48 protein-coding genes, 1 tRNA gene and 1 pseudogene are annotated in these 46,108 nt (G+C 64.6%); 22 read left to right on the top strand and 28 right to left on the bottom strand.

Going from position 1 to position 46,108, the window contains the following annotated elements; all coding sequences use genetic code 11:
• Positions 1-223: 223 nt before the first annotated feature.
• The 6 genes from Q0925_RS02685 to Q0925_RS02710 form a co-directional block, all read right to left on the bottom strand.
• On the bottom strand, positions 224-775 hold the full coding sequence (locus Q0925_RS02685) for a hypothetical protein (RefSeq protein WP_299331658.1): 552 nt from the start codon (positions 773-775) through the stop codon (positions 224-226).
• 55 nt (positions 776-830) lie between these two features.
• The gene (locus tag Q0925_RS02690; RefSeq protein WP_299331661.1) at positions 831-3,035 is read right to left on the bottom strand and encodes a VWA domain-containing protein; all 2,205 of its coding nucleotides are present in this window, start codon (positions 3,033-3,035) and stop codon (positions 831-833) included.
• Positions 3,036-4,091, bottom strand: a complete 1,056-nt coding sequence (locus tag Q0925_RS02695) for an AAA family ATPase (RefSeq protein ID WP_299331664.1) — start codon at positions 4,089-4,091, stop codon at positions 3,036-3,038.
• 369 nt (positions 4,092-4,460) lie between these two features.
• Positions 4,461-4,613: a hypothetical protein gene (locus Q0925_RS02700; RefSeq protein ID WP_299331666.1), complete on the bottom strand. Its 153-nt coding sequence runs from the start codon at positions 4,611-4,613 to the stop codon at positions 4,461-4,463.
• A gap of 36 nt (positions 4,614-4,649) precedes the next feature.
• Positions 4,650-5,561, bottom strand: a complete 912-nt coding sequence (locus tag Q0925_RS02705) for an MBL fold metallo-hydrolase (RefSeq protein WP_299331668.1) — start codon at positions 5,559-5,561, stop codon at positions 4,650-4,652.
• A gap of 245 nt (positions 5,562-5,806) precedes the next feature.
• Positions 5,807-7,282 carry a transporter gene (locus tag Q0925_RS02710; protein ID WP_299331671.1) on the bottom strand — a complete coding sequence of 492 codons (1,476 nt, stop codon included), beginning with the start codon at positions 7,280-7,282 and terminating at the stop codon, positions 5,807-5,809.
• Between the two features lie 447 nt (positions 7,283-7,729).
• On the opposite strand from Q0925_RS02710, the gene Q0925_RS02715 reads away from it, so the two are divergent.
• Positions 7,730-10,909, top strand: coding sequence for a PAS domain S-box protein (locus Q0925_RS02715; RefSeq protein WP_299331673.1), 3,180 nt, complete (start codon positions 7,730-7,732; stop codon positions 10,907-10,909).
• A gap of 27 nt (positions 10,910-10,936) precedes the next feature.
• Here the strand turns inward: Q0925_RS02715 and Q0925_RS02720 are convergent.
• The 3 genes and pseudogenes from Q0925_RS02720 to Q0925_RS02730 all read right to left on the bottom strand — a co-directional run.
• Positions 10,937-11,329: pseudogene (locus Q0925_RS02720) on the bottom strand (IS5/IS1182 family transposase); the annotation flags it as partial.
• Between the two features lie 92 nt (positions 11,330-11,421).
• Positions 11,422-12,168: a sugar phosphate isomerase/epimerase family protein gene (locus Q0925_RS02725; RefSeq protein WP_299331675.1), complete on the bottom strand. Its 747-nt coding sequence runs from the start codon at positions 12,166-12,168 to the stop codon at positions 11,422-11,424.
• A gap of 568 nt (positions 12,169-12,736) precedes the next feature.
• Entirely contained in the window at positions 12,737-12,919 is a 183-nt protein-coding gene (locus Q0925_RS02730) for a hypothetical protein (RefSeq protein WP_299331677.1), read from the bottom strand.
• A 1,097-nt stretch (positions 12,920-14,016) separates the two neighbouring features.
• Here Q0925_RS02730 and Q0925_RS02735 point away from each other — a divergent pair.
• Positions 14,017-15,882, top strand: coding sequence for a S9 family peptidase (locus Q0925_RS02735; RefSeq protein WP_299331679.1), 1,866 nt, complete (start codon positions 14,017-14,019; stop codon positions 15,880-15,882).
• Between the two features lie 981 nt (positions 15,883-16,863).
• Here the strand turns inward: Q0925_RS02735 and Q0925_RS02740 are convergent.
• On the bottom strand, positions 16,864-18,501 hold the full coding sequence (locus Q0925_RS02740; protein ID WP_299331682.1) for a potassium channel family protein: 1,638 nt from the start codon (positions 18,499-18,501) through the stop codon (positions 16,864-16,866).
• 306 nt (positions 18,502-18,807) lie between these two features.
• Between Q0925_RS02740 and Q0925_RS02745 the strand changes: the two genes are divergently transcribed.
• On the top strand, positions 18,808-19,245 hold the full coding sequence (locus Q0925_RS02745) for a hypothetical protein (RefSeq protein ID WP_299331685.1): 438 nt from the start codon (positions 18,808-18,810) through the stop codon (positions 19,243-19,245).
• 13 nt (positions 19,246-19,258) lie between these two features.
• Positions 19,259-19,468 (top strand): helix-turn-helix transcriptional regulator, encoded by a 210-nt coding sequence (locus Q0925_RS02750; protein WP_299331688.1) that lies wholly within the window; start codon positions 19,259-19,261, stop codon positions 19,466-19,468.
• A gap of 487 nt (positions 19,469-19,955) precedes the next feature.
• Here the strand turns inward: Q0925_RS02750 and Q0925_RS02755 are convergent, their stop codons facing one another.
• A complete protein-coding gene (locus Q0925_RS02755; RefSeq protein ID WP_299331691.1) occupies positions 19,956-20,609 on the bottom strand; it encodes a hypothetical protein in 654 nt (217 codons plus the stop codon).
• Positions 20,610-21,217: 608 nt separating this feature from the next.
• Between Q0925_RS02755 and Q0925_RS02760 the strand changes: the two genes are divergently transcribed.
• On the top strand, positions 21,218-21,340 hold the full coding sequence (locus Q0925_RS02760; RefSeq protein WP_299331693.1) for a hypothetical protein: 123 nt from the start codon (positions 21,218-21,220) through the stop codon (positions 21,338-21,340).
• A gap of 39 nt (positions 21,341-21,379) precedes the next feature.
• Here the strand turns inward: Q0925_RS02760 and Q0925_RS02765 are convergent, their stop codons facing one another.
• Positions 21,380-22,537, bottom strand: coding sequence for an HNH endonuclease (locus Q0925_RS02765; protein WP_299331695.1), 1,158 nt, complete (start codon positions 22,535-22,537; stop codon positions 21,380-21,382).
• Positions 22,538-22,774: 237 nt separating this feature from the next.
• Positions 22,775-22,846: transfer RNA gene (locus tag Q0925_RS02770), tRNA-Ala, on the bottom strand.
• A 241-nt stretch (positions 22,847-23,087) separates the two neighbouring features.
• Between Q0925_RS02770 and Q0925_RS02775 the strand changes: the two genes are divergently transcribed.
• From Q0925_RS02775 to Q0925_RS02790, 4 genes are read left to right on the top strand one after another with little or no spacing between them, the layout of a single operon-like run.
• Positions 23,088-23,555 carry a 30S ribosomal protein S15 gene (locus tag Q0925_RS02775; RefSeq protein WP_299331697.1) on the top strand — a complete coding sequence of 156 codons (468 nt, stop codon included), beginning with the start codon at positions 23,088-23,090 and terminating at the stop codon, positions 23,553-23,555.
• Complete coding sequence (locus Q0925_RS02780) at positions 23,556-24,734, top strand: exonuclease RecJ (protein WP_299331699.1); 1,179 nt, start codon at positions 23,556-23,558, stop codon at positions 24,732-24,734.
• On the top strand, positions 24,731-24,967 hold the full coding sequence (locus Q0925_RS02785; RefSeq protein ID WP_299331701.1) for a KEOPS complex subunit Pcc1: 237 nt from the start codon (positions 24,731-24,733) through the stop codon (positions 24,965-24,967). The genes Q0925_RS02780 and Q0925_RS02785 overlap by 4 nt, the downstream gene beginning before the upstream one ends.
• On the top strand, positions 24,960-25,604 hold the full coding sequence (locus Q0925_RS02790) for a 30S ribosomal protein S3ae (RefSeq protein WP_299331702.1): 645 nt from the start codon (positions 24,960-24,962) through the stop codon (positions 25,602-25,604). The genes Q0925_RS02785 and Q0925_RS02790 overlap by 8 nt, the downstream gene beginning before the upstream one ends.
• An 88-nt stretch (positions 25,605-25,692) precedes the next feature.
• Here Q0925_RS02790 and Q0925_RS02795 read toward each other — a convergent pair whose 3' ends face one another.
• Complete coding sequence (locus Q0925_RS02795; RefSeq protein ID WP_299331704.1) at positions 25,693-26,112, bottom strand: cupredoxin domain-containing protein; 420 nt, start codon at positions 26,110-26,112, stop codon at positions 25,693-25,695.
• 97 nt (positions 26,113-26,209) lie between these two features.
• Here Q0925_RS02795 and Q0925_RS02800 point away from each other — a divergent pair, with 97 nt between their 5' ends.
• On the top strand, positions 26,210-26,887 hold the full coding sequence (locus Q0925_RS02800; protein ID WP_299331707.1) for a protein sorting system archaetidylserine synthase: 678 nt from the start codon (positions 26,210-26,212) through the stop codon (positions 26,885-26,887).
• On the opposite strand, the gene Q0925_RS02805 is transcribed toward Q0925_RS02800, so the two are convergent.
• The gene (locus tag Q0925_RS02805) at positions 26,888-27,154 is read right to left on the bottom strand and encodes a DUF7111 family protein (protein WP_299331709.1); all 267 of its coding nucleotides are present in this window, start codon (positions 27,152-27,154) and stop codon (positions 26,888-26,890) included.
• Positions 27,155-27,398: 244 nt separating this feature from the next.
• Here Q0925_RS02805 and Q0925_RS02810 point away from each other — a divergent pair, with 244 nt between their 5' ends.
• From Q0925_RS02810 to Q0925_RS02825, 4 genes are read left to right on the top strand one after another with little or no spacing between them, the layout of a single operon-like run.
• On the top strand, positions 27,399-27,581 hold the full coding sequence (locus Q0925_RS02810) for a DUF7525 family protein (RefSeq protein WP_299331711.1): 183 nt from the start codon (positions 27,399-27,401) through the stop codon (positions 27,579-27,581).
• Positions 27,582-27,632: 51 nt separating this feature from the next.
• A complete protein-coding gene (locus Q0925_RS02815; protein WP_299331713.1) occupies positions 27,633-27,857 on the top strand; it encodes a DUF7123 family protein in 225 nt (74 codons plus the stop codon).
• A 37-nt stretch (positions 27,858-27,894) separates the two neighbouring features.
• Positions 27,895-28,320 (top strand): SRPBCC family protein, encoded by a 426-nt coding sequence (locus tag Q0925_RS02820; RefSeq protein WP_299331715.1) that lies wholly within the window; start codon positions 27,895-27,897, stop codon positions 28,318-28,320.
• A 1-nt stretch (position 28,321) separates the two neighbouring features.
• Positions 28,322-29,131, top strand: a complete 810-nt coding sequence (locus Q0925_RS02825; RefSeq protein WP_299331769.1) for a carbon-nitrogen family hydrolase — start codon at positions 28,322-28,324, stop codon at positions 29,129-29,131.
• Positions 29,132-29,305: 174 nt separating this feature from the next.
• Here Q0925_RS02825 and Q0925_RS02830 read toward each other — a convergent pair whose 3' ends face one another.
• On the bottom strand, positions 29,306-30,103 hold the full coding sequence (locus Q0925_RS02830) for an RIO1 family regulatory kinase/ATPase (protein WP_299331718.1): 798 nt from the start codon (positions 30,101-30,103) through the stop codon (positions 29,306-29,308).
• 43 nt (positions 30,104-30,146) lie between these two features.
• Complete coding sequence (locus tag Q0925_RS02835) at positions 30,147-30,818, bottom strand: hypothetical protein (RefSeq protein ID WP_299331721.1); 672 nt, start codon at positions 30,816-30,818, stop codon at positions 30,147-30,149.
• A gap of 115 nt (positions 30,819-30,933) precedes the next feature.
• Between Q0925_RS02835 and Q0925_RS02840 the strand changes: the two genes are divergently transcribed.
• The 3 genes from Q0925_RS02840 to Q0925_RS02850 all read left to right on the top strand — a co-directional run bounded on the left by Q0925_RS02840 (position 30,934) and on the right by Q0925_RS02850 (position 33,573).
• On the top strand, positions 30,934-32,442 hold the full coding sequence (locus tag Q0925_RS02840; RefSeq protein ID WP_299331723.1) for a uracil-xanthine permease family protein: 1,509 nt from the start codon (positions 30,934-30,936) through the stop codon (positions 32,440-32,442).
• Between the two features lie 269 nt (positions 32,443-32,711).
• Positions 32,712-33,200, top strand: coding sequence for a metal-dependent hydrolase (locus tag Q0925_RS02845; protein WP_299331726.1), 489 nt, complete (start codon positions 32,712-32,714; stop codon positions 33,198-33,200).
• A gap of 178 nt (positions 33,201-33,378) precedes the next feature.
• The gene (locus Q0925_RS02850) at positions 33,379-33,573 is read left to right on the top strand and encodes a cold-shock protein (protein ID WP_299331729.1); all 195 of its coding nucleotides are present in this window, start codon (positions 33,379-33,381) and stop codon (positions 33,571-33,573) included.
• A 95-nt stretch (positions 33,574-33,668) separates the two neighbouring features.
• Here Q0925_RS02850 and Q0925_RS02855 read toward each other — a convergent pair whose 3' ends face one another.
• Positions 33,669-34,316: a DsbA family protein gene (locus tag Q0925_RS02855; protein ID WP_299331732.1), complete on the bottom strand. Its 648-nt coding sequence runs from the start codon at positions 34,314-34,316 to the stop codon at positions 33,669-33,671.
• Positions 34,317-34,431: 115 nt separating this feature from the next.
• On the opposite strand from Q0925_RS02855, the gene Q0925_RS02860 reads away from it, so the two are divergent.
• Both Q0925_RS02860 and Q0925_RS02865 read left to right on the top strand, forming a co-directional pair.
• Positions 34,432-34,626, top strand: coding sequence for a DUF1918 domain-containing protein (locus Q0925_RS02860; protein WP_299331734.1), 195 nt, complete (start codon positions 34,432-34,434; stop codon positions 34,624-34,626).
• Between the two features lie 16 nt (positions 34,627-34,642).
• Positions 34,643-35,074, top strand: coding sequence for an RNA-binding protein (locus Q0925_RS02865; protein WP_299331736.1), 432 nt, complete (start codon positions 34,643-34,645; stop codon positions 35,072-35,074).
• On the opposite strand, the gene Q0925_RS02870 is transcribed toward Q0925_RS02865, so the two are convergent.
• The 3 genes from Q0925_RS02870 to Q0925_RS02880 all read right to left on the bottom strand — a co-directional run bounded on the left by Q0925_RS02870 (position 35,071) and on the right by Q0925_RS02880 (position 36,408).
• Positions 35,071-35,406: a thioredoxin family protein gene (locus Q0925_RS02870; RefSeq protein WP_299331738.1), complete on the bottom strand. Its 336-nt coding sequence runs from the start codon at positions 35,404-35,406 to the stop codon at positions 35,071-35,073. The two genes, Q0925_RS02865 and Q0925_RS02870, sit on opposite strands and share 4 nt — an antisense overlap.
• Positions 35,407-35,453: 47 nt before the next feature.
• Positions 35,454-35,777: an amphi-Trp domain-containing protein gene (locus Q0925_RS02875; RefSeq protein WP_299331741.1), complete on the bottom strand. Its 324-nt coding sequence runs from the start codon at positions 35,775-35,777 to the stop codon at positions 35,454-35,456.
• Positions 35,778-35,856: 79 nt separating this feature from the next.
• On the bottom strand, positions 35,857-36,408 hold the full coding sequence (locus Q0925_RS02880) for a thioredoxin family protein (protein WP_299331744.1): 552 nt from the start codon (positions 36,406-36,408) through the stop codon (positions 35,857-35,859).
• 109 nt (positions 36,409-36,517) lie between these two features.
• Between Q0925_RS02880 and Q0925_RS02885 the strand changes: the two genes are divergently transcribed.
• Positions 36,518-36,889, top strand: a complete 372-nt coding sequence (locus tag Q0925_RS02885) for an Hsp20/alpha crystallin family protein (RefSeq protein WP_299331747.1) — start codon at positions 36,518-36,520, stop codon at positions 36,887-36,889.
• 45 nt (positions 36,890-36,934) lie between these two features.
• Here Q0925_RS02885 and Q0925_RS02890 read toward each other — a convergent pair whose 3' ends face one another.
• From Q0925_RS02890 to Q0925_RS02920, 7 genes are read right to left on the bottom strand one after another with little or no spacing between them, the layout of a single operon-like run.
• Positions 36,935-37,360, bottom strand: coding sequence for an EamA family transporter (locus Q0925_RS02890; protein ID WP_299331750.1), 426 nt, complete (start codon positions 37,358-37,360; stop codon positions 36,935-36,937).
• A gap of 60 nt (positions 37,361-37,420) precedes the next feature.
• Positions 37,421-38,281, bottom strand: coding sequence for a DUF58 domain-containing protein (locus Q0925_RS02895; RefSeq protein WP_299331752.1), 861 nt, complete (start codon positions 38,279-38,281; stop codon positions 37,421-37,423).
• 1 nt (position 38,282) lies between these two features.
• The gene (locus Q0925_RS02900) at positions 38,283-39,239 is read right to left on the bottom strand and encodes an AAA family ATPase (protein ID WP_299331755.1); all 957 of its coding nucleotides are present in this window, start codon (positions 39,237-39,239) and stop codon (positions 38,283-38,285) included.
• Entirely contained in the window at positions 39,236-40,165 is a 930-nt protein-coding gene (locus Q0925_RS02905; protein ID WP_299331757.1) for a DUF7502 family protein, read from the bottom strand. The genes Q0925_RS02900 and Q0925_RS02905 overlap by 4 nt, the downstream gene beginning before the upstream one ends.
• 2 nt (positions 40,166-40,167) lie before the next feature.
• On the bottom strand, positions 40,168-40,821 hold the full coding sequence (locus Q0925_RS02910; protein WP_299331758.1) for a chromosome partitioning protein: 654 nt from the start codon (positions 40,819-40,821) through the stop codon (positions 40,168-40,170).
• Positions 40,818-43,190, bottom strand: a complete 2,373-nt coding sequence (locus tag Q0925_RS02915; protein ID WP_299331761.1) for a VWA domain-containing protein — start codon at positions 43,188-43,190, stop codon at positions 40,818-40,820. Before Q0925_RS02915 ends, Q0925_RS02910 begins: the two co-directional genes overlap by 4 nt.
• Complete coding sequence (locus tag Q0925_RS02920) at positions 43,190-44,992, bottom strand: vWA domain-containing protein (protein WP_299331763.1); 1,803 nt, start codon at positions 44,990-44,992, stop codon at positions 43,190-43,192. The genes Q0925_RS02915 and Q0925_RS02920 overlap by 1 nt, the downstream gene beginning before the upstream one ends.
• 116 nt (positions 44,993-45,108) lie before the next feature.
• Between Q0925_RS02920 and Q0925_RS02925 the strand changes: the two genes are divergently transcribed.
• A complete protein-coding gene (locus tag Q0925_RS02925) occupies positions 45,109-45,597 on the top strand; it encodes an Lrp/AsnC family transcriptional regulator (RefSeq protein ID WP_299331765.1) in 489 nt (162 codons plus the stop codon).
• The coding region (locus Q0925_RS02930; RefSeq protein ID WP_299331767.1) for an aminotransferase class I/II-fold pyridoxal phosphate-dependent enzyme at positions 45,594-46,108 on the top strand (515 nt) is incomplete at its 3' end. The genes Q0925_RS02925 and Q0925_RS02930, both read left to right, overlap by 4 nt.

The raw sequence follows: 46,108 nt of genomic DNA on the forward strand, positions 1-46,108 counted from the left end.
CCTCGTCGGTTTCCTCGGAGCGAGGGATGCGTAGCCGCGGTCCGGTCGTGACGCGCCAACCGGGTGTCTGTGCATCGAACGGACCCACCCGATACACCGGCCCATCGACCGTGCCGTCCGCTTACGTCCCCCGCGACACCGAGACCGGACGCCTGCCGTGCTTGCGACGCCGGCCCGGACGGCGGCCGAGCCGACCGGCGCGACCGGCGACGATTTGAGTTGCTCACGCGTCGACCGAGACGAGATGTGGCTCAAGCACCGTCGCCTCGTCGGGGTGGCTCGCGCTGTAGGCCGCCCACTCCTGGCGGTCGAAGCTGAAACCGATCTCACACGGCCAGTCGACGCCGCCAGCCGCTTCGAGCTTCGACTGGAGGGTGGTTGCCTCCTCGGGACCGACGAGTGCGTCGCTGGTCGCGTCGAGAAACCGCCGGAACGCCTCGTATGAGGCGATATCGAGGTCGGCACGGTAGCACTCGGCGGCAGCCTGTTCGCGCCGACCGCCGTCCGACGATGCCCGCGTGGCCGGTAAACACGAGGCCTCGGGGCGGGTCCCCTGTCCGAAGTAGAAGACGAACCGGTCGCCCTCATACCGGAAGGGGCCGTGCCCGCACTCGGGATCCGTCGGGAAGCACCGCCAGGCAAAGGTCGCCCGGCAGTCCAGACACCGGAACCGCGTGATCGTGCTCGTTCCGACAGGGTCGTTCCGGTCGAATCCACCGGCCGGTTCCACGACTGCACACTGCGGGCAGTGTGCCGGCCCACGTTCGTCGCTCACACTCCCTACTGTGGGAGCGACGGCTATCGGGGTTACGCTCCGGCTCGGTCGTCGCTCAGAAGAGCACCCGGGCGGCGAGTCGCCGGAGCCGCTGGTCGACCGTCGACCAGTCCGTGACGACCGCTAGCCGGTGGAAGTAGGTCCGGTCGGACTCGACCGGCCGGGTGTCGGTCCCTTCGGGCCGGGTGAGATACACCCCCAGCACCGGGAACGAGACGGTGTCCAGTTCGGCCGTGTACGCCGCCTCGTCGTCGGGCAGGCCGTCGGTCACGACAAGCACGAACGGGTTCTCGGCGTCGATGAACCGTGCCCGTGCGAGCGAGAGTGCATCCGACAGCGGTGTCCCGCCGCCCGCTCGCCCGGTCAGGACGCGGTTCCGTGTCTCCCTGACGCCCTCCGTGCCGGTTTTCACCAGCCTGACCGTCGAGTCGTGGAGGTCGAGTATCGTCACCTCGACCCCGACGGACTCGAGCGCGAACGCGGCCGTCAGCGCGCCGGTCTCGGCCGCGTCGACGGCACCGCCGTCCATCGACCCGGAGCGGTCGAGGACGACGACACAGGTGTACCGCTTGTCCTCGCCCTCCTGTACCCGGGTGAACACGTCGGGATGGCCACGCGAGGCCGCAACGAGCCGTGATCGGTCGAGCGTGCCGCGTCGTTGTCGCCGGTGTTCCACGTCCCGTTGCTGCTCGCGAAGCCGATTCCGGAACCGTCTCGCGAGAGACGTGCCGTCCCGCTGGACGGTCCGCCAGCGCTCGGTGTCGCCGTCGTTGTCGGCTGCGGTGACAACATCGAGACCCAGGCCTTCGGCCCCGGCGGCGTCGAGGGCCCGGACGTACGCCTCCAGTGCGTCGAGCCGGGCCTGTGCCTCCTCCAACTCCGTCACCTCCGTCGCCAACTCCTCGTTGTACCGCTCCCGGAACGCCGTCGCGAGCTCGCCGCCTTCGCTTCCGGCATCGGTCTCCGTCGGGGTCGGGTCGGGGTCCGGGTTTCCGTCGCTCTCGGTGTCGCCGGCGACGCCGGCACGGGATTGTCCCGGGAGCCGTCCGGCGCCGGGGTGTGACTGTGCGTCGAGCCAGTCGTCCGTGGTGGCGGCGTCGAACCCGTCGGCCGGTGTCCCCTCGCCCGGCGACGTTCCCGCACCGCCTCCACCACTGTCCTCGGTGTCAGCAGGTGTGGCGGTGCGTTCGTGGTCGTCGGTCCCGTCGGCGTCGCTGCCGGTCGCACTCGTTATCTGCCGGCCGACCTCCCGCCGGACGCTCTCGCGGGCGAGGTCCCGTGCCGGTTGGACGTGCTGGCCGAATCCACCGGCCGTGTCGTCGGGCTTGCCCGGGAGCGGTGCCCCGGCGCCGGTCTCCGGGAGGGTGGCGGCGTCAGTAACCCGGCGACCGGCCGGCTGGCGACCGGTCTGGCCGACCCTGACGGTGCCGTCGGCGTCGACGAGGTCGGCCAACTCGCTCGCTCCGGTGCCCGAAACCGTCGAGCCGTCCATCGCCTCAACGAGCGACCGCCAGAACGTCAGGATTCGTTTGTTCCGGGCGGTCGGGTCCGGTTCGGTCACCACCTCGGCGACGGCCTCGTGCATCGTCGGGACAACGGTCTCGAGCACGCGTCTGTCCCTGAGCGACGCCATCCGGAGGCCCGTCGCGTCGTCTTGGAGGGCACGGAACCGGCCGCTGTCGTAGATTGCCATGTCGGCGAGGCCACAGACGACCGCGTGGAAGAAGCTGAACCGGCGGTCGTCGCCGTCGGTCATCTCCCGGCCGAACGGCCCCGGCTCGAAGAGGTTGGCGTTCAGTACCTCCAGTTCGGTCGCGACGGCGTACCGACGGCGGAGCTGTCGTTCGACGGCCCCGTCCTCGAGCGTGTTCCAGATGCGTGAGAACATGCGCCGTCGCTCCGGGTCGACGGTCGCGAGCAGGTCGTGGAAGCCGTCGATGTCGGTGTAGCGGAGATGTCCCATCTCGTGGACAACGAGCGCTTCTTGGACCGCGAGGTCGAACGCACGCCGACGGAACTCGGTCGCGGGCTGGTCGAACGCGCGCGTCGTCACCGTGATTTCGGGCCGGTCACCGTCGTGGTCGGTCGTCGCCGTCCGGATATCCGTGGAGAATCGCACTCGCGGCCGCGACGTCGACAGGAGCCGAACGTACTTCTGGAGGTGTCGGCGTCGCTTCTCTGACTCACGGAGCGTCTCGGCGTCGCCGACGCCGAGCCGCTCCCGGACCGACTGCAATGCGGTCGACGCGGTCAGTCGCATTCACTCCCACCGCGTCGACTCGACGGCCTTCGAGACGGCGCTTCGGTCCTCGGCCGTCGCGCGGGTCTCAAGCACCTGTTTCGCCGCCGCCGCCGGTGCCATGTCGAACTCGGTGACGAGACGGCCGATCTTGATGACCGTCCGGTGAGAGGTCGGTGTTGCGAGGTCGCGGTCCCGGTAGCTCGCACGGAGGTTCGCGGCCAGTTCGGTCAGTCGCTCGACGAGTCGCCTGTCGCGGTCGACGCCACCATCGAGCGCGGTCGTCTCGTACAACAACCGTTGTTCGGCCTCGGGGGCGAGGTAACCGAGTTCGAGCTCCCAGAACCGCGATCGGAAGGCGTCGTTGAGCGGGTTCGTCCCGGCGTACCGGGGTGGGTTCATCGTCGCCACGAACCGAAAGGCCGGATGCGGGTCCAGCACCTCGGCGGTCGACTGGACGACCAGCCGGCCATCGCGCTCGGTCAGCCCGTGCAGCGGCATCGTCGTCGCCGGCCCGGCGGCGTTCAGTTCGTCGGCGACGAACGTCCACCCCTGCTCGACGGCCCGGTAGAGGATGCCCGGTGTGAAGCTGAACGCGTGTTCCGCACCGACGAGTTCGGCGGCCTCACCGAGGCGCAGGTCACGGTCGGCTGCGACCCGTTCGATCTCCGCGATGCGTTCTCGTCCCGCCGTCTCGTTGGGTGCGTACTCGCCGACGAGGTCGGTGTAGGTCGTCCCCGAGCCAAAGTTGACCCGGACCAGCGGCCGGTTGGTCCGGGCACAGAGCTGCCGCACCAGCCGGTCCTTGCCGACACCGGTCTCGCCGGTCAACAACAGGGCGTAGTCCTCGTCGGCGAGAAACCGCCCGGCCAGTTCCACGTCGGTCCGGCCGTCCCGGATGTCGCGCTCGACGTACCGGTGGTCCAGTTCGGGGACCAGCGGGTGGTCCGGGTCGTCCAGTACGTCCAGTCCGTGGAACGTCTCGCCGGACGGACTACCTGCCGGTCGCGTCAGGTCGGTGATCGCGGTCTCGTCGACACCGTCCGTTGTCGGTGATACCGCCCCGGAGTCGGTCATCGACCGTTCTATCGGGTCGGCGAATAAATCATGCGTGGAAGCGGCCAGTGTGTGCCCGGCTATCGGAGCCGCCGACGGTGTCAGCCCACCCAACCTCCGGCGTTGATATCGGTGTCCACGTCGCCGGCGCCACCGGGAACACAGTTCCATCTACGCGGGGTACCGGTGTCGACATCCGCAGTCGGCAAAGAACTGTCTCGTAACTACGGATTTCGACCTCACGTCTCCGACCGCCGGTTGAGCCGGAGTCATCGCAGTCTTCCAATTAGCCCAGACGACGCGCCGCCATACACCGGAGTTGAGTGGCTTGTGAACGGCGTATATCGCTCCCACTAGTGTATAACCACCCGAACGCCGTCCCCGAGGTGTTCAGTCAAGTCGGCTGAACCACGGCGTGAGGCCGCCACCCGCCGCCATCTCGACCACGCCGAACGCGACGGCCGGCAGCGAGGCGGTCGTCGGAACCAGCCGAAACGTCGCGCTCGCTCGCGGCCCATCGGACACACCGGTTGTTACTCGCATGCTCTCCACCCACTCAGGAGGGTAACCTTCGCCGCGTTACTCCCGTGTGAGCTGGGTCGTTGCACCGTCTCTCACGGCTGTCACGTCGTTTTCAAACACCGCTGTCGCTTGCGTTTCGAGCGTCTGCTCGTCGCCTTCGTGTCGCGGGGAGATGTGGGTAAGCCAGAGCCGTTCGCTTCCCGATTCAGCGGCAACCCGTGCTGCCTCCGCGGCGGTCGAATGCCCAGTCGAACGGGCCCGGTGGGCGTGTTCCTCGGTGAACATGGCACTGTATATCAGCAGTGAGGCGTCCGATGCGGCATCGACGACACCGGCGGTCGGTCTGGTGTCGCCGGTGTACACTACTTTCCGCCCGGACCGTGGCTCCGACAGCACGTCACCCGGTTCGACAGTCGTTCCGTCGTCCGTCTCGACGGGTTGCCCGTTCTGTAGCATCCCGTACTTCGGTCCCGGATCGAGACCGAGTGCCCGTGCCTTCTCCGCGATGAACTCCCGTCTGTCCGTCTCCTGGAGAACGAATCCGTGTGAGTGGTCCGTGTAGGGCGTACCGAAGGCTCGGACGGTGTAATCGTCGGTCTGTCTTACCGGTTCGTTTTCGCTGTACCCGTGTACGGTGACCGTGTAGCTGGGCCATCTGTACGCACCTTCGATCATCTCGTGTGCCCGCCGGGTCCGCTGTTCCGGGACATAAATATCGAGTGGCTTATCACGCCCGTTCATCTCGAGCGCTTGAACGAGACCGGGTATCCCGAGCGTGTGGTCCGCATAGAAGTGGCTGACGAACACGGCATCGACGTTCGGAGAGGCGTCGTATCGCATCAGACGCTGTCGGGACCCTTCACCACAGTCGAACAGTATCTCATCGCCGAACAACTGCAGGTGGATGCAGCTGGTTCCGTACCGTGACGTCGGGAGGCCGCCGCTGGTCCCGACAGCAGTTACGTGCATGCGTCGGTGTACGGCCACACGCGGCTAAAACGTACGTACCGGGACGACCTTTCGGCGCTGACGATGACCGCTTTTTTTGAACGCGTGGAGCGGTGACCACGGACCCGAGGCCGTCGGCTTTGTCCTCCTCCAGTTCGGGCCGTCCAGACCGTGCGTCTGAACCTCCCCGGCGGCCGGTGCTAGCAGTGTGCTGTCTGTGAGCGCCTTTGTCGACAATGACACCGACCGTCGGCGTACCGGTCGGGTCACACCACCCCGCGCAACGTTCCACGGGACAGTTCCACTACCCGGCGAGCAACCGCACGGGTTGGTGACGAGATACCTAGGAGCACCCCCAGAAACCCACAAAGACAGACGAAAGCGGCAATAATCGCTACCTCTGTCGGTGACAACGGCGTTGGACCCCCGACGGAAACGACTCCGATGGTGAGGAGAAACGAAACCACACCGCCGACGGTCAGATGTACCGCGGTGGTCGTCTCGACGGGAATCTGTCCGAATACGTCGCGGGCGTAGTAACACACGTACCCGAAGATGACGAGGTTCATCACGCCATAGCCGGCCGCCCCGGCTACCGCACCGTACTCCGCGCCAAAGAACGCCGGTACGGGCACGCTGAGTATGAGGCCGTACAGCTTCGTTCGAAAGCTCACGCTCGGCTTGCCGAGGGCCTCCATCGCGTGTGAAGTGAGCGTCCAGAACCCACGGAGGATGTTAACCCCGCCGACAACAAGCACAGTCGTTGAGAACGCCGTCCGTGCGCTGGCGAAGGCGACCCGTGCCACGACATCGTGTGCACCGAGGAGGTAGCCGAACACGACGAACGTTACCCCCGTCCCGCCGGTGATCGCCCCGTTGAGATAGGCGGCATAGTCGTTTCCCGCGGCGGCGTCGCCGCTGACCTTCGTGAGCAACGGCGAAGAAAGCCGCCAAGAGATGGTCGCTCCGAAGTCCGCAAAACGATCCGCGGCCTCATACACACCCACCGCCGTCGGTGTGGCCACGACGCCGAGAACGAACACCGGCATATTGTACGAGAAGCGGTCAACCACCTGGTCGGGGATACTCCACCTGGCGAACGTCCACGCCGACCGGAGTTCACGACGCCCAGGAACCTGTGGAAGCACACCGAGGTAGACGGCGACCGGCAGGAACAACGCGACCCGGACACCGGCGCTCACGAGGAGGAGTTCGGTCGCTGAGGTCACGCGCGGGCTTAAAAGTACCATCGCTGCCAGCCCCACGCCGGTTTGTGTACCGCCGAGCCACGTCTGAGCGCTCGGGTACCCGATTGCGCCGACCAGGCTCAGGACGATCATCGAGAGCGCGAGCGACGCGGCGTACACTCCCGCGGGAGCGAGCAGATCCGCGGTAAAAACGGTTCGGCGGGTGAGGCTCTCGGCCAACAGGGTTGCAGCCCCGCCGCCGGCCACGAGATATCCCGCCGCGAATACGACCGCCAACCCGAGGTACGCGCCGACGCGCTCGCCGGGTTCGCTGCCGAGTTTCTGAAGCGTTTGGCTGATCCCCCGCACCGGCCGGAGAACGAGTGCCGCGACAATCGAGACGAAAAAGAACGTCCCGGTGGCCGCCGGCGACGTTACGAGCGCGTAAACAACACCGCTGAGAACGTACAACGGCGTTGAAATCACTGCCCCTCCGGCGGTCCGGATCGACGAATCGAGGAGGGTAACTTCGTCGCCGTCGCGCCGTTGAACCATTGTCAGCTATTGTGGTGTGGCGCTCAAAATCTTGGTGTGTTCCCGGTCAGTTGTGGTGACAGGCACATCCCTGCGGTCTCGGATCGCTGGTCCCCCGAACGCTCAGTCGGGCTGGACATGCGTTTATGATAACAGCCGTACCGAATCAACGAACGGGAGTGTAATCTCGGCGTTTCGCGGAACCGTGACCATCGTCGCTACTATCGAGTAGCGTAGCTGAATCCCGAAGACAACGTCGCACCGGCGATGGGACCGCCACCGCCCAACATGGGGCCATAGTATCAGTTGCACGATGGTTCGGTGTCATGAAACCCCTCACAATCGGTTGCTCTCACTGGTTTCCCTGTGGGTTATCCGAACGACGAACCCGTAGTTATCGTACAACAATCCAAACACCACCGATACACGAGAGCAAACCTATATCACGCGTGATAGCCAATTTGTCGTATGACTCTGGGTAATACACCTGCCGGTATCCTATGGAACCCCAATACAGTTCGCTGGAGGCTCATTCTTTTGTTTATCGCGGTTGCTATCGGATGCTTGATCGGTGCTGTATACGGGTCACGATTACGCAGACGCGATACGCAACTCGGACTCAGAGCAGTATTACTCACCAACGGGTTGTGGCTGGGGTTTCAATCACTCGGATTGGCAATCACCGACGAGACGCTCAGTAGTGCGATCTATATCGGTGGTCTCATCTGCGGACTTACGGGGGTTGGTGCGTGGATGTACTTCGTCTCCGCGTACACCGGCCGATCGTACCACCGTGACCGACGCTATCGTGGACTCGCTGTTAGTGTCTATGTCGGGCTACTCATAATCAAACTCACAAACCCGTTGTACGGGTTGTACGTCTCAACGGAACTACAACGGAGCCCGTACACACACCTCGTCGTCGAGCCACAGTTGTTCTACTGGGTGTCCTTTTCGCTCACATACACACTCGTGGCAATCAGTTTCTACTGGGTAATCAAGACGCTGCGTCGGTCACCGTTCCCGAGCGGAAGTGTCAGCGCACTCGCAGTCCTAGCGTTGTTACCCATCGTACCGCGGGCAGCTATCAGCGCGCTGCCAGAGGAGGCACTACCGCCGATCATGTTGGGATTGAGTTTCGAGCCGCTCGGCGTGACTGCGTTTCTCGCTGGGGTGTTGGTGTTCGTCGGAAAGCCGTTCCGCCAGTTCGAACACTCAGCCCGCTCAAAGGTGTTCGAGGATGCCGACGATGCGACGTTCGTCTATGATACTGACGGCAGACTCGCCGAGATGAACACCCAAGCACAGACATTGGAGACGAATGTGTCTGTCACGTTCGAACGCATCGAGACGCTTGAGCAGGCGTTTGGCCCCGTTAGCCAGCTCAGCGCCACGGACACCATCCCTATCGAACTCAACGGAACACCCCGATACTTTGAGATCACGGCTAATCGGATGGCCACCGGGTCCGAAGTCGTCGGCACGGTCGTCACCGTCCGTGATATTACCGAGCGCCGGGCGCGAAAGCGTGATCTCGAACTGAAAGAGAACGCGATGGACGAGGCAAACGTCGGGATCACCATCAGCGACCCGACCAGCGACGACAACCCGCTGGTGTACGTCAACGACGGCTTCGTCGAGCAGACCGGTTACAGCCGTGAGGAGGCAGTCGGGCGGAACTGTCGATTCCTCCAGAACGACGACAAAGACCAACCCGCACTTACCGACCTCCGTGAGGCGATCGCTGCCGACGAGGACATCACCGTCGAGTTACGCAACTACCGGAAGAACGGCGAACGGTTCCGGAACCGCCTTTCCGTGACACCGATTTTTAATGAGGCCGGCGAACTCGTCAACCACGTCGGCATCCAGCAGGATGTGACAGCGGTACGAGAAAGCCAACGCGAGCTGCGCGCGGAGCGCGAACGGTTCGAACTGCTGATGGAGAGTATCGACGAGTACGCCTTTCTGACCGTCGATGAGGAGGGATTGATCCGGACGTGGAACGACAGCGCAACGAATCTCTTTGGATACGACGAAACAGCCGCGCTCGGAATGCCGATACGGAACCTCCACCCTACCGCTGAGCGTGAGGCGGGGCGTCCGGGCCGATTGCTCCAACAAGCCCGCCATGCCGGCGAGGCCAGCGACGACGGCTGGCGCGTTCGGGTCGACGGATCGGAGTTTTACGCTGACGTCCGCTACACGCCCCTCCGAGACGACAACGGCGATATAGACGGCTATGGGCTGATCGTCAACGATAGGACCGAGCAACGTCGCCAGCAGCGCCGGACCGAGCGGTTCGTCGAAGAATCCGAGGACGTCGTGACCATCGTCGATCCCGATGGGACGGTTACCTACGCGAGTGGGTCCACAGAGCGGGTGTTTGGCTACGACCCCGACTCCCTCGTCGGTGAGAACTTTTTCGACTACCTGCACCCGAGCGGGCGAGACCAAGCGATGGAGACGTTCTTCAGTTGCGTCGACGGTTCACGGAGCGCCACGACCGAATGCCGGCTCAAATCTCCCGACGGCGATTGGTTTAATATCGAAACTCAGTATCGCAATATGCTCGATGACGACGCCATCGAAGGGATACTTGTGTATCTCCGGGACGTGACCGAGAGAAAAAAACGTACCCGACGGTTCAAGAGCATCTTCAACCAGACGTTCCAGTTCACCGGTCTGTTGGAACCCGACGGAACGATCATCGAGGTCAACGATACCGCCCTTGAGTTCGGCGGGTTCGAGCGCAACGATATCGTTGGGACGCCGTTCTTCGAAGCAGCGTGGTGGACCCACTCCGAGGCGGTCTACGACGACGTTCGGGAGGCCATCGAGCGGGCTGCGAGCGGGGAGTTCGTCCGCCACGAAACCGAGGTACGTGGCATCGACGGCTTAGCAGTCATCGACTTCTCCGTGAAACCCATTACCGACGAGGATGACGACGTATCGCTACTCGTCGCCGAGGGGCGTGACATCACGGCCCGTCAGCGACACAGACAGCACCTGGAGGTCATGCAACGTGTGATGCGTCACAACATGCGAAACGACCTGACGAAGGTGCGTGGCTGGACCCAGGTGATGTGTGAGGAGCCGGACGCCGAGACGCGGGCCGAACAGTTCGAGACGGTCGAAGCGGTCCTCGACAAGTGGGACTCGATGACGGAGAAGATGAAGCAGGTGAAACAGGTGCTCCAGTCCGGAGACGGTGAGTTAGCAACGACAGCGCTCGGTCCGCTGATCGAGGATGTGGCCGGTCAGATGCGTGAGGAGCACGACGACGCAACAATTCTTACCGAAGGGACGGACAGCGAGTCAGCACAAGTGCCAACAACGTTCCGCCAAGCGGTCCATGAGTTGGTGGAAAACGCTATCAAGTTGGAAGGGACCACCACCGTCGAGATCACCGCCCGTTCGGGGGATGACTGGGTCGAGATCAGCGTGACAGATGACGGCCCGGGACTGCCGGAGATGGAAGCAGAGGTTCTGGAAACCGGCGAAGAGGACCCACTGAACCACGGGAAGGGACTCGGCCTGTGGATGGTGCGGATGATCGTCACGCAGGCCGGTGGCAACGTGTCGGTCGAATCGACGACCGATGGAACGGAAGTGCGGCTACGGTCACCGACCATACTGCCACATTGAATATCGGAGCGGGTTGTAGAACCCATCTCACAGTCTGTATATCTCACCGCTCAAAACGGCAATAGCAACGATCACTCGGGGACACAGCGCATGGAAGCTCCGTTCGTGCGTGGACGCGGCCTCCGGCGTAGAGGTGCCCGAGACCGCAGTTCTTCGCCACACCGTGGCTCGTTCGACGCCTGTCCGGATGGCACACGTCTCGTTCAACAGCGACCGTTCCAGGTGCACGTTCTCGCCGTGTTCCTCGGTTCGGTCTTCGACCCTGTATTCGATGTCTTTCGGGTCGTTAGCGTTTTGAGAACTGTATGGAGCGATTGGCACGACCCCTGTGGCCACCAGGTGGTCGTGCCGGCCGGGGATATCGTAGGCGCTGTTTCCAAGCATCCAGACCGGTGTATCGACTGCGAGCGCATCAGATGTGGAAGATTACTTCGGGATTTTTACTACGATTAAGACGCGTGTACAACCGATCACGCCCTCATGCCCGGTAACACACCTCGGTTCAGCCGATTCTACGCCTCGACAGCCTCGGTGAACCGGCGGCGCGACGCCTCGAGGTAATACGCGTCGTCGGTAAACACCTCGATGGTAGCGGTCGCATCACCGGCGACGTCGGCGAGCGCGCTCGAGAGGTCAGCGAGCGGGAGATCGCCGTTGCCGAGCGCAATATGTGTGTCGTTGCGGCGGCGCACGCCGTGGACGTGCAGATGTTCGACGACATCCCCATAGGAGTTCAGGAACGACTTCACACCCGAGGCATCCGTCTCCAAGTACGCGTAGCCCACATCGAGACAGACGGCCGCATCGGCTGCGACCGCAAGGTGGCCGACCCGGTCGAGTGACAGCCCACCGGCGTAGCCAACAGTCTCGAAGCAGACGGTGATGTCACGATCCCGGCCCGCTTCCGCCAATGTCGATAGTCGGTCGATCACGGCATCCGATGTCGGGTCAACACCGCGTGTCCGCGGGTGGGCAACGGCGATTTCGGCACCGATCGCCGCGGCCAGGTCGAGCAGTCCCGTGAGATACGTTGTCGTCGCATCGTCGAGCACCGGGACCGGTGTTGCGAGCGGTTGTCGATAGGGCAGATGGACGGTCGCGCCGAGGTCGGCAGCTGTTAATCGCGACCGGAGAGTGTCCGGATCCACCGCGTCGGCCGGCCGCTCCCCCTCACCGACGGCCAGTTCCGCGAATTCGAACCCGACCGGGAGGTCGCCAAGTCGGTCATGGTACGGACCGACAGCGGCACCGATCTTCATACACGGTGGAGGCGAGGGGCGGTGAAAAACTGCCCGCTACACGGGCATCCGCTTGCGTTACTGCAGTCGGTATCACGTTACAGACTGACCTACCACCACCATCTACATCTATCATCAACCGCCGACGAAGCGACGCGTCCGTTCCACACTGAAGATCGGGCCGACCGAGACCGGGTCCTCCGGCGTTCCGTTTCGTTCAGACCCACACGGTGTACCGTCACTCATCGCTCTCGAAGGCGTGGTCGGCACAAAAGGTCATCTCCGCCGTCGTCACTGGCAGGTCGACAGCCATGCTACCGTTACGATCTCGTACGGTTGTGCGTACCGACCAATCACCGCGTGCGCCGATCATAGCAGGGCACGTGATGTGACCGCCTGCAAACCACGCAACGGCACTCGATGCATCCGACCAACAGGGGCAAACGGGGGTATCGCCGGATATCAGAGACGCCGTGAGAGACATCGGCGGGCCGTCGTCCGGGTGGTTCGGGTTCCCGTCCGGATCATACTAGTCCTTGTGCCGGCGATCAGATCCTCGGGTTCGAGACAGGGGCGGACGTGTCTACGGTTACTGACGCTCGGCTTCGGTGATGCTCTCAACGAGTTGCTTTCCGACAGACCGCGAGTTGCCGTCAGGTAGTTCGAGACTGTACATACTCCCATAATCATCGTATCCACTGATGATCAGCGTCCGGTCGTCGCCGTCGGTGAGAACGTGTGGGTCGGCGAACTCCACGATGTATTGTGTCATGGCAAACAGGTGTACACCCCCGACGGACAATAGACCGTCGGTCACCGTGCGTCGCACAGCGAGCGTTCGTCCATCCACACTCACAGGAACCTACCTCACCCCCGACCGTCGGCTTCCGCCGTATGGTCGCCTCCCGTGACATCCGCCACGTACTGCTTGTAAGCACCACCGTTCGAGTGTGTCCCAACCCGCACGACGGAACGACGATGACCAAGACCGGGGTCGTCCTGTCCGATCACACCCCACCCCACCCCGCCTGACGGGTTCAGACGCGCTCCCCGGCCGGCGAGCGATGTCCCCGCCCGTTCTGTAGAACGGCCGCGTAACCGGATCAGCCACCGTTGTCGTCACGATTCGACCTTACGATCGCCACCAGAATGACAACCGACAGAGCGATCATTACCACCGCAAAGAGCGTATCGTCGTCTGTTTCGCGTGCCATCGTACGTGATGGTAACGGTCCGTTGGTATCTAAATCCGTTCGGACACGGACGTACACGGGAAACCGATTGGGAGACGCGGTAGATCCAGACCCATACGTGTGACCGTGAGAACACGAAAGCTCAGCACCGTCGTTCTCGGCTTCCCGACGCCACGTGCCGGTAGCATGACTGGAATGAATACGGACACAGGACTGGTACTCGCGGGGGCCGTTCTCACTCTCATCGCCGCGCTAAAGTTCACCCCGGCGTGGAAACGAGTCCGTGACCGACGTCTCAACGGCCGAGTCACGTACTGGGGTGGCGAGAACTAGGTCTGTCGCCACGAGTTCCGACCAAACGTACTCTCACAACAACGACGATACCTGCCCGCCGGACGGTCCGTTTCACCCACGTTCCCGCAGCGCCGTGGTTACGTATCGGCAGGTCCCGGTGGCTTTCACCGAGCGCGGGGACCTCACAGCGCCGCGTGTGTGGAGAACAGACACCGATAAAGATAGAACCGAAAAGTGAAATCGCATCCGTGATGACCGCGCCGGTTGGCACATCCTCCGTTCCTCGTGTGCCGGCTACGTCGGTCGGGGGACGGTCATCTCCCACACATACAGGCACCGTACGCCCCGAAGACTAAATCGACGGCCAATCGAACAGAATGTAATGACCTCCGAGTATCCGGTCGACGAACTGGCGAGTCTTCCGAGTTTCTACCACCCGGCGGCCTCGCCCAGCGGAGACGACATCGCGATATACTACGACGGGAGCGGACGGAACGAACTCTGTGTTGTCGACCCGACGACGGGGGAAAAGACACAGCTCAGCAACGGCACCGTCCCTCGGGACGCACGGTATCCGTTCCGATGGGCTCCTTCCGGTGACAGACTGTACTTCCATCGAGACCAGAGCGGCAACGAACAAAACGACATCGTGGCCATCGGCCGCGATGGAACCGTTACGCCGGTTGTGGAAAACGACGGTCAGATCGTCCTCTCGGACATCTCCGCGGACGGTCGGTATCTGTTGTTCGTCAGCGATGCCGGCCAGCAGATGAACCTGTATGAACACGACCGCGACACGGGTACCACGACACGCCTCACCGAGTACCGCCAACCGGTCCGTGGGGGTGTGTACACTCCCGACGCGGATCGGGTCGCCTACACCACGAACGAGTCCGAGGATCTCGACAACCGGGACGTCTACGTTGCGGAGATCAACCGGGACACCGACGCCGACAACCACGCCGTACTCACTGCCGCCCGCAACCTGCGGGTTGGTCGCGAGGGTGCCGAGGCAGGGGTGAGCGATACCGGTCCTGATGGGGATCGACTCCTGCTCTCGGACAATACGCCGGATAAGCCTCGGGTCGGCGTCTACGATCTGACCGATGAGACCGTCACCTGGCTCACCGACGCGGAACACGTCGAGTCGCCAACCGCCTTTCTCCCCGACGGCGAGGGGGTTCTCGCGACCCGCACGCGACAGTGTGCGGTTGTACCGGTCGTTCACGAGTTCGACGGCGAGAGCCGGGAGCTCGATCTGCCCGACGGCGTCGCCTCGACCCCCGACTATGGCGATGCTGCGGTGCTTTCCGGCACCGAGGTGTTGGTCACCCAGCAGACGCCTACCGACCGCCCGACGCTGCTCGGTGTGGATCTCGAAACCGGCGATACGCACACCATTCTTGAACCGGAGTACGGTTCGCTCGATCCGGACGGGTTCATCGACTGCTCGTATGAAACGTTCGAGTCACACGACGGGCTGGAGATCGAGGCGTTGGTGTACGACTCCGGACGCCGGCCTTCCCCAGTCGTGGTGAACGTCCACGGGGGGCCACCGGCACAGGATCGAAAGCAGTTCGATCTGTACACGCAGTTTCTTGCGACGCGTGGATACAGCGTGCTCCAGGTGAACTACCGTGGCTCGACCGGGCGCGGACGGGAGTTCAAGAACCTCATCAACGGCGACTGGGGTGGCGCAGAACAAGGTGACATCGCCGCAGGAACCCGTTGGCTAGCCGAGAAAGACTGGACCGACGAGGACCGTATCGTTGTTATGGGCGGGTCGTACGGTGGGTATTCGACGAACATGCAACTGGTGCAGTATCCCGAACTGTACGCTGCGGGGATCAGCCAAGTGGGTATCACCGACCTCAACGCACTCTACGAGGAGTCGATGCCACACTTCAAAACGATGCTCCGGCGATACCTCGGCGACCCGGCGGAAAACGAGGCGCTCTACGAGGAGCGCTCAGCAGTCACACACGTCGAGAACCTCGCCGCGCCGTTGTGTATCGTTCACGGAGTCACCGATCCGCGGTGTCCCATCTCACAGGCGCGGTTGTTCCGTGACGCCCTGCTCGATGCCGGATACGAGGAGGGCGAGAACGGTGACTTCGAGTACAACGAACTCAGCGCGGAGGGGCACGGCTCGACCGATATCGACAACAAAGTTCGCTCGTTCGAAATCGTCGCCGACTTTCTTGATCGACGCGTGCCAGTTGGGGGACCCCCCGGGGCGAACGACTGATTTCTCCGAGCTATGCCGCTGTCTGTTGCTCCGTCAGTTTAGGCTCCGACTGCACGCTCGTTGTCTGTTCGGGTGTACGTGACGGGGGTGTGCTAGACGCTGACAGGTGCAGCCACATCGGCTGGATTCGGCTTGCCACCCGATTGACATTGTGGGCGCTGCTTGACCGCCGGTCAACGTGTTCCGGCCACCTCCGTTCCACCCTCCTCTCGCCCGTGTCCGAGGTGTTATTAATCGGGTATCGTGTGAGAATCGTAATTTTTTATCAGATACACCGGTGAGGTGTTTCGTCGACAGAGCATCATCGCATGCCCTCCATCAACTCCTTTCAGACAAAACGCGGGACAGCACGCTTCACCGAGACACATGTACAGTTTGATGAGTCGTTTTTAGGGTACATTCGGTCGCTTTATCAGGAGTATTGGCAGCGCGGGACATGGTGGCACAACGGACTCTTTGTCGGGTATCTGCTTGCGTTTCCAATCGGGGGCTTGTGGGTTGTCAGCGCGGTTCTCGGTGGCAGTTTTCTATCGTTGGGTGCGGTTGTTGGGGTGCTAGTTATACTCCGGTTGATGGATTACGTGCGTGGATTCCGATCCCCGGATCGGATTCGACGCGACTCGATCGAGAGGATCTCTGCAACCAACGGTACAAAAGGACTGACGCGCCCTCGGATCGTTATCGCGTACACCGACGGCAAAAGGACATATAAACGCCGTGTGAACCTCCCGTCGTTTTACACAAGTGACGGTGAGACGGCATACGAACGGGCACAAGCAGCGTTTGCGGAGCGCGGATTTTGAACCGATCCCCTCTCGGGCGGGACCCGCTTTCCTCCGGGGTGACGATGCCGGGCATCCGTCCTGTGCCCGACACCACCGCCGAACTCCATCGCCGGTTGCGGATTCGTATGGACCCGACGACCCGGGACGGCCACGCTCCCGATAAGCGGCCGTGTAACACCCGTTTCGCCGTGCCGGATTAGAACTGCCGTTCGAAGGCGTTGATCGCCTCGTCGGTTCCGACGACGATGAGCACGTCCTCGCGCTGGATCGTGGTATCCGGGCCGATATCGCTGATGACATCCCCGTCGCGCTTGATCGCAATCACGGTACAACCGGTTCGACTCCGGATATCGGCTTCCTTGATCGTCACGCCACCGAGTTCCGGCACCTGTGTCCGGATGGTCTCGACCTGCTGCTCCAACGACACCACGTCGTGACTCCCGACGAGCTGTGAGGCGGACATCCGGCCGGTCACCCTCGCCAGTGACAACACGTAGTCGGCCCCGGCGCGATACGTCTTCGAGATGTTCGCCTGCGCCTCAACCCTGGCGAGGATCTGTGTGTCGGGTGCGAGGTCACGGACCACGAGCGTGACGAACTCGGTCATCGTGTCGTCCGGCAGCGCAAGAACCACGGTCTCAGCCCCCTCGACACCGGCGGCGGTGAGAGTTTCCGGCTCGGTCGCGTCGCCAACGACATCGACATCGTCGGTGTCCTCAAGATCGATGACCGTGTACGGAAGCCCCGCATCATCGAGCTCAGCGGACACGGTCTGACCGACCTGCCCGCATCCGACGATGATCGTCCGGCCGGCCGCGAAACCGCGAACCGATGTCTGTGTCATGTCGGCGAGCTGATCCAACTGATCGGCATGGCCGGAGGCGAGCAGAATGCTCCCCTCGACCAGCTCCGTATCGGGTGGCGGTGCTGCAATAAACTCGCCGCGGACCCACAGCCCGATGACGTTTGCTCCCGACCGTTCGCCGATGCCGCTATTGGCTAGTGACATGCCCGCGATCCGGCTCCCGCGTCGGATCGAAATCTCCGCTAACTGCAGGCTCTCCCCGATTTCGATCACCTCGGTCATGCGGGTTCTCGCAGCCGCCGATACCTTTGCGGCGAGGCTCTCGCCCAGCAACGACCGGGGCGAGAGAACGGTGTCGGCCCCGGCCAACCGGTGGTACCGCTCCGTCTCCGGACTCTCGATGACGCTGATAACGGGCACGTCGTCGGTAAGCTGCTTTGCGGCCAAGACGATGCTCGCGTCGACCTGGTCGGACTGGTCTGCAAACAATGCACGGGCCGAAGGCAGGCGGGCAGCCTCCAGCCCGTCCACCGATTCGGGGTTCGCCCGAATGACACGCTCTCCGGCCTCGTACAGCAGGCCAGCCCGCTCGCGGTCCGGTTCGACGATCACGTACGGCACATTACTGGCCTCGAGTTCCCCGATGAGTTCGTCCGCACGTGTCGTATCCGAACAGATCACGACATGGTCGGTGAGTGACGTCTCCAGTTTCTGTGGCGTCGTCGTAGACAACGCGTTCTCCACGACCGGCGCCACAAACACCGGTAGCGCGCCAACCAGTAACGCCATCCCGACCAGATCGGCGACGGTGATGAACGCCTGCATCTCCGGGCTCTCCCACGGGGCATCCCCCCCGAATCCGGTCGTGGTGAACATCTCGACGGCAAACTGGATGGAGTCGAGAAGCGTTCGGGGTCGTCCCTCGTACACCCGCATCCCCGTCTGATACCCGATCGCGGTCAGGACAATCGCCGCGAGTAAAACGAACAGGTATCCGATTGCACGTCGTTTCCAAGTCTGAGCGACCACAAGTCGTACTATGATAGACTGATGTATGAACGGTGTTATCTTTGTCGGTACTTCCGGCGCAGGAAACGCCAACACGTCGATAACCCCTGTACGCCCCCGACTCGCAACCGGCACAACCCCGGGGGTGGGGGGCGAACAGTACTGCGGAGGCTTCCCCGCCGCGGACGAACGGCCTACTGCACAGCACACACAGCACATCCGCCTCGGAGGTCAACCGCGCCGAGCCGTCACGCGGGCGTGAATCAGGTAGCAACTTTGTTCGGATGTAACACACTCTTTACTGTAAAGCACGTTTTACAACCCACGATGAGCGAGGAACTCACCGCGTCGACACGGGTCGAGAAGCGCAGGTGGTACAGAACGTGGATACACAGGTCCGTCGGAGTCGGGTGTATCGGGTTCTTTTTTGCAACCGCGGTGTGGATGTTCACCGAAGATCCGCTGGCCCTCTATGCGGGGCTTGGGGTGTACTGGCTGGGATGTCTCGGCATGGGACTCGGATACTGGGCCTCACCGGTGTCGCTCAGCGACGAATTCGAAAAACAACTACAATGGGACGCAACACAACTGTCGTCTACGGTCATTGTCGTCGCCGTCATCGTCGGGATTCCGGCAGACACCGTTCTCAGCGTGACCGGCACCTACACCGCCCCTGCCGCCATCCGGGGCGCAATCTGGGGATATCTCCTGTTGGTGCTTCTTTTCGGAGCCAGCCACTGGTACGTCAAACGAACGTACGAGTGAGCGCGGAACGTCGATGAACAACGAGATCACCACCTACCGTGAACACGAAGGGCTGAGTCAAGGGGAACTCGCAGAGAGTGTTGGTGTGTCACGACAAACGGTGAATGCGATTGAGCGTGATCGGTACGACCCGTCACTGGAACTCGCGTTCAAACTGGCGGTCTACTTTGATTGTCGGATCGAGGATCTGTTCCAACCTGACATCGAACCGGTCGGCGAGTGAGCGATTCGCGCTTTTGCGTGCCGGAGTCCTTACGAGTCGTAAACGCGAACCCACCACCCCGGCATCGAGAGAGGTATCCGGCGGTTGTTCACCCGTAGACACCGATCAAGATTCGGAAATGGACCCGTCGAGCGGACCGCTTCAAACGATCTCATACCACATAAGTGAGCCACACGAGCGTCGAAACTGTCGATCGGAGCATATCCGTGGAGCCTCGATACGCGCTCCACTCACACCCTGTCGTGTGCCTCCTGTCGACGATGAGCGTCGTTGTCTCCCCCGTGCGGTGTAACCGCGGTCATCCCTGACTCCGAATCGTGGCAGATCGACTGGCCGAGACACGGTTCTTCTAAAAGCGATCGAGAACGGTAGTACGGCGACCGTTGTCGGTCTCTACGCTCCTGTGATGCGTGAGGAGGGCGTGAGCGAACCGTCGACGACGGGCGACCCCGGGGCTGTCGGCAGACGGTGACCGACTATACGCCGGTCACGGACTGATCCGAGTGCCGTCCAACCGTCTGAGGTCCTGCCCGCGACCCCGACCGAACTGGCCGTCCGCGTCGATGGACGTCTGACTCCCGACGTCGTCCAAGTTGTCGGCCGCGACGACGGCGAAGCGTCCCTCGTAACTCCGTCCGGTGTTTGGCTCGTCCTGTTCGAGGCCGACGGTGACGGACTCGCCGACCGGGATTTTCAGCACGGTTTGTAGGGTCGAGTCGAGGAACGTACCACTCGATCGAGGACTCTGGAATAGGAGCCGCTTGCCGGCGACCTGCGCGTAGAAGGCGCCGTTAGCGGTCGTAGACGTGTCGTCTCTGATGATGGTGAACACGTCGCTGGTTCCTTGGTTCGTGACGACGAACAGGTCGTCGATGGCGGTGGCCGCGTTCCTGTTGATCCCTTGGCCGCCGGCGTCGGTGTTCGACACATCGACGGCGATGGTGCCGCCGGTGTTGGTGACGAACGCGTCGGCGTTTGCGGAGTCGGCGGCTTCGAGTCCGAGGAAGGCGTTGGCGTCGTCCGCCACCTCGACCGCGATGGACCGATTCGCGCTGACACTCGTGAACGCACCTGTCCCGGTCACAGCGGCCGCGCCGGCCGCGAGCGATCCCACACCTGCGATGAACTTTCGTCGTTGCATTGTCGATTTTGTTTCGTCGCGCCCCGTGCCACAGCCCGATGCTGGGTCGGACGCGCTTGGTTACATATTTGTCCCTGTCCATATTGTTGTGTGGCAGTTGACCGTCCTCTATAACTGATTGCCCCGTCTTCGCGCCCTTCAAACGGTGATTGAAGCCGGATGGCCCGCGCTGACCGACCCGACACGTCGGCACGTGGCCGCTGGAGCGACCGTTGAACGACCCGTCGGAGACCGATTGCGCGAACCCTGGGCGCGTCCGACAACGGCAGTGTCACCCTTCGAGCCGTCACCTTGCGGTGGGCACCGCCGAGTTTCGCACTGAACCCTCCCGCCGAACGTCGAAAGAAGAGCAGTCAACCTCAGGGGCACCGATGATTACACTCAGAGATGGCTTTTATCCGATTATCTGGACTCTTATCCAACACAAATAGCATATATTCGATAATAGTCATGTATTTATCCAACAAATTTTTATATCAAGAGTTAAACGTAATATTGAGGCGGTCGGGGTCGGCAGGCTCCCACAGTGGGTGACAGCCATAATTGCGACATGCCATTCCAACCCGCCCACGAAAGTTCCGTTACCGCCTCGGTCTCATACCCCGTAGTTGCAAGGCCCGGCCTCAGGGACCCTCAACGACGGGATGACAGAGGAGATGCCCAGCGACCGGGCCGACATGTCGTCCGAGGTGCTACAACACTGCAACGCACAGACCGAGGCGGACAGGTGAGAGTTTCAGCGGGAGTTTTTGAACAACATGTAGCGGCGGTCAAAATCCGTGCAGTTCGCGGTGTTCCTGTAGATACGTCGGATGTGGTTCCACGCTACCTTCCTCGGGAAGAACCAGCGAGTTCCCATCTAACTGCTTGAACTCGTAATACCCCTCGCGTTCGGGTACATCCTTCACCAGAATCTCGTGGTCGTCAGTAAACGCGAGCCAGCCGGTATCGAACGCCCAATGGTGGAGTCGGCACAGAGCGACGCCGTTACGAACGTCGTCCGCACCACCCTCTGACTTCGGATAGATGTGGGCGGCCTCGACCTCGGGTTGTCCGTCGGGAGCCTCCCGGCTACTGCCACAGACCACGCAGGTCCGATTGTACGCTTCTCTGACGGCCTCGATGAACTCGGAATCGCGTGCCCGACGGCGAGTTTCGGTAACGCGTTTTTGTTCCCCGGTCAGTTGCGGTTCCGAGTCAGGGTCCGGTGTACGTGACTCATCGGCTGCCGAACTCTCTCGGCTCAGTTCGGTGTTGAGATCCACGTCGTTGATTCGGTAGGTCCCATCCTCGTCCAGAAAATCGACTTCCCCCCTATCACGCAGTCGCTGAAGTGTCTGCCTGATTTTTGCTCTTACACGGTCGTTTTCGGGAAACTTGGATGCCAGTCGTTTCTCCGAGAACTCGTAGAGTTCTCCGAGATGGACGACCCGTCCATCGTGCTGTTTCCGGTACTGTGCAAGTTCCTTTCTTACAGCATCGAGCCAATCTTCGGCATCGCGTGTCATCCCGGTGTCCCGATGTTTCATGATGAACACAAGAACATCCCGACCGTCCCGCTCCACGAACTCGTAGTCCAACACGTCAACTAACCCCTGATACTCCCACTTGTCGTCGCTCTCGGATTGGTAGAAGAAGTGGACTGGGATGCCCCCGCCGATGGCGTCGATGAGAGTAGAATTTCCGGGCGATGTTTCGCTCTGGTCGCCTGACAGTCCCTCTCCGACGTACTCGAACCGGCCCTGTGTTACGGAGTCATCGTAGGGTCCGTCCTCGTTTGCAAACACCAGTACGTAACGCCTGTCCTGCTGGTCCCGTCGCGGATTGATGCCGGAGATTCGGTATCCAAATCCCGTATCGAACGCCTCCTCGATTTCCTCTTGTGTGAGGCGGTCCCTGACGGAAACTCCCTCCGGAGGCGTGTTCATGTGCGTCTGCCATCCGCCCCCAAGAGCATCAAAGCACCGTCAACTCCGATGAGGGAGTGGGGAGCGACGAGACGCAGTTGAACTGATCGACAGACTGGAAGGAGGCGGCTTCCGAGACAGAAGCAAATGGGACCGGACGCGATTGCCGGTTCTCAGCAGCAACTGCCCTCTGTGGTACAGGGGTAATCGCATGACGTAGATGCGGCGATAGATACGTGTTGAAGACGCAACCAGAAGTGGACTCGCCGGGATTTGAACCCGGGGCCTCTCCCATGCCAAGGGAGTGATCTACCCCTGATCTACGAGCCCTGACGCATCGATTCGTACCGCGGTCCCGATAATAAGGGCTTCGACTCGTCGGTGTGTGGGTCGATCCACCCACGCTTTCGACGGCTTCGAAACGGTTTAGTGCCCGATTCGCGAATCAACGACTGGGAACAGCACGACCGCAACTCTGACTCGCCCGTCTGGGCTTGGGATTGCGGTAGTGCGCGACCGACAGTCGCTGGTCGCGGATTCGCTTCTGCGGTCTGTGCGGTTCCAACCAACTATGGCACGAATGCACACCCGCCGCCGAGGCTCGTCCGGGTCGGACAAGCCGGTGGCAGACGACCCCCCCGAGTGGAGCGACGTCGACGAACAGGACATCGAGGCCCGCGTGGTCGAACTCGCGGACCAGGGCCACGACCCGAGCGTCATCGGGATGAAACTGCGCGACGAGGGCGTGAAGGGGACGCCGATCCCCGACGTGACGCTGGCGACGGGCAAGAAGATCACCGAAATTCTCGACGACCACGACGCCGGTCACGACCTGCCCGAGGACCTGCGCAGCCTGATGGAACGGGCAATCGGTCTCCGCGAACATATGGCGGACAACGCCCAGGACCACCAGAACAAGCGCGCACTCCAGAACACCGAGTCGAAGATCCGTCGCCTGGTCGACTACTACCGCGGCGACGCCCTCGACGAGGAGTTCACCTACAACTACGAGGTCGCCACCGAGCTGCTGGAGGAGTAGATGGCCACCGCGCCCGCCACCACTGACACCGATGCCGACGCCGGTGAGGTCGCCGCCGCTCTCCGTGACGCCCCATTCGTCCGGGTCGTCGCGGCCGCAAACGGCGACTCGCTGGCCGCGAGCGGCGTCCTCGCGCGGGCGCTCAGGACGGTCGCCGTCCCGTTTCAAATCCGTGTCGACCCGATCCCCGATCCGGCGTCGACGATGGCCAACGGTGAGGACTTCGTTCTCGGCGTCGGTCCCGGAGCGACCGGTGGCGACCACGGCATCGGCGGTGCGCGCCCGGCGAGTCTCGCGGCCGCGGAGGTGGTTCGCGCGCTCGGACTCGACCCCGACCCCGTTCTCGCACTCGCGGGCGTCGCCGCCGCCGGCCACCCGGTCGACGCCGGCGACGCGGCGGCGTTGCTCGACGCCGCCTCACGGCAGACGACCGTCGAGCGCCGCCCCGGTGTGGCCGCCCCGACGGCCGACCCGGCCGACTGCCTCGCCCACTCGACGCTCGTTCACGCGTCGGTTTCCGGCGACCCCGAGGCGGCACGGGCCACCCTCGAGTCGCTCGAGTACCCGGCAGACCCGGCGGACGACGACCGCCGGCGTCTGGCCTCGTGGTTGGCGGTCGAGTCGACCGCATCGTCGGCGCGGGCCGTCGACGCGGTCGAGCGGGGTCTTCGCCCGTACGCGACGCCCGATGGCCGGTTCGCAACGGTCGCGGGGTTCGGGGACGTTCTCGACGCGGTCGCCCGAGAACGACCCGGAACCGGCGTTGCACTCGCCGTCCGTGACGGCGACAACGACGACACGACACGGACGGCCGTAGTCGAGGCGTGGCGGACCCACGCACGGGCCGTCCACACGGCCGTGGCCGAGGCGACGACGGGACGGTACGACGGTGTCCTCGCGGTGCGAGTCGACACCGACGCCGATCCCGGGCGACTCGGGACGGTCGCCCGACTTTGTCGTGACTTCCGATCGCCGGAACCCGTCGTGCTCGTTGTTGCCGACCGGGCGGCCGCCGCCGCGGCGCCGGGCGACGCCGACATCGGGTGCGCGACGGCCGAGGCGGTGCGGGCGGTTGAGGCCGGCGGCAAGAGCGCGGGCGACGCGCAGCGGGCGACGGCAGGATTCGACGACAACGTTGCAGTATCGCGGTTTATCACGGCGTTCAGGGAGGCGCTATGAGGCGCGCCTGTGTCGAGACGACACACGACGACGCGGCGACAATCGCGGCCGCACTCCGGCCGGACAACACGCCTTCGCTGTCGACGAGCGTGACGGACGATGTCGTCCGGACGACCGTCGACCGCAGGACCTCGGGCGGATTGGGGTCTACCGTGGACGATTACGTGGTGAACCTGACGGTCGCGGAGACCGTCGCACGAACGGCACGCGAACACAGACACACTCATGAGTGAACGTTCAGTATCCAAGCAGAAACGCGGCAAGCGCTGGTACACCATCTTCGCCCCGGAACAGTACGACCGGGCGGAACTCGGCCAGACGGTTGCCGACGAACCGGAGAAGATCATCGGACGAACGATCGAAACGACCCTCGGCGACCTCACCGGCGACTCGGGGGCCAACAACACCAAGCTCACGTTCAAGATCACGGACGTGGGATCGGACTCGGCCTACACGGAGTTCATCAAACACGAACTCACGCGGGACTACCTGCGGAGTCTCGTTCGCCGCGGCGCCTCGAAGGTCGACGCGACGGTGACGGTGCTGACGACGGACGACTACCGCGTCCGTGTCCAGCCCGTCGCCTTCACCACCAAGAAGGCAGACCGGAGTCAGGAGCAGGCCATCCGGCGGGTCATGATCGACCTCGTCAAGGAGGCCGCCGCCGAGCGCGACTTCATCTCCTTTGTCGAGGGCACCGTCAAGGGCCGACTCTCATCGGCCATCTACGGCGAGGCAAAAACGATCTACCCGCTCCGGCGGGTCGAAATCCAGAAGCTCACGCTTGAGGCGCGACCCGAAGAGGTCGCCGCCGAGGAGGAGGCGTCCGTCGACGTGGACGAAGAGGACGTCGCCGTCGACGAGGGCTGAGAACGCGCCACAGTGGGTTGCGGACTTTTTCACCGTGCCCCGACCCCGACCAACGGGTACCGACACCCGGCCGGATCGCCCGAGCACGTTACTCCTCGACGACGACGGTGCCGATCATGCCCGCTCGCTCGTGTGGAATGCAGAAGTAGCTGTACTCACCGGGGGTCTCGAACCGGTGACTGTAGGCCTCGTTGCTCTCCAACGCGCCGTTCAGCCCGTCCCACGCCTCTCGGGCGGCGTCCTCGGAGTCGTAGCCGCCACTCGCCCAGTAGTCCGCTCCCTCCGGAACACCGGACTCGTAGGCCGTGACCGAGTGGGCGCGGGCGCTGTTGTTGTACCAGACCACCTCGTCGCCGACACGCACCGTGATGGAGGCGGGAACGAACGCCTCCGAGGTCATCCCCACGTCGCCCTTGGTGGTGCCACCGGACGATCCGACGGCGGCACAGCCAGCGCTCGCGGCTACGAACCCGGCACCGAACGTCGCGAGAACGCGGCGTCTACGCATAGCCTCGTTTCGGTGCGCGACGGATAAATGCGGCGTGGTTCGACGATCGAATCGGCCGATATAAAGACGTAAATCCTCGGTCGCAGACGGGGGGAGTATGCAACCGCGGTTCGTGGGCCGACTCGGCCTCGCGGACGCCGTTACCGTCGGCAACGCGATGCTCGGCTTTATCGCCGCCTTTGCCGCCACGCGTGACGCCAGTTTGGCCGCACGGATCCTGCTCCTCGCGGCCGTCGCGGACGGCCTCGACGGCGTTATCGCCAGAAAGCGCGGCGGGTCCCTTGCCGGCCCGTATCTCGACTCGCTGGCGGACGTGGCCTCTTTCGGTGTTGCGCCGGCCCTGCTGATCGCCTCCCGGGCGGCCGACGCGTGGACGCTCGCGGACGACCCCGTCGCGCATCTTCTCGGCCTTCTCCTGCCTGCCGTCTACGTCGCGATGGCGGTGACCCGGCTCGGCCTCTACACTGCCTACGACAGCGACGCGTCCGAGACAAAGGGTGTACCGACGACGCTTGCGGCGACGGTGCTCTCGGCGGGTGTTCTCGCCGGCCTCGTCGGCCCGATCCTGTTGGTCGCGCTTTCTGGTGTCCTCGCGGCGCTCATGGTGACGCAGGTGACGTATCCGGACCTGCATCCACAGGATGCCATCGTGATGGGAACGGTACAGGCCCTCGCAATCGTTCTCCGGGGACGTCCGGGCGAGGCCTTTGCGTTCGCGCTGCTCTTTCTGGCACTCGCCTACCTCACGCTCGGCCCGCGGTTCTACTGGACGTGACTACATCCCCATGTCGCTTGCCTCCTCGGGCACCGGCAGGTCGCCGACCCGAACGCCGAGGAGTTCGGCCGCGTGGTCAAGCGCCATATCGAAGCCGTAGTATCGCTCCAGTTCGTCGCCGTCGACGCTCGGCCGGACCATCACCATCGCGTAACCGTCGCTGTTCTGGGCGACCACCGCCGTCCGCTCCCCGCGTTCGAACGCGAGCACTCGCTCCTCTTCGGTCTCGTAATACCGCGCGGTGACATCGTTATCCGTCTTGGACATACCGATTCGTAGGGGCCCGTCCTGTCGAATGTTCCGGTCGACGCGCCTGATGGTAGCACCCACGCTGGCACCTGACCCGTGCCCGTCGGCGGTGGTGTCTCATGACACCTCGGGTCCGTACGTGTGTTTCGGTGCGGTTGGCGCCGCGACAGCGCCGCTCGGCCGGGCGGTCACCGGCGCGTACCCGTTGGCTCCGGGTCTACAAAGTCGAATGAGCTAAGTGGACTCCGGCGAAGGAAGGCGTATGGCACACGACGCCCCGACGACCGACAAGGGAGTCGGGTTCGGCGTACTCTTCTCGATTCTGGCCGCCGTCGGAGGGATTGCGATGCTGCTTGCCCCCGGCCAGTTGGGGAAGGCGTGGGGTTTTGCCGCCGCCATCGTCGCGGCCATCGTCGCTGTGGCGGCCGTGCAGGCGTACGCCTGACCGGATGGCTTGAAAGAGTTAAGACGCTGAGTCACGTACTAGCAATGAACGATGACCTCTTTGACCGAAGAGGAGCGGCGAATCCTCGCGTATCTCCATGACAGCGTCTCCCGGGGGGAGCGTTACTTCCGCGCGAAGAACATCGCCGACGCCATCGGGCTGACCGCGAAGCAGGTCGGCTCCCGACTTCCCAAACTGGCGGAGAAGTCCGAGGATGTCGAGATCGAAAAGTGGGGACGCGCACGGTCGACGACGTGGCGCGTCACACAAGGGTAACCCTGCAGTTTTTGATGATCCGGCGGGAGCTTAACGTATGACTGTGCGTGTTCAGCGGACGTTCGAGTTCGAGGCACTACCGGACCGTGTCTGGGCGTTTATCTCGGATCCCGGCAAGCGCGCCGAGTCGATCAGCGTCGTCCGTGACTACGAGGTCGACGGCACCGAGGCGACGTGGGAGATCGATCTGGATCTACCGATGATCGACCGCACCGCGACCGTCGAGACCGACGATATCGACGTGGACGCACCGACCTACGTCAAATTCGTGGGTCGGTCGAGCGTGATGCGCGTGACCGGCGAACACCGTATCGAGGAGACCGAGGCGGGCTGTTACCTCCACAACGAGTTCGTCGTCGACGGCCGCCTCCCGGGCGTGGAGCGGTTCTTCAAAAGCCGCCTCGATGACGAACTCGACAACCTCGAAGCGGCGCTCAGGCGTGATCTCGAACTCCCGGCCTGAGATGCGGATCGCACTGGCTCAACTCGACCAGGAGGCCGGCGACGTCACGGGTAACCTCGACCGGGCTACGACTGCCGTCGCCGACGCCGCCGACCGTGGGGTCGACCTCGTCGTGCTCCCGGAACTGTTCACGGTTGGCTACTTTGCCTTCGGTGCTTACGACCGCGCCGCCGAGGGACTCGACGGACCGGTCTTCGCCCGTCTGTCCGACCTCGCGGCCGACCACGGCGTCGGGCTGGTGGCCGGAAGCCACGTCGAGGACCTCGCCGCCAGCGCCGCCGCCGGCGCCGACGTGCCGGCGTCCGAGGGCCTCGCGAACACCTGTGTCTTCTACGATCGCGGGGGGACCAGACGGGGCGTCTACCGGAAACACCACCTTTTCGGCTACGGGTCGGCCGGGACGGAACTGTTCACACCCGGCGAGACGCTCCCGACCGTCGAGTTTGAGGGTGTCACCGTCGGCATGACGACCTGTTATGACCTCCGGTTTCCCGAACTCTACCGTCGGCTGGTCGACCGGGGCGTGACGCTTGTCTGCGTGCCGAGCGCGTGGCCCTACCCCCGCGTCGAACACTGGGAGACGCTCGGCCGCGCGCGCGCAATCGAGAATTTGACCTACGTCGCGGCGACGAACGGGGCGGCCACGTTCGACGATGCGACGCTTCTGGGGCGGTCGACCGTCTACGATCCGTGGGGTACGGCCATCGCGAGCGCCGGCGACGACCCGACTCTCGTCGTCGGCGATGTCGATTCCGGCCGGGTCGCCGCGGTGCGTGAGGAGTTCCCCGCGCTCCGCGACCGGCGGGACTGACCGGGGTCGGTGGGTTTATACGGTAGAGGACAGTATCGGCTGGTGCCGACGCATCGACGCTTTTCTCGTCGAGACTCGGCACATTCGACTCCACCACGTCGTCGCCCGCCGCGGAACGGACCGCCCTCGCCCGGCAGGGGGGTCCTCCCCTCGGCTCCCGTCCACCCTTCCGTTTCAGGCCGCTCGCTTTTCTACCTCGCCTTTGAGCGCCGCGGCGTCGCAGTCGTGATCAGGGCGGATGTTGACGAAGTCGAGAAAGTCAAGCGCCCCAAGCAGTTCCTCGGCCGGGTACGCCGTTGTGGCCGCCTCGACGGTCGGTCCCGCGCCGATCAGAGGTTCGAGCGCCGCCAACCCGCAGGCGATGTCGTACGACCGGGCGGCGTCCCCACCGGTCTCACCGACGTTCGTCGCGTCGATAAAGTAGAGGTCGTCGTCGAGGATGAGAACGTTCTCGGCACGCAGGTCACCGTGTGCGAGGCCGTGGTCGTGGAGCGTCCACAGCGCGCCGAACAGTTCGGGCGCGAGTGCCCGTTCGGTCTCCCGGTCGAGTTCGTCGAGCGGGCGAAACTCCGGAAGGTACTCGAGAACGACAACGCCAAGATCGTCGATTTCGAGTGCTTCGAGCGGCTCCGGCGCGTTCAGCCCGATCCGCCGCATCTCCTCGGTCGCAGCCAGCTCATGGGTGGCCATCCCGTACGGCGTTCCGAAATGTTCGAAAAACCCCTCCGTCCCCGACGAAAAGACGCCGAGGTTCCGGCCGGTCGTGATGAGCGCGTGGACCAGCGAGTTGCGCCGTGAGATGACCTTCACGAAGAGGTCCTCGTCGAGAACGAGCGGGGTCGAAAGCCAGTTGTCGGCGTCGAGACACCGGACCGAAGGGTCCTCGCGGCCGTACCGCGCCGCGATTTCGGCGGCTACCCGGTTCAGTCGGTCGTCGCCGATCCGACCGCGGACGAGTCGCCTGACTTCCATCGCAGTTCCGTACGCCGCGTGGGGGGATATATCATTGGTCCCGTCACCCATCCGTCAGCGCGTCCGAGAGCGTCGATGCCGCCCGTTCGCCGTCGGTTCGGGGCGCGGGGAGCCGGACGGGGGCTTCGCCGAAGCGGTCGACGACCAGCGCCGGATCGCGTGTCCGAAGATACCGGCCAAGGAGTCCGACTGCGACAACGAGAAGGCCGATGCCGCCGAAAAGTAGCACCGTCGCGAGGGTCGCGACGGCGCCGGCGACGGCGTCGGTCACCGCGAGAACGCCCCCGACCGGTGCGTCGCGGGCCGCCTCTCCTACCGACAGCGTGCCGGCCACGTTCAGCGCCCGGAGGGCACCCCCGCCACCGAGTCCGACGAGCCCGTAGAGGAGCGCACGAAGCCCCCACCGAAGATGCCGTGGGTCGCCCGAGGCGTCGACATCGATTCCACACACGTTCGGCCGGTCGACCGCCTCGAACCGCCGACCGGCGGCGGCGGGGTTGTACGCCAGCACCCGGTGGGTGGTGACGGCGGCCCAACCGGCCCCGAGCGGTGCGCGTTCGACGACCTGTTCGCCGCCGTAGCAGAACGCCTCGGGGTCGGAGCCAACGCTCTCCCGGCCGGCTATCGGGCGCCCGGTGTCGAACACCCGGTCACCGGGCGTGGTCGCGCTCCCGTTTCCCCCCGTGCTCGACGGTCGGTCGTTCCGGTCGTCCATCGGCCGTTCTGACGGGCGCCCGCACTGTCACCGTTTCGGCCCGACCGGGACGATCCGGGCGATTTTAGAGGGTCGGGTGGCGAACTCGCCTCATGCATCACGGGGCGATGACGGCATGAGTGGCGAGGACGAGCGATCCGGTTTCGTTGAGTACGGCATCGACGACAAGCCACCCCTCCTCACGTCGGGGCTGCTCGGGGTCCAACATTACCTCACGATGGTCGGAGCGAACGTCGCGGTGCCGCTGATCCTCGCGGGGGCACTCGGCATGCCCGACGCCATCGTCCCGCGGTTCGTCGGCACGTTCTTCGTTGTCTCGGGCATCGCCACCCTCGCACAGACCACCTTCGGCAACCGATATCCGATCGTGCAGGGCGCGCCGTTCTCGATGCTCGCGCCGGCGCTCGCCGTCATCGGCGTCGTGCAGGCGAGCAACCCCGCCGGACCGGCGTGGCAGGCCGCGCTTCTCCAGTTGCAGGGCGCCATCGTCGTCGCCGCCGTCGTTGAGGTGGCGGTCGGGTATCTCGGACTGCTCGGCCGCATCCGGGCGTACATCTCGCCGGTCGTTATCGCACCGACCGTCGCGCTCATCGGCCTCGCGCTGTTCAACGCCCCGCAGGTGACGGCCGCCTCCGGCAACTGGTGGCTGCTCGGCCTGACGCTCGGGTCGATCGTTCTGTTCTCGCAGTACCTCGGTGATCGGTCCCGGGCGTTTCAGTTGTTTCCGGTCCTTCTCGGTGTGGTCGTTGCGTGGGTCGTCGCCGCCGTTCTCTCTGTTACGGGTGTTTACACCCCCGATACGTCCGGGTTCGTCGACCTGGCGTCGGTGGCCGCCGCGCCGGCGCTGATGCCTATCTACCCGCTCCAGTGGGGGATTCCACGGATCGAGACGGCGTTCGTCATCGGGATGCTCGCCGGCGTCGCGGCGTCGATGCTCGAGTCCTTCGGCGACTACCACGCCGTCGCCCGCCTCTCCGGGATCGGCGCGCCGAACGAGGAACGGATCAACCACGGCATCGGCATGGAGGGGCTAATGAACGTTTTCGCCGGCCTCATGGGGACGGGCGGGTCGACCTCCTACTCCGAGAACATCGGTGCCATCGGGTTGACGGGTGTTGCCTCCCGCTATGTCGTCCAGATCGGTGCCGCCGTGATGATCGTCATCGGCTTTGTCGGCTACTTCGGCCAACTCATCGCCACCATCCCCGATCCCATCGTTGGCGGGCTTTACGTCGCCATGTTCGGACAGATCGTCGCCGTTGGCCTCTCGAACCTGGAGTACGTCGACTTGGAGTCCTCCCGGAACGTCTTCATCGTCGGCATCGCCCTCTTTGCTGGCCTCGCGATTCCGGCGTACATGGGGAACGTCGGGAGTGCCGCGGCCTTCCGCGAGGGAATGGCCGCCGTCGCCGTCGTCGGACCGATCCTCGGAACGCGCGCCGTCGCAGACACGGTCTACGTCATCGGGTCGACCGGGATGGCGGTCGGCGGTCTCGTCGCCTTCGTTCTCGACAGCACCATCGAGGGGACGCGCGCAGAGCGGGGGCTGGTCGAGTGGGAACGGGCGACGGAGGAAGACGCCGCGTTCATCTCCGCGTTCGACCGGTTCGTCCGGGGCGACTGAGTCGACCACGACCCGGCACCGGACGCCGGTACCCGGACGACCGACGGCGTTTCTCACGACTGTGGCGCATCCGTTCTCGGTGATATCCGGACGGTCGGACCGGTCGCTCGGGAGACCGACGCACCCTTAGGCCACCACAGCGTGGCTTGAACCGGTCTCGATGGTGTGACGGCCGTCGTCGTGGCGTGATCGGCTCCCCGATACCTCCCTCCTGCTGTGAGCCGAAAGCTTCTGGTCACCGCCCGGAGCATAATGGATCGCCTCACGTCATGTACAGACGCGGTCATCTCGGCGTCTCGCTTCTCGTGTTCGCGCCGGTCGGTCTTACGCTCGTCGTGTACGGCCGGCCCGACCTCGCGTTCGTCGCCGGCGCGGTCATGATCTGGCTGTCGATGCTCCCCGACCTCGACCATCGCGCCCCGCTGATCTCCCACCGCGGGCCGACCCACACGCTCGCCTTTGCCGTTCTGGTCGGCGGCATCGGCGGCGGCGTCGGCTTCGGTCTTACGCCCACCCTCGGCGGCGATCCGACGACCGTTGCCGCCTTCGGCTTCGGTGTCGGCGCGGCCGCGGTGCTCGCACACCTCCTCGCGGACGCGCTGACACCCGCGGGCGTCCCGCTCCTGTGGCCGTTGTCGGGTCGCGACTTCTCCGTCCGGCTCACCCGTGCCGACAACACCTTGGCGAACTACCTTCTCCTCGCTGCCGGCGTCTGTGCCACCGCGGTCGCGACGGTCGTCGCCGTGCAGGTGTCGTGAGCAGACGGCCGCTCCGACCGCGGGGGACGGCCGAGCGACGCGATCCCGTGATCCGCCGTGAAACAGACGCTAACGGGTGCTCAGGCGCTCAAAACCCATCTCGACTGCCGAAACCGCATCACGAACCCGGTGGATACCCGGAAACCTTATGTCGCTGGTTTTCGTCGTGCGTTACGCAATGACGACAGGTACGGTTGCGTTCTTCAACGACACCGGCGGTTACGGGTTCATCGAGACCGAAGATTCCGACGAAGACGTGTTCTTCCACATGGAGGACATCGGCGGCCCGGACCTCGAAGAGGGACAGGAAGTCGAATTCGACATCGAACAGGCCGACAAAGGCCCCCGAGCGACCAACCTCCAGCGACTGTAGGTCCGGGCACAGACCCGACCGCTCGAACGGCGCTGGACGAGCACTCCCTTTTTCACCCGCTCGAAGCGGCCGCTACAACGTCCCGGTCGCCCGTTCTACCGCCGGGATTCGATGGCCGTGGAGATGGCGTCGTAAGTCGGGTTGACCGGTCGACCACCGACGAACACGCTCGGTGTCCCCTTGACCCCGCTGTCGATCCCCGACTGGCGGTCGGACTCCAACACCGGTCGGTAGGTCCCGTTGAGCGCGTCGGCTTGAACCGCACATCCCGGCGCGCCGACCTCCTCGGCGAGGTCGGTGATAAGCGCCGGCGAGTAGTCGCCTTGGTTTTCGAACAACGCGTGGGCGTACTCGAAAAAGGCCTCGTCGCCGACCTCGTCCTGTACCCCACGGGCGGCGCTCCCGGCCTGCCACGACCACCGTTCGTCGACCGGGATCGGGAAGTCGCGGTGTTCGAACCGGGCCACGCCCGGGTCGACGTAGTCGGATCGAAGCTCCGGGAGCACCTCGAGACTGAACGTCGCACAGTGGGGACAGGAGAAATCCTCGAACGCCGCGACGGTCACGTCGGCGTCGTCCGGCCCCACGCCCGGCGCCGGCAGTTCCGACACCGTCGGTCCATCTTCGATGTCGCAGTCCTCGGTTCCGCCGCCTCCACCTCCTCCACCGCCACCGAGACACCCCGCCGAGAGCCCGACGAGTCCTGCCGTCGCCACGAGACACGCGCGTCTGGTGTGTTCCATGCGGGCGCATCCGGGCGGCGCCGACTTAGCCCTCCCGATCCCCGAAACCGGCCGCGGCTGTGGTGTCGCCCGGCGAATCAGCGCGTTTTTATGCGCTCCGGCGGAACACCGTATTATGAGCTTCGAGAAGGAAGACGAGGTGGTACTCCACGACAAACACAGCGAGTACGACGGCGACGCGGGGACGATCACGCAGGTGATGGAGACGATGTTCGGCGACGCCACCTACACGATCAGCTTCGAGGACGGACAGGAGACCGGCGTCCCCGAGGACGCGCTCGAACGCGCCGGCGACGCGGACGACGAGTAATCCGCGACCGCCCCGTATGTCGAGTGTCCCCTTCCACTACGTCGATCTGCGGACGTTCTGTTACGCCACCGAGGACGAGAAGCGCGTCGAAGGGGCGCTCCGAACCTTTCTCCCCGAGGACCACGGACTCGAGCGGCAGGTAACCGAGGGCCACCACGGCGACCGGATCGCCATCCTCTCGGCGCGACTGGAGAACGCGGACGACGTGCGGTACGTCCTCGGCCGACTCGCCGACCTCCCCGGCTACGACGCGTTCGTGGATGAACTCGATGATCGGGTGTCGGAGGACTGCTCGTTGTATCTCACCCTCGACAAGCAAGCGGCGTTCGGCGGCGTGGCCCGGCAAGGTGACGGCATCACCCTCCGCGGAAAGGTCGAGGCCTACCCTGCCAAACGCGAGGCCGCAGTCGAGAACGCCCGCGAAGCGTTCGAGACCGCCCGCGACTAACGCAGTCGTTCGACCACACGATCCGCGCCGACGAACTCGTCGTCCAACCGGTCGATCTGTGTTCCGTTCTCGAAGATCACGAGCGTCGGCACCCGAGTGATGTTGTAGTCCCCGATCAGCGTCGGATCGTCACGCGGGTTGATGAGCGCCACGGGCACGCCGGTCTCCTCGGCGACGAGACCGAGCACCGGTTCCATGGCGGCGCAGGCGCCACAGCCAGCGGTGTAAAACTCCACGAGGGCGCGGTCGTGGTCGGCGACGAACCGGTCGAGGGCCGTCGCGGTTTCGAGGCGAACGGGTGCCGGCGCGTCGGTCGAGTGGGTGTCGGTCACGACGATCGATACGCGCCCGAAACGGGTGAGTCGTTCGGCGTTGCCCGTTACTCGACGCTTGGCGCGTCCTCGTCGCTTCGCCCCGGCAGAAGGAGTTCGACCTCGAGTTCAGGGTCGCCGACACCCTCGAAGTCGATCTCGAGTTCGACCGGTTCGCCGAAGGCGAAAGGGAGTTCCCACTCGTCGTCGGCGATGGTGAGTTCGTTGTCGTCTCGGAGTTGTTCGCCGAGGGCGATCAGAAACTCGCCGGCCTCGCTGGCGCCGACTCGGTACTCCCGTTCGAACTCCCGCCCCATCCGGATCGTCGTCCGTTCCTCGTCCGTGTCTATGGTCTCGGACATCGTGTCTTCGCGAAGGGGTGCCGGGGTCATAGCCTCCTCGGTTTCGTCCGCTGAGGCGGCTTCCTACCGTCACGACGACGTCACGGCCGACGAGACCGAACGCCACGGGTCAGGGCCACTTGATTCCACAACCACGCGACGGCCCGGGGTCGAGGTCGACCGCCTCACCGGCTTGGACCGCGTCGATGGCCTGCCGGATGTAGAACTCGGTCGCCGTCTCATCGGGGCCGAGGGCGTCGTCGAGGCGGCCGTGATACGCCAGTCGGTAGGTGTCGCCGTCGCGGCGGAAGAGAAATGGATCCGGCGTACAGACCGCGCCGTAGGCCCGTGCCACATCGGCCGTCTCGTCGCGGAGGTAGGCGTCGTAGGCCACCCGGCCCTCGTCGACGAACGCCTGCATCTTTTCGACGGAGTCCTCGGGGTACTCCTCTGTGTTGTTCGCGTTGACGCCGACGACCGCCACGTCGTCCTCGGCGGCGATGTCGTTCAACAGGTCGAACTTCGCCTGTGCGTACGGGCAGTGGTTGCAGGTGAACACGACGAGAAGGGCGTCGGTGTCGAAGTCCTCAAGTGTGTGCGTCTTCCCGTCGACGCCGGGGAGTTCGAACGCCGGTGCGGGGTCGCCGGTCTCCAGTTCCGAATCCGACTCTTGGAGTGCCATAGGCGCCGTAGCGACCGAGCGGTGAAATACTGTGGGTCGGCGGCAACGAAGAAAAAAACATTTTTATAGAACCGCGTGCAAGTACTCGATGTAACATCAGTGATCAGCCATGGCGCTTCCGACCAGTCCAGCCAGTTCGTGGCTCCAGCGCACAGGCTTCCCAAGTCAGTTGTTCGAATCCGGACGCGACGACTACGAACTGTACGAGGAGGACGGCGAGTTCGTCCTGAGCGTCGAGATGCCGGGGTTCGACCCCGCCGAGATCGACGTGACGTGGGACGACGGGATCCTCAACGTCGCCGCGGAACACGAGGATCAGAACCGCGCCGAGCGCCGGACCTACCACCGACGGTTCCGCTTCCCGAAGTCCGTCGGCGACGAGGAGATCACTGCCAGTTACAACAACGGTATCCTCGAGGTCCGACTGCCGGTGTCGGCGGGCGCAGCCACCCGGGGTACGCCGATCGAAATCGACGCCTGACGCGGTCGACCCGTGACGGCCCGGCCGGCACGTCCGGCCAACGGACTACTCCGCCGAGACGAGGTAGATCCCGAGTATCGCACAACCGATCCCGGCGACCTTTCGGGCCGTCAGTGACTCGTCGAGAAAGGCGATTCCTGCAACCGAACTGACGACCAGAAAGGTTCCGAAGATGGGAACCACCGCACTCACCGGACCGAGCGACAGCGCACGGTAGTACGCGAGGATGCCGACCGCCAGAAACAGTCCGGCCAGATAGAGGTACGGCGCCTTTGGGTGCCGGAAAAACGAGGTGACCGACTGCCCCTCGTAGAGAACGACCCCTACGGTCGCGATCAGCAGGATTCCGTTGGTGATGAGTGCGGCGACGAAACTCGGCACCTTCGGGTCGCCGGTCGTCGCAAAGCCGACCAGCGGCGCAACCGCCGAGTACGCCACCAGCGCGACAAGCGCCCACTGGAGATAACCCATATCGAACATCGGGTCGAGTGAACAGTATAGCGTTTCGATCCCGGCGTCTCGGGCCGTCGATCAGTCGCCGACCCACACGGCCCCAAAGGCGTCGAAAAAATCCTCGTCGGTCGCCACGAGCGCGTGTGTCACCCGGAGTTTCCGCGCCCGGTCGGCCACGTCGTCAACGAACGCATCGACACGCTCGCGGTACCGTTCGGCGAGTCGACCGCCGAAGTACGTCCGCCGGGTCAGCTCAGACTCCACGTCCTCGAAGATCGTGTCACCGCCGGCCTCAGGGTCGAGTTCCGCCGGTGAGAGCGTCTGGACGAGTACCACCTCGTTGCGGGCGAGCGCCGCCACGCCCGCCTCTAACCCGTCGAGGTCGCCGATACAGTCCGTAACGATGACCACCAACGACCGCGACCGGATCGATGCCGCGTACGCTTCAAGCGCCGCCTTGAAATCCGTCTCGCCCTCGGGGGTCGTCTCGTTGAGGCGGTCGACGAGCGCCAACACCTCCCCCCGCGTCGATCTGCCGGTGTCGAGCCGTTCGGTCCGGTCGGTGAACAGTGACAGCCGAAAGTCGTCGTGTTCCTCGGCGGTGAGGTAGGCGTACCCGAGGCCGAGTTTCGCGCTGAACTCGAACTTGTTGTGGTCGTCGTCGCCGTAATCCATCGACGCGCTCGCGTCTATGAGGACGTGGACGGTAAGATTGCGTTCTTCCTCGAACTGCTTGATAAAGTACTCCTCCGTGCGGGCGTAGAGCCGCCAGTCGATCAGGCGGGTGTCGTCGCCCGGCGAGTAGCGTCGGTAGTCGCTGAATGTCAACCCCTCGCCGACGCTCGGCGACTCCCGTTCGCCCTTTTTGACCGCCGTCGTCTGCTGGTCCAGCGACGCATCGAATCGGCCGAGTTCGTCGAGAAAGTCGGGATCGATCATCTCAGACCTCGTCAACCAGCGTCGCGATCACGTCGTCGGCCGTCAGCCCTTCACGTTCCGCCCGGAAGTCGAGCAGGATGCGGTGGCGCAACACCGGCGGGGCCATCTCGGCTACATCCTCCCACGAGACGTGTGCGCGTCCACGGAGAAACGCCCGTGCCTTCGCCGTGAGGACGAGTCCCATGCTCGCCCGGGGACTCGCGCCGAACTCGACCGTCTCTGCCTCGCGGGTCGCCCGCACCAGTTCGATCGCCCGGTCGCGCACGTCGTCGGCGATGGGCATCTCGCGGGCCAGCGACTGGATCTGCCGGATCTCCGAGCGCGTCACCACCGTCTCCACCGGCGGGGCCGACCCCGATCCGCTCCCGGTGTAGAGGTTCACGATGTCGCGTTCCTCCTCCGCGGCGGGGTAATCGAGAACGAGTTTCAACAGAAAGCGGTCGGTCTGGGCCTCCGGGAGCGGGTAGGTTCCCTCCTGGTCGACCGGATTCTGCGTCGCCAACACTAAAAAGGGCCGCGGGAGGTCGTATGTCTCGCCGGCGGCGGTTACCTGCTTTTCCTGCATCGCTTCCAACAGCGCCGCCTGTGTCTTCGGCGTTGCACGGTTTATCTCGTCTGCGAGAACGATGTTCGCGAAGATCGGCCCCTTGTCGAAGACGAACGCTCTGGTCTCGCCGGAGTCGCGGATGACCTCCGTTCCCGTGATGTCCGACGGCATCAGGTCCGGCGTGTTCTGCACCCGCGAGAAGTCCAGCCCGGTCACCTCCGCGACGGTCCGAACCATCGTGGTCTTCCCCAGTCCGGGGTTGCTTTCAAGCAGGGCGTTGCCGTCCGCGATGATACAGACCAGCAGGCGTTCGAGCACGTCCCGTTGGCCGATGATTCGCTTGCCGACCTCCTCGCGGACCTCGGCCAGTCGCTCCTGCAACACGTCGATGTCGGTGTTTGTCTCGGTCATGAGTCGTCGTCCTCCCGGATCCGCAGGTTGTACTCGCGGATCAGGTCCGCATCTTCGAGTCGCTCGCGTTCGGAAAACCCTGCGCGCTGGCTCTCGACCGTTCCCGAGTCGTCGAATCCGCTCTCGTCGTACGCGGCCGCCGACTCGACGTCGGCGCCGGCGTCGTTGTCGCCGCTCCCCGAGCCCTCGGTGTCGATGGACGCGTCGAGATTCTCCTCGCCCTCGGGTACGCCCTCCGGTTCGCCGAGGATCGACGACCCGTCCTCCAACCCGGTGTACTCCGTATCGGTGCCACCGTCCGGTTCGGCCTCGGGCGCCCCACCGCCAGCAAGCGAGAGGTCGACGACGGCGAGTTGGATCGTCGCGATGCTGACGGCCGCGACGAGGACAACCGTCAGCGCGATCCGTCGGAGGTCGAGAAGGCCAACGCTGGAGGCCGCCCGGAGGTCGTCGAGAACATCCTCGTAGAGCCGACGCGCCATCCGGGAGCGGCCGCTCTCCCCGCGTTCGACGGCGTCGCGAGCCGTCCGCAAGGCCCCGCGTAGGTCCGGGTTTGCGGCCTCGAACTGCTCGATCAGCGGCCGGCGCACCCGCCACGCGACCTCCACGACGAGGATAACGACCCCGGCGACGAGACCGACGACGACACCGCTCGCCACCGTCGAGTCGGCGGGCGCGACGCCCGCGCCACGGAGCGCCGACAGCACGGCACCGGGCAACGAGAGGCGCGTGGGGAGTCCGGGTATGCCGGCGACCGTCGCGACGAGGTTCGTGAACAGTGTCGCAAGCGTCGCGTCGACAACGGCGTAGATGATCGCCACCTTCCAGCCCTCCCGGCGAATCTGGGTCAGCGCGCGACGGAGCTTGCGCTCCTCGGGCGGGGGGTCGCCGTCACCGGTGGCAGGGGTGGTCGTCGGCTCGGCCATTGTCAGTTACACTCCGGCGGCGGGTCGTCGACCTCGGCACACACCGCCGCGAGGTCGCTCTCTGTTTCGCTGAGTTCGTCCCGAAGGTTTTGATTCTCCACGCGGAGGTTCTGGTTCTCCGTTTCTAAACTGCTGATCTCGGATTCGAGTTGTGACACCTGATCGTTCAGCTCGTCGACGTCGGCCTGCAGTTCGTCGCGTTCCGTCCGGAGCTCATCGTTTTCGGTTTCGAGGCTCGAGACCTCCGACCGGAGCTGTTCGTTCCGGGTTTCCAGTTCGTTCGCCCGTTGTTGTAACTCCTCGACCCGGTTGCGAGCAGACTGGAGATCCTGCCGGGTCGAGGCGAGTTCCTGCTCGGTCGACTCCAGTTGCCCTTCCGTTTCTTCGAGGTCTTCCGACACCTGTCCTACGTCGCTTCGGGTGGTCTGTAGGCTCTCGTTGAGATCCTGCAGCCGCTGGCGGGTCTGCTGGAGTTCGCTCTCGGTCGACCGGAGGTTCTCCCGCAGGCGCTCGTTCTCCTGGCGGAGCTGGCTGTTCTCCGTATCGAGATCCTCGACCGACTCCTGATAGTACAACGTCGCGCCCGCGGTCCCGGCGACCGACAGGCAGATCAAAAGGGCGAGGGCGAGGTTGATCGATCGGCCAATGAGGCTCATGGGAGACCGCTCTCACGGGTAGTTCGGCCGTTGTACACTTGAAGCCGCCGGACAACCACCTCGGTCAGGAACAGGAGTAGGGCGGCGGTCAACAACGCCCAGTCCCACGACCGCCGCACATCGCGCACGCGGGTCGACTGCTGGCGGGCGAACGCGGCGATCTCCGTGGCGTCGTTGCGCCCGAACTGCTGGCCGCCGGTCGCCCGCACGGCCTCGGTGAGCGCCGCCGACGTGCCGAAGCCGGCGTACTCCGCGGGGTAGTTGGCGGCGTAGGTCGCGCCCGCAACCGTCCCGAACCCGACCGACTCGGGGGTCGTCTGTGCGCGGTAGACGTTCTCGTCGACGGCGCTGAACGTGAGCTCCGTCCCCTCGGGTGGCGAGACACCACGGTAGACGACCGTCGTCGGCTCCCCGACCCGCGTGTCGGCCACGTCAGTGACCCCCGTCGCTTTCCGCTCCGGATCGCCGATGGCGTAGTTGACGGACTTGGTGACCAGCAGGGAGTCCGGCCGTCGGAGCAAGCCGTCGAGCCCTCCGGTGTCGTCGTAGGCCGTGATCGTTGCGACCCGCCCGAGCCCGTACCGCCACGAGGCAACGGCGGGCGTGCCGTCCGAACCGGCGACGAGAAGGTCCGCGCCCGGCCGCATCGAGACGTCGTTGACACGGCCGGGGGTCGACTCCAGCGTGACGCCACTCGTGATGAAGTGTGTCGAGTCGACGACGGTCAGACCCTCGCCCTGGAACTGTCGGCTTCCACCGCCGAACAGGAGGCGCAGACGCTCGGTTTCGTCGGCGCGGAAGTAGTTGCCCCCGGACTCCTCTGCGATTCGCCGGAGAACGCCCTCGTTGACGTTCCGCCCGGCCCCGACGGCGATAACGCGGACCCCCTGTCGACCGAGCGCGTTCGCCACGACTGCCGACCGACTCGCGGTGTCACCGCCGTCACTGACGAGGATGACCGTCCCACGCTGCCCGCCGAGCATCTCCTCGGCCCCCCGGAGCCCGTTTGCGATGTCCGTCGCGCCGCCGGCCTGCAGGCGACGAATCCGGTCCTCGACGTCGGCGCGTCCCTCGCCCAGTCGAACGGGGTCGGCGACGCTGTAGGCCCGCTGGTTGAACCCGACGACGCCAACGGTGTTCTCATCATCGAGTTGTGAGAGGGCGTCGAGTGCGATGGCTTTCTGGATCCGCATCCCGTCATCGGCGCTCCCCGAAACGTCGATCAGCATGACGATGCGTGTACTCCCCGGACGCGACTCGCCGAACGTGACCGGGAGCATCGAGGCAACCGAGGAGTTGGCGTAGTTCCCGTTCTCAAAACTGTCCGGGCCGCCAGCCATCAACAGCCCCCCACCGTCGATAACGAATCGCTGGAGTTCGTCGACGTTCCCCATGTCCCCGGCGGCGACGTTCTGGACGACCACCGCGTAGTACGGGTCGAGATTTTCGGGGACCGACTCGGCCGTCTCGACATCGTACAACTGGTTCAGATACTCGCGGAGCGGGTACTCCCCGCGGGAGACATACAGCACGCGGGGTTGATCGACGACGCGGACGGTCTTTCGCGCCACGTCGTTGACCTCGAACTCGTCGTCGCCGTCGATTTCGGCCGTGATCCGGTGGTCGCCCGTCGACTCGAACGTATGCGAGACGACAACGCTTCCCGTCCCCTCCGCGACCCGTTCGCTCGTGACCTGTTCGCCGTCGACGGAGACGGTCACCTCGACCGGGTCGGTGGCCCGAACACCGGAAACCTGCACCAGATACTGGCTTTCGACGCCGACGCTCGCCTTGCTCGGTCCGGAGACGGCGACGTAGCGCTCGGTCCGCGTCGGGTCGGGAGAGACGGCGCTGATCGTGGCGTTCACGGAGCGTGCGAACTCAGCCGTCTCGGCGAGGCGCCGCCCGTCGGTGACCTGGCCGTCGGAGACGACGACGACCGAGCCGTTCTTGCGGACGTTCGCGGCGACACCGTCGCCGATCCGCGAGTCGGTCCCCTGCCCGACCGTCGAGACGGTCACCGGCACCCCTTCGGCCTCGATGTCCTCGGCCAACCGCTCGGCGACCGCCGGCGAGACGGTCGTGCTGTCCGAGCGGTCGACCAGCATCGACACGCTCGGCTCTCCCTGCGTTTCGGTCGTGACGACGGTGAAGGGACCGGCGGCCGAGACGACGATCAGGGTCGCAACGACCAGTCTGGCGGCAAGCAGGAGTCGCCGACTCCGCCGTGAGGCCATCCCGGACGCCCGGTATCGGACGAGCAACAGAAGCGTGGCGACGGCGGCCGGCAACGCGAGCAACGCCGCCGGCCGCTCGAGGCCGACGACCGCCCCCCCGACTGTCGTCCGGACCGACAAAAGCAGCCACATCACAGATCACCCCGGCGACGGAGAAAGGCCACCTCGCCGACGAGAACGAGCAACGCGACCAGCGCGACGAGGGGCGTCAGCGGGCGGGGAACCTGCCGTTCCTCCTCCCGCGCCCGGACACCGGTCACTCCCTCGCGCTCGTCGAGCGGCGCCGCGGCCACGTCCGACTCGGCCTCGCTGTACAACGACACACCGAGCAGGCGGTCGTCGCTGACGGCGTAGAACCCCGCCCTGTCGAGCGGAACCGACCGTGCCGAGACGGTTCTGTCGGGTGTTCTGACCTCGGTTGTGTCGGAAAACCGGAGTACCGATCCGGTTTCACGGTTCAGGCTGTCGAGCGACTCCCGGCCGGCCAGATAGAACACCGCCCGCTTCCAGAAGACGGGGTATTGGTAGTTGAACCGGAAGGGGTCGGAGTCGGCGACGTAGCCGTAGTAGAGGACACGACCCGCTTCTCGTTGCTCCGTCGCGACGATCGGCGTTCCGTCTCCGGTGCTGACGAGGGCCGTCCCGGACCGGAGCGACCCCTGGAGGTAGCCCTCCGGCGGCGGGAAGTCGATCCCGCGGGTGAGTTCGTCGTTCGCCGTCCGTCCGATCGAGGGATTGGTTCCGGCACCGGTCGGCGAGAGGAGAAGAAGGTCGCCGTAGGCCTCCGGCGGCGACTCCTGTGCTACAACCCCGACACCGCCGCCCGCGTCGAGAAGGTCGCGGCCGGCCTCGACGTTACCCCGAAGGAGGCGTTCGCCCGCCACATCACCGTAGAGAACCACGTCGTAGCCGTTCTCGACCGTTGTCGGCGGTGCGTCGACCGTGAGTTGAACCTCGTCGATCACCGAGAGCGCGGTCGTGAGATACCGATTCCGATCGTTCGTCAACAACAGGACGTCGACCGTCGGGTCCGGCGGGGCGGCGACGTACGCCACGTCGTCCGTGGGAAAGGAGTCACCCGGCGTCACCCGCGCCTCGCCGCCGCCGGCGGGAACAGGCAGCGTTACCCGTTCGACGTCGCCGGGAGCGAGCGTGAGCGAGCGACGGCGGTCACCGAGAACCATCGACCGTGTCGTGGGCTCGTCGCCGAAGTTTTGCACGGTGAGCGTGACGTTACGTCCCGAAAAAGAACGGTCCACGATGCCGACGTTGTCCTCGCCGCCGCCGGCGAACTGCCGGAGGTCGACCCGCAAACCACGGGCGCGGGCCGACTGGACGGCCTCGGCCCACGCCGCGTCGTCGGCGAAGTCGCTGAACACGACGACCCGGGCGTTCTCGCCGGCGATGGAGGCCGCCTGCGAGATGGCACCGCCCAGATCGGCCGGTGTCTCGCTGACGGTCAGGCCATCGAGCGTCGACGCCACCTCCTCGTTACCGCCCGAACGGAGAACGATTCGGTTCTCGTTTCCGGCGAGCACGACGGCGTTGGTTCCGGTGGTCGCCTCGCGGGCCGCCGCCACGGCCGCGTCGAAGCGGGATCCGCTCCCGGTTTCGGCGGCCATGCTCGCGCTCCCGTCGAGGACGACAACGGTCTCCTCGACGGTTTGGCTCTCGGAAACGGTGACGTACGGCCCGGCAAGCGAGACGGCCAGGGCAACGATGACGAACAGTTGCAGACACAGGAGGAGACTCCGCTTGAGGCGTTCGAGAAGGGGGTTCGCCGCGTCCTCGCCCTCCTCGTCGAACAGGTACCGGAGCGTCGGGAGTTCGACCCGACGGGGGTCGGGCTGGACGAGATACAGCACGATAACGGGAACGACCGCGAGGAGGGTGAGAAGCCCGAACGGGGAGAGGAAGGCGTCTGCGAGGGCCATACCCGCTACACGGCATCGTTGTTGATCGTTCTTTCGACACCAGAAATATCACCTTCGTTCGGGACGGATACTGACGCGTAAGCAAACCCTTTCATGGAGGGAGACAACAGTATCGTATGGCCGATAAGCTGGAGCTGCTCGACGTGCTTCTCGATAACGCCCGCGAGAGTTCCGACACCATCGCGCGACAGCTCGGATGTTCGGAGTCCGATGTCGAGACGATGATCGAAGAACTCGAAAACGAGGGTGCAGTACTCGGATACCAGGCGGTCGTCGACTGGAACCACGTCGACCGTGACCACGTCGAGGCCGAGGTGGAACTCAACCTCGAACTCGACCGCGAGACAAAGTACGCCGACGTCGCGGGCCGGATCGCGAAGTTCGACGAGGTGACCGCGCTCCGACTGGTCTCCGGCGACTACGACTTCGACGTGACCGTCGAGGGCGACTCGATGCGCGATGTCTCGATGTTCGTCTCGGAACAGATCGCGCCGATCCCCGAGGTGACCCAGACGGTGACCCACTTCGTGATGAACACGTACAAGAACCGCGGACTCGATTTCACCGACCGAGACGAGGACGACCGGTTGTCGGTCTCGCCATGAAGCTGTCAGATCGCGCCGAATCGACCCCGCCGTCGGGTATCCGTCGGTTCTTCGAACTCGCCGAGGAGATGGACGACGTGATCTCGCTGGGTGTGGGCGAACCCGACTTCACCGCGCCGTGGAAGTCGCGTGCCTCCGCGATCCACTCGCTGGAGCGGGGTGAGACGTCCTACACCACCAACCGGGGGATGTACGAACTCCGAGCGGCCATCTCGGAACACGTCCCACAGTACGGCCTGAACTACGATCCCGACGAGGAGATCCTCGTGACGACAGGTGCGAGCGAGGCGGTCGATCTGGCGCTCCGTGCGCTGGTCGATCCCGGCGACCCCGTTGCGATCCAGTCGCCGGCGTACATCTCCTACGGGCCGGGCGTGCGCTTCTCGGGCGGTGAGCCACTCCCGGTCTCCACCCGCGCCGAAAACGACTTCGTGCTCACGTACGACGATCTCGACCGCGCCGGCGCCGACGACGCCGAGGTGTTGATGATCTGTTATCCGAACAATCCGAC

This window comes from Haloplanus sp. (assembly GCF_028275055.1).
GTDB lineage: Archaea > Halobacteriota > Halobacteria > Halobacteriales > Haloferacaceae > Haloplanus.

What these genes read in the sequence shown, in the direction of transcription:
- Q0925_RS02690 (WP_299331661.1), bottom strand. Translation starts at nt 3,035, where the DNA reads ATGCGACTGACCGCGTCGACCGCATTGCAGTCGGTCCGGGAGCGGCTC.
- Q0925_RS02695 (WP_299331664.1), bottom strand. Translation starts at nt 4,091, where the DNA reads ATGACCGACTCCGGGGCGGTATCACCGACAACGGACGGTGTCGACGAG.
- Q0925_RS02700 (WP_299331666.1), bottom strand. Translation starts at nt 4,613, where the DNA reads ATGCGAGTAACAACCGGTGTGTCCGATGGGCCGCGAGCGAGCGCGACG.
- Q0925_RS02705 (WP_299331668.1), bottom strand. Translation starts at nt 5,561, where the DNA reads ATGCACGTAACTGCTGTCGGGACCAGCGGCGGCCTCCCGACGTCACGG.
- Q0925_RS02710 (WP_299331671.1), bottom strand. Translation starts at nt 7,282, where the DNA reads ATGGTTCAACGGCGCGACGGCGACGAAGTTACCCTCCTCGATTCGTCG.
- Q0925_RS02715 (WP_299331673.1), top strand. Translation starts at nt 7,730, where the DNA reads ATGACTCTGGGTAATACACCTGCCGGTATCCTATGGAACCCCAATACA.
- Q0925_RS02725 (WP_299331675.1), bottom strand. Translation starts at nt 12,168, where the DNA reads ATGAAGATCGGTGCCGCTGTCGGTCCGTACCATGACCGACTTGGCGAC.
- Q0925_RS02730 (WP_299331677.1), bottom strand. Translation starts at nt 12,919, where the DNA reads ATGACACAATACATCGTGGAGTTCGCCGACCCACACGTTCTCACCGAC.
- Q0925_RS02735 (WP_299331679.1), top strand. Translation starts at nt 14,017, where the DNA reads ATGACCTCCGAGTATCCGGTCGACGAACTGGCGAGTCTTCCGAGTTTC.
- Q0925_RS02745 (WP_299331685.1), top strand. Translation starts at nt 18,808, where the DNA reads ATGAGCGAGGAACTCACCGCGTCGACACGGGTCGAGAAGCGCAGGTGG.
- Q0925_RS02750 (WP_299331688.1), top strand. Translation starts at nt 19,259, where the DNA reads ATGAACAACGAGATCACCACCTACCGTGAACACGAAGGGCTGAGTCAA.
- Q0925_RS02755 (WP_299331691.1), bottom strand. Translation starts at nt 20,609, where the DNA reads ATGCAACGACGAAAGTTCATCGCAGGTGTGGGATCGCTCGCGGCCGGC.
- Q0925_RS02765 (WP_299331695.1), bottom strand. Translation starts at nt 22,537, where the DNA reads ATGAACACGCCTCCGGAGGGAGTTTCCGTCAGGGACCGCCTCACACAA.
- Q0925_RS02775 (WP_299331697.1), top strand. Translation starts at nt 23,088, where the DNA reads ATGGCACGAATGCACACCCGCCGCCGAGGCTCGTCCGGGTCGGACAAG.
- Q0925_RS02780 (WP_299331699.1), top strand. Translation starts at nt 23,556, where the DNA reads ATGGCCACCGCGCCCGCCACCACTGACACCGATGCCGACGCCGGTGAG.
- Q0925_RS02785 (WP_299331701.1), top strand. Translation starts at nt 24,731, where the DNA reads ATGAGGCGCGCCTGTGTCGAGACGACACACGACGACGCGGCGACAATC.
- Q0925_RS02790 (WP_299331702.1), top strand. Translation starts at nt 24,960, where the DNA reads ATGAGTGAACGTTCAGTATCCAAGCAGAAACGCGGCAAGCGCTGGTAC.
- Q0925_RS02795 (WP_299331704.1), bottom strand. Translation starts at nt 26,112, where the DNA reads ATGCGTAGACGCCGCGTTCTCGCGACGTTCGGTGCCGGGTTCGTAGCC.
- Q0925_RS02800 (WP_299331707.1), top strand. Translation starts at nt 26,210, where the DNA reads ATGCAACCGCGGTTCGTGGGCCGACTCGGCCTCGCGGACGCCGTTACC.
- Q0925_RS02805 (WP_299331709.1), bottom strand. Translation starts at nt 27,154, where the DNA reads ATGTCCAAGACGGATAACGATGTCACCGCGCGGTATTACGAGACCGAA.
- Q0925_RS02810 (WP_299331711.1), top strand. Translation starts at nt 27,399, where the DNA reads ATGGCACACGACGCCCCGACGACCGACAAGGGAGTCGGGTTCGGCGTA.
- Q0925_RS02815 (WP_299331713.1), top strand. Translation starts at nt 27,633, where the DNA reads ATGACCTCTTTGACCGAAGAGGAGCGGCGAATCCTCGCGTATCTCCAT.
- Q0925_RS02820 (WP_299331715.1), top strand. Translation starts at nt 27,895, where the DNA reads ATGACTGTGCGTGTTCAGCGGACGTTCGAGTTCGAGGCACTACCGGAC.
- Q0925_RS02825 (WP_299331769.1), top strand. Translation starts at nt 28,322, where the DNA reads ATGCGGATCGCACTGGCTCAACTCGACCAGGAGGCCGGCGACGTCACG.
- Q0925_RS02830 (WP_299331718.1), bottom strand. Translation starts at nt 30,103, where the DNA reads ATGGAAGTCAGGCGACTCGTCCGCGGTCGGATCGGCGACGACCGACTG.
- Q0925_RS02835 (WP_299331721.1), bottom strand. Translation starts at nt 30,818, where the DNA reads ATGGACGACCGGAACGACCGACCGTCGAGCACGGGGGGAAACGGGAGC.
- Q0925_RS02840 (WP_299331723.1), top strand. Translation starts at nt 30,934, where the DNA reads ATGAGTGGCGAGGACGAGCGATCCGGTTTCGTTGAGTACGGCATCGAC.
- Q0925_RS02845 (WP_299331726.1), top strand. Translation starts at nt 32,712, where the DNA reads ATGTACAGACGCGGTCATCTCGGCGTCTCGCTTCTCGTGTTCGCGCCG.
- Q0925_RS02850 (WP_299331729.1), top strand. Translation starts at nt 33,379, where the DNA reads ATGACGACAGGTACGGTTGCGTTCTTCAACGACACCGGCGGTTACGGG.
- Q0925_RS02855 (WP_299331732.1), bottom strand. Translation starts at nt 34,316, where the DNA reads ATGGAACACACCAGACGCGCGTGTCTCGTGGCGACGGCAGGACTCGTC.
- Q0925_RS02860 (WP_299331734.1), top strand. Translation starts at nt 34,432, where the DNA reads ATGAGCTTCGAGAAGGAAGACGAGGTGGTACTCCACGACAAACACAGC.
- Q0925_RS02865 (WP_299331736.1), top strand. Translation starts at nt 34,643, where the DNA reads ATGTCGAGTGTCCCCTTCCACTACGTCGATCTGCGGACGTTCTGTTAC.
- Q0925_RS02875 (WP_299331741.1), bottom strand. Translation starts at nt 35,777, where the DNA reads ATGACCCCGGCACCCCTTCGCGAAGACACGATGTCCGAGACCATAGAC.
- Q0925_RS02880 (WP_299331744.1), bottom strand. Translation starts at nt 36,408, where the DNA reads ATGGCACTCCAAGAGTCGGATTCGGAACTGGAGACCGGCGACCCCGCA.
- Q0925_RS02885 (WP_299331747.1), top strand. Translation starts at nt 36,518, where the DNA reads ATGGCGCTTCCGACCAGTCCAGCCAGTTCGTGGCTCCAGCGCACAGGC.
- Q0925_RS02890 (WP_299331750.1), bottom strand. Translation starts at nt 37,360, where the DNA reads ATGGGTTATCTCCAGTGGGCGCTTGTCGCGCTGGTGGCGTACTCGGCG.
- Q0925_RS02895 (WP_299331752.1), bottom strand. Translation starts at nt 38,281, where the DNA reads ATGATCGATCCCGACTTTCTCGACGAACTCGGCCGATTCGATGCGTCG.
- Q0925_RS02900 (WP_299331755.1), bottom strand. Translation starts at nt 39,239, where the DNA reads ATGACCGAGACAAACACCGACATCGACGTGTTGCAGGAGCGACTGGCC.
- Q0925_RS02905 (WP_299331757.1), bottom strand. Translation starts at nt 40,165, where the DNA reads ATGGCCGAGCCGACGACCACCCCTGCCACCGGTGACGGCGACCCCCCG.
- Q0925_RS02910 (WP_299331758.1), bottom strand. Translation starts at nt 40,821, where the DNA reads ATGAGCCTCATTGGCCGATCGATCAACCTCGCCCTCGCCCTTTTGATC.
- Q0925_RS02915 (WP_299331761.1), bottom strand. Translation starts at nt 43,190, where the DNA reads ATGTGGCTGCTTTTGTCGGTCCGGACGACAGTCGGGGGGGCGGTCGTC.
- Q0925_RS02920 (WP_299331763.1), bottom strand. Translation starts at nt 44,992, where the DNA reads ATGGCCCTCGCAGACGCCTTCCTCTCCCCGTTCGGGCTTCTCACCCTC.
- Q0925_RS02925 (WP_299331765.1), top strand. Translation starts at nt 45,109, where the DNA reads ATGGCCGATAAGCTGGAGCTGCTCGACGTGCTTCTCGATAACGCCCGC.